General features: G+C 67.3%; 43 protein-coding genes and 9 pseudogenes. 18 read left to right on the top strand and 34 right to left on the bottom strand.

Features of this window, described 5'->3' with window-relative positions; translation table 11 throughout:
- Positions 1 to 24: 24 nt before the first annotated feature.
- From IE198_RS31270 to IE198_RS36220, 3 genes are all read right to left on the bottom strand, one after another.
- Positions 25 to 444, bottom strand: coding sequence for a RacP protein (locus IE198_RS31270; protein ID WP_189892732.1), 420 nt, complete (start codon positions 442 to 444; stop codon positions 25 to 27).
- Between the two features lie 2 nt (positions 445 to 446).
- Positions 447 to 1448, bottom strand: coding sequence for a DUF6192 family protein (locus IE198_RS31265; protein WP_189892730.1), 1002 nt, complete (start codon positions 1446 to 1448; stop codon positions 447 to 449).
- 532 nt (positions 1449 to 1980) lie between these two features.
- Positions 1981 to 2289: a DUF6192 family protein gene (locus IE198_RS36220; protein ID WP_268246515.1), complete on the bottom strand. Its 309-nt coding sequence runs from the start codon at positions 2287 to 2289 to the stop codon at positions 1981 to 1983.
- Positions 2290 to 2353: 64 nt separating this feature from the next.
- On the opposite strand from IE198_RS36220, the gene IE198_RS31260 reads away from it, so the two are divergent.
- Positions 2354 to 3817 carry a YVTN family beta-propeller repeat protein gene (locus IE198_RS31260; protein ID WP_189892727.1) on the top strand — a complete coding sequence of 488 codons (1464 nt, stop codon included), beginning with the start codon at positions 2354 to 2356 and terminating at the stop codon, positions 3815 to 3817.
- A gap of 212 nt (positions 3818 to 4029) precedes the next feature.
- Here IE198_RS31260 and IE198_RS31255 read toward each other — a convergent pair.
- A pseudogene (locus IE198_RS31255) lies at positions 4030 to 4140 on the bottom strand (transcriptional regulator); the annotation flags it as partial.
- A 160-nt stretch (positions 4141 to 4300) separates the two neighbouring features.
- Here IE198_RS31255 and IE198_RS31250 point away from each other — a divergent pair.
- Positions 4301 to 4693 (top strand): hypothetical protein, encoded by a 393-nt coding sequence (locus IE198_RS31250; RefSeq protein ID WP_189892725.1) that lies wholly within the window; start codon positions 4301 to 4303, stop codon positions 4691 to 4693.
- A gap of 331 nt (positions 4694 to 5024) precedes the next feature.
- Here the strand turns inward: IE198_RS31250 and IE198_RS36825 are convergent, their stop codons facing one another.
- From IE198_RS36825 to IE198_RS31235, 3 genes are all read right to left on the bottom strand, one after another.
- Positions 5025 to 5303 (bottom strand): hypothetical protein, encoded by a 279-nt coding sequence (locus IE198_RS36825; protein WP_373300036.1) that lies wholly within the window; start codon positions 5301 to 5303, stop codon positions 5025 to 5027.
- 739 nt (positions 5304 to 6042) lie between these two features.
- On the bottom strand, positions 6043 to 6267 hold the full coding sequence (locus IE198_RS31240; protein ID WP_189892723.1) for a hypothetical protein: 225 nt from the start codon (positions 6265 to 6267) through the stop codon (positions 6043 to 6045).
- A 73-nt stretch (positions 6268 to 6340) separates the two neighbouring features.
- Complete coding sequence (locus IE198_RS31235; protein ID WP_189892721.1) at positions 6341 to 6622, bottom strand: hypothetical protein; 282 nt, start codon at positions 6620 to 6622, stop codon at positions 6341 to 6343.
- A gap of 189 nt (positions 6623 to 6811) precedes the next feature.
- Between IE198_RS31235 and IE198_RS31230 the strand changes: the two genes are divergently transcribed.
- Positions 6812 to 7138, top strand: coding sequence for a hypothetical protein (locus IE198_RS31230; RefSeq protein WP_189892719.1), 327 nt, complete (start codon positions 6812 to 6814; stop codon positions 7136 to 7138).
- On the opposite strand, the gene IE198_RS31225 is transcribed toward IE198_RS31230, so the two are convergent.
- Positions 7075 to 9510, bottom strand: coding sequence for a substrate-binding and VWA domain-containing protein (locus IE198_RS31225; protein ID WP_189892716.1), 2436 nt, complete (start codon positions 9508 to 9510; stop codon positions 7075 to 7077). The genes IE198_RS31230 and IE198_RS31225 overlap by 64 nt on opposite strands.
- 192 nt (positions 9511 to 9702) lie before the next feature.
- On the opposite strand from IE198_RS31225, the gene IE198_RS31220 reads away from it, so the two are divergent.
- A complete protein-coding gene (locus IE198_RS31220; protein ID WP_189892714.1) occupies positions 9703 to 9948 on the top strand; it encodes a hypothetical protein in 246 nt (81 codons plus the stop codon).
- Between the two features lie 486 nt (positions 9949 to 10434).
- Here IE198_RS31220 and IE198_RS31215 read toward each other — a convergent pair.
- From IE198_RS31215 to IE198_RS31195, 5 genes and pseudogenes are all read right to left on the bottom strand, one after another.
- Positions 10435 to 10641, bottom strand: a pseudogene (locus IE198_RS31215) (lamin tail domain-containing protein); the annotation flags it as partial.
- Between the two features lie 110 nt (positions 10642 to 10751).
- Positions 10752 to 11153, bottom strand: coding sequence for a hypothetical protein (locus IE198_RS31210; protein ID WP_189892712.1), 402 nt, complete (start codon positions 11151 to 11153; stop codon positions 10752 to 10754).
- Between the two features lie 211 nt (positions 11154 to 11364).
- Positions 11365 to 12033 (bottom strand): annotated as a pseudogene (locus tag IE198_RS31205) (nucleotidyl transferase AbiEii/AbiGii toxin family protein).
- The gene (locus IE198_RS31200; RefSeq protein WP_189892710.1) at positions 12030 to 12383 is read right to left on the bottom strand and encodes a hypothetical protein; all 354 of its coding nucleotides are present in this window, start codon (positions 12381 to 12383) and stop codon (positions 12030 to 12032) included. Before IE198_RS31200 ends, IE198_RS31205 begins: the two are co-directional and overlap by 4 nt.
- A 181-nt stretch (positions 12384 to 12564) precedes the next feature.
- A complete protein-coding gene (locus IE198_RS31195) occupies positions 12565 to 12924 on the bottom strand; it encodes a hypothetical protein (protein WP_189892708.1) in 360 nt (119 codons plus the stop codon).
- Between IE198_RS31195 and IE198_RS31190 the strand changes: the two genes are divergently transcribed.
- The 3 genes from IE198_RS31190 (at position 12911) to IE198_RS31180 (ending at position 14906) form a co-directional block, all read left to right on the top strand.
- Positions 12911 to 13078: a hypothetical protein gene (locus IE198_RS31190; RefSeq protein ID WP_189892706.1), complete on the top strand. Its 168-nt coding sequence runs from the start codon at positions 12911 to 12913 to the stop codon at positions 13076 to 13078. The genes IE198_RS31195 and IE198_RS31190 overlap by 14 nt on opposite strands.
- 24 nt (positions 13079 to 13102) lie before the next feature.
- Positions 13103 to 13681, top strand: coding sequence for a hypothetical protein (locus tag IE198_RS31185; RefSeq protein WP_189892704.1), 579 nt, complete (start codon positions 13103 to 13105; stop codon positions 13679 to 13681).
- A 382-nt stretch (positions 13682 to 14063) separates the two neighbouring features.
- Entirely contained in the window at positions 14064 to 14906 is an 843-nt protein-coding gene (locus IE198_RS31180; RefSeq protein ID WP_189892702.1) for a hypothetical protein, read from the top strand.
- Between the two features lie 260 nt (positions 14907 to 15166).
- Here IE198_RS31180 and IE198_RS31175 read toward each other — a convergent pair whose 3' ends face one another.
- Genes IE198_RS31175 through IE198_RS31165 form a run of 3 tightly spaced genes read right to left on the bottom strand, consistent with a single transcriptional unit; the run spans position 15167 to position 16416 of the window.
- A complete protein-coding gene (locus IE198_RS31175; RefSeq protein ID WP_189892700.1) occupies positions 15167 to 15406 on the bottom strand; it encodes a hypothetical protein in 240 nt (79 codons plus the stop codon).
- Between the two features lie 60 nt (positions 15407 to 15466).
- Positions 15467 to 15976 (bottom strand): RHS repeat-associated core domain-containing protein, encoded by a 510-nt coding sequence (locus IE198_RS36440; protein WP_189892698.1) that lies wholly within the window; start codon positions 15974 to 15976, stop codon positions 15467 to 15469.
- Positions 15973 to 16416 carry a MerR family transcriptional regulator gene (locus tag IE198_RS31165; RefSeq protein ID WP_189892696.1) on the bottom strand — a complete coding sequence of 148 codons (444 nt, stop codon included), beginning with the start codon at positions 16414 to 16416 and terminating at the stop codon, positions 15973 to 15975. Before IE198_RS31165 ends, IE198_RS36440 begins: the two co-directional genes overlap by 4 nt.
- Before the next feature lie 48 nt (positions 16417 to 16464).
- On the opposite strand from IE198_RS31165, the gene IE198_RS31160 reads away from it, so the two are divergent.
- Entirely contained in the window at positions 16465 to 17265 is an 801-nt protein-coding gene (locus tag IE198_RS31160; RefSeq protein ID WP_189892694.1) for an MBL fold metallo-hydrolase, read from the top strand.
- Between the two features lie 235 nt (positions 17266 to 17500).
- Here IE198_RS31160 and IE198_RS31155 read toward each other — a convergent pair whose 3' ends face one another.
- From IE198_RS31155 to IE198_RS31125, 7 genes and pseudogenes are all read right to left on the bottom strand, one after another.
- The gene (locus tag IE198_RS31155; protein ID WP_189892692.1) at positions 17501 to 17839 is read right to left on the bottom strand and encodes a hypothetical protein; all 339 of its coding nucleotides are present in this window, start codon (positions 17837 to 17839) and stop codon (positions 17501 to 17503) included.
- A complete protein-coding gene (locus IE198_RS31150; RefSeq protein ID WP_189892690.1) occupies positions 17826 to 18212 on the bottom strand; it encodes a hypothetical protein in 387 nt (128 codons plus the stop codon). Before IE198_RS31150 ends, IE198_RS31155 begins: the two co-directional genes overlap by 14 nt.
- A gap of 17 nt (positions 18213 to 18229) precedes the next feature.
- Entirely contained in the window at positions 18230 to 19075 is an 846-nt protein-coding gene (locus tag IE198_RS31145) for a hypothetical protein (RefSeq protein ID WP_189892688.1), read from the bottom strand.
- A 467-nt stretch (positions 19076 to 19542) separates the two neighbouring features.
- Complete coding sequence (locus tag IE198_RS31140) at positions 19543 to 19689, bottom strand: hypothetical protein (RefSeq protein ID WP_189892686.1); 147 nt, start codon at positions 19687 to 19689, stop codon at positions 19543 to 19545.
- A 92-nt stretch (positions 19690 to 19781) separates the two neighbouring features.
- Positions 19782 to 20083 (bottom strand): annotated as a pseudogene (locus IE198_RS35800) (LexA family protein); the annotation flags it as partial.
- Positions 20084 to 20129: 46 nt separating this feature from the next.
- Positions 20130 to 22526: a VWD domain-containing protein gene (locus IE198_RS31130; protein WP_189892684.1), complete on the bottom strand. Its 2397-nt coding sequence runs from the start codon at positions 22524 to 22526 to the stop codon at positions 20130 to 20132.
- Entirely contained in the window at positions 22523 to 23125 is a 603-nt protein-coding gene (locus tag IE198_RS31125) for a hypothetical protein (RefSeq protein WP_189892682.1), read from the bottom strand. Before IE198_RS31125 ends, IE198_RS31130 begins: the two co-directional genes overlap by 4 nt.
- Before the next feature lie 600 nt (positions 23126 to 23725).
- Between IE198_RS31125 and IE198_RS35795 the strand changes: the two genes are divergently transcribed.
- Positions 23726 to 24490, top strand: a complete 765-nt coding sequence (locus IE198_RS35795) for a transposase (protein WP_229834570.1) — start codon at positions 23726 to 23728, stop codon at positions 24488 to 24490.
- A gap of 97 nt (positions 24491 to 24587) precedes the next feature.
- On the opposite strand, the gene IE198_RS31115 is transcribed toward IE198_RS35795, so the two are convergent.
- The 3 genes from IE198_RS31115 to IE198_RS31105 all read right to left on the bottom strand — a co-directional run bounded on the left by IE198_RS31115 (position 24588) and on the right by IE198_RS31105 (position 28064).
- On the bottom strand, positions 24588 to 25103 hold the full coding sequence (locus IE198_RS31115; protein ID WP_189892680.1) for a DUF1877 domain-containing protein: 516 nt from the start codon (positions 25101 to 25103) through the stop codon (positions 24588 to 24590).
- A 378-nt stretch (positions 25104 to 25481) separates the two neighbouring features.
- The gene (locus IE198_RS31110) at positions 25482 to 25742 is read right to left on the bottom strand and encodes a hypothetical protein (protein WP_189892677.1); all 261 of its coding nucleotides are present in this window, start codon (positions 25740 to 25742) and stop codon (positions 25482 to 25484) included.
- A gap of 1557 nt (positions 25743 to 27299) precedes the next feature.
- A complete protein-coding gene (locus tag IE198_RS31105) occupies positions 27300 to 28064 on the bottom strand; it encodes a hypothetical protein (protein ID WP_189892675.1) in 765 nt (254 codons plus the stop codon).
- A 473-nt stretch (positions 28065 to 28537) separates the two neighbouring features.
- On the opposite strand from IE198_RS31105, the gene IE198_RS31100 reads away from it, so the two are divergent.
- The 5 genes and pseudogenes from IE198_RS31100 to IE198_RS31085 all read left to right on the top strand — a co-directional run bounded on the left by IE198_RS31100 (position 28538) and on the right by IE198_RS31085 (position 31083).
- On the top strand, positions 28538 to 28864 hold the full coding sequence (locus tag IE198_RS31100) for a transposase (protein ID WP_189892673.1): 327 nt from the start codon (positions 28538 to 28540) through the stop codon (positions 28862 to 28864).
- A gap of 5 nt (positions 28865 to 28869) precedes the next feature.
- Positions 28870 to 29166: pseudogene (locus IE198_RS36820) on the top strand (IS3 family transposase); the annotation flags it as partial.
- Positions 29167 to 29260: 94 nt separating this feature from the next.
- A pseudogene (locus tag IE198_RS31095) lies at positions 29261 to 29710 on the top strand (DDE-type integrase/transposase/recombinase); the annotation flags it as partial.
- A gap of 202 nt (positions 29711 to 29912) precedes the next feature.
- Positions 29913 to 30701, top strand: coding sequence for a hypothetical protein (locus IE198_RS31090; protein WP_189892672.1), 789 nt, complete (start codon positions 29913 to 29915; stop codon positions 30699 to 30701).
- A gap of 64 nt (positions 30702 to 30765) precedes the next feature.
- Positions 30766 to 31083 (top strand): hypothetical protein, encoded by a 318-nt coding sequence (locus tag IE198_RS31085; protein ID WP_229834568.1) that lies wholly within the window; start codon positions 30766 to 30768, stop codon positions 31081 to 31083.
- 183 nt (positions 31084 to 31266) lie between these two features.
- Here IE198_RS31085 and IE198_RS31080 read toward each other — a convergent pair whose 3' ends face one another.
- The gene (locus tag IE198_RS31080; RefSeq protein WP_308426886.1) at positions 31267 to 31449 is read right to left on the bottom strand and encodes a hypothetical protein; all 183 of its coding nucleotides are present in this window, start codon (positions 31447 to 31449) and stop codon (positions 31267 to 31269) included.
- A gap of 88 nt (positions 31450 to 31537) precedes the next feature.
- On the opposite strand from IE198_RS31080, the gene IE198_RS31075 reads away from it, so the two are divergent.
- Positions 31538 to 32077: a transposase family protein gene (locus IE198_RS31075; RefSeq protein WP_308426889.1), complete on the top strand. Its 540-nt coding sequence runs from the start codon at positions 31538 to 31540 to the stop codon at positions 32075 to 32077.
- 202 nt (positions 32078 to 32279) lie between these two features.
- Positions 32280 to 32579 carry a hypothetical protein gene (locus tag IE198_RS31070; RefSeq protein ID WP_229834566.1) on the top strand — a complete coding sequence of 100 codons (300 nt, stop codon included), beginning with the start codon at positions 32280 to 32282 and terminating at the stop codon, positions 32577 to 32579.
- On the opposite strand, the pseudogene IE198_RS36215 reads toward IE198_RS31070, so the two are convergent.
- The 4 genes and pseudogenes from IE198_RS36215 to IE198_RS36815 all read right to left on the bottom strand — a co-directional run bounded on the left by IE198_RS36215 (position 32576) and on the right by IE198_RS36815 (position 37937).
- Positions 32576 to 33762: pseudogene (locus tag IE198_RS36215) on the bottom strand (IS110 family RNA-guided transposase). The gene IE198_RS31070 and the pseudogene IE198_RS36215 overlap by 4 nt on opposite strands.
- A 795-nt stretch (positions 33763 to 34557) precedes the next feature.
- On the bottom strand, positions 34558 to 35604 hold the full coding sequence (locus IE198_RS31060) for an alpha/beta hydrolase family protein (protein WP_229834563.1): 1047 nt from the start codon (positions 35602 to 35604) through the stop codon (positions 34558 to 34560).
- 1285 nt (positions 35605 to 36889) lie between these two features.
- Positions 36890 to 37263: pseudogene (locus tag IE198_RS35775) on the bottom strand (protein kinase domain-containing protein); the annotation flags it as partial.
- A 455-nt stretch (positions 37264 to 37718) separates the two neighbouring features.
- Entirely contained in the window at positions 37719 to 37937 is a 219-nt protein-coding gene (locus tag IE198_RS36815; protein ID WP_373300037.1) for a response regulator transcription factor, read from the bottom strand.
- 848 nt (positions 37938 to 38785) lie between these two features.
- On the opposite strand from IE198_RS36815, the gene IE198_RS31045 reads away from it, so the two are divergent.
- Entirely contained in the window at positions 38786 to 39280 is a 495-nt protein-coding gene (locus IE198_RS31045; protein ID WP_189892667.1) for a hypothetical protein, read from the top strand.
- A gap of 48 nt (positions 39281 to 39328) precedes the next feature.
- A complete protein-coding gene (locus IE198_RS31040; protein ID WP_189892664.1) occupies positions 39329 to 40060 on the top strand; it encodes a hypothetical protein in 732 nt (243 codons plus the stop codon).
- On the opposite strand, the pseudogene IE198_RS36810 reads toward IE198_RS31040, so the two are convergent.
- The 3 genes and pseudogenes from IE198_RS36810 to IE198_RS31030 form a co-directional block, all read right to left on the bottom strand.
- Positions 40022 to 40381, bottom strand: a pseudogene (locus tag IE198_RS36810) (ATP-binding protein); the annotation flags it as partial. The gene IE198_RS31040 and the pseudogene IE198_RS36810 sit on opposite strands and share 39 nt — an antisense overlap.
- A gap of 305 nt (positions 40382 to 40686) precedes the next feature.
- Positions 40687 to 41052: a hypothetical protein gene (locus IE198_RS31035; protein WP_189892662.1), complete on the bottom strand. Its 366-nt coding sequence runs from the start codon at positions 41050 to 41052 to the stop codon at positions 40687 to 40689.
- Positions 41053 to 41152: 100 nt separating this feature from the next.
- Positions 41153 to 42361: a glycosyltransferase gene (locus IE198_RS31030; protein ID WP_189892763.1), complete on the bottom strand. Its 1209-nt coding sequence runs from the start codon at positions 42359 to 42361 to the stop codon at positions 41153 to 41155.
- Positions 42362 to 42753 lie beyond the last annotated feature (392 nt).

The raw sequence follows: 42753 nt of genomic DNA, 5'->3' as shown, positions 1-42753 counted from the left end.
GGCCGGGCGGACCGCTCGTGGTGGTCAGGACGAGACGACGAGGTCGAGGGTGGATTCGATGGAGTTGAGCTGGGCGATGATGTGCTTGACCCACTTGTCGCCCGGGTGGGCGGTGGCGTGCGGGGCAACGGTGCCGGTGAGGAACCGGCGGAACTCGGTCAGTTTCCCGGTGAGTACGGCCCGTTCGTATGCCTGGAGGGCGACCGGTTCGGCGCCGAGCAGGTAGCCGTCGGCCCTGGTCCAGATCAGTGGCGGCCAGCCGCTCTCCGCGATGATGTCGCGCAGGCAGGCCAGACCGGCTCTGACCTGGCTGGGAGACAGGTCAGAAGCGCGGGTCAGCTGGTGGAACAGCAGCCCGGCGGGCCGGGCCTCGAGCAGCACGAACCGCAGGGTGTCCGCATGCCGCTTGGCGGCGTCACCCCCGCGCCGTGAGGCGCGGGGCATGCCTACTCGCCCTTCAGCATGCGAGCCAGCTCGTCGTCCATGTCGACCTTGCCCGTGTCGACTGCGGTCTCGATCCAGTCCAGCGTCGCCCGTACCTTCGCGACGTTCTCGTGCACGATGGTGCGCTCGTCCTCGCCGAGCGTGCGATCGCGCAGGCCCGGAACCGCGCGGCCGGCCGCGGCCACGAACGAGTGGCAGGCGGTGACCAGGTCCAGGAACTCCACCGTCCGGTCGATATGGCGGACCGCCGGGGCGACCGGACTTGTGTCCTCGAACTGGTGGCGGGCTTGCCGGCCGCGCTCGGCCTGGGCATGGTTGACCTGGAAGCGGGCGGTGTCGTCGCTCATCGCCTTGAACGCGACGTCCGGCCTGCGCAGCAGGTTCGTGGCAGCCGAGGTTGCCACCTGCTCGTCGCGGGTGAATTCATCCACCACCCGGGCCTTGTCCACCTGGGTCACCTTGGCCGTCACCTCCGGCCGCTTCAGGAAATCGCTGGTCACCGCTGCGGCGACCTGGTCGTCCTGAGCCAGCGTGTGGATCGCGGTGATCTTCTCCTTCGAGGTCACCGGCGTCTCGACGCGGTTGCCGACCCGCCGGCGGGCATCATCCACCGTCCACCGGGCCTTGCCCTCGGGCAGCGAGAGGATCGAGGCGAACCGTTCCTCTTCGATCTCGATGTGGGCCAGGACGCGGTGAACGGTGTGTGAGACGCCTTTCCGGCGCCGGTCAACAGGCCAGCGCGAGGACGTCCACCTCGCCGCCTTGACCGTGCTGAACTTCAGGCCGATGTCCTCGGCCAGCCGCGTGAGCACTGCGGTCACCGACCACTCCGGGTCCACATCGTTGTGGCCGCCTGAGTCCCTCATCGGCTCGATCTCCAGGGCGCGGTCCCCGATCGTGAACTGCCCGCGCGTCTGCTGTTCCACCACGTCACGCAGCTCGGCCACGATCTGCTCGTAGCGGGACTGGCTTACTTTTCCGACGTTGTCGATCTCCTCGGGCATGGCGGCTCTCACCATCCAGGCGGGCCGGGGCACGGAGCTGACGTCCGTGACGTGAACACGACCCGCTCACCACCGAGAGTCAGACCATAAATCCACTGATCACAACGGACGACCGCAAATGACCGGTTGCTGAACGAAGTTGGGCTCAGGATGCGTTCGCGATGCGGTCACTGTGACCGTTCGCCGAACGTTTCCTTCCGGCGCCGCCAAGCCCTCACCTTGCACCGGCCCGAACAGAACAGGGCCGTCGACCTCCGGTCGACGCCAGCCACCCACCGGGCCCCGCACTCGGGACACTCGGCCTCACCGACCCCGCCCCGCACGGCGGCCAGGCGCTTGCGCAGCCGCCGGTCCGTACGCCACTGCCTGGCCCGACACGCCGAAGAACAGAACAAGGCGTCAGGCCGGGCACCCGGCCTCAGCCGTTCGCCACAAGCCCGACAGTCCCTCTCCCCGGCCCGCCCGGTGCCCTTGGACACCACGCCAGCGTAGGACCCAAGGCTACGCAGAACTGGGGATTAAAAACAGGCACTTACGGTGCCGCCGCGGCGGCCGGTCGCGCAGCAGCCTTCGGTACCGCCTTGGACGTCTCGCGTACGAACCGGTGGAACGCGCCGAGCAGGTCGACGAACGTCTCGGTCCGCTGGAACTTTCTCACGGCCGGGCTGACCGGCGAGGTGCGGCGGGTGGAGCGGCGGAGGCGGTGGGTCCGGAAGGGGGGTCCGAGTCGTCCATACGGCCCGCATTCGGGGTGGTGTGCGGCTGCGTGCTGATCACGGCGCTTAGCGTCGGCCGCGGCGATCTTCAGCCGCGGCGACCCCCGACGTCCATAACGGGGCATCAATCGCCGAGTTCATTCGGGACACCGGAACACACTTCGGTGTCGTGCACTGCAGGAGGTCTTGATGTCGGGTATCGCAGTATGGGGGCCGCCGGATCAGGCAAGTACCGGGCGAAGTCGCGGGGGTGGAAGTTCGTGGAGGGCGCTGCTGCGGGCCTGGGTGGCGGGAGTTGCGGTCTTGGCCGGCCTGGCCCTCCCGATTGCCGTGGCCACGCCCGCGGCCGCGCAGACCGGAACCTTCGCCTACGTCGTCAACAGCGACTCGAACGACGTGTCGGTGATCGACACGGCCACCAACACCGTCACCACCACCATCCCCGTCGGCGACGTTCCCGACGACGCGGCGATCACCCCGGACGGCACCCGCGTCTACGTTACCAACACCGGCTCGGACGACGTGTCGGTGATCGACACGGCCACCAACACCGTCATCACCACCATCCCCGTCGGCAGCAGCCCTCGAGGCTTGGTGGTTACCCCGGACGGTACCCGCGTCTACGTCGCCAACATCGGCTCGAACAATGTCTCGGTGATCGACACGGCCACCAACACCGTCACCGCCACCATCCCCGTCGGCAACCGCCCTGTTGGTGTGGCGGTTACCCCGGATGGCTCCCGCGTCTACGTCACCAACCGCCTCTCGAACGACGTGTCGGTGATCGACACCGCCACCAACACCGTCACCACCACCATCCCCGTCGGCATCGAGCCTGATGGCGTGGCAGTCACCCCGGACGGCACCCGCGTCTACATCACCACCGGCATCTTCTTGGGCAGCGTGACGGTGATCGACACCGCCACCAACACCGTCACCACCACCATCCCCGTCGGCAGCGGCCCCCTAGGTGTGGTGGTCACCCCGGACGGCACCCGCGTCTACGTCGCCAACAGCATCGATGACAACGTGTCGGTGATCGACACGGCCACCAACACCGTCACCACCACCATCCCCGTCGGCAGCGGCCCCAGGGACGTGGCGGTCACCCCGGACGGCACCCGCGTCTACGTCACCAACGCCGGTGATAACACCGTCTCGCTGATCGACACCGCCACCAACGCCGCCATCGGAGACCCCATCCCCGTCGGAGAGGGCCCCACTGGGGTGGCGATCGGGACCGTCACCGCGGAGCGGACCCCGACCAGGCTGACGCTGAGGCTGGAGAAGAAGAAGGGGAAGGACGCCCTGGACGCCCTGGGCGCCGGGGGCAGGGATGGCCTCACTCTGCAGGCCAGACTGACCGCCGAGGGCCAGCCCCTGGCAGGCAAGCCCATCGACTTCACCACCGAATCCCTCTCGCTGTGCACCGACACCACCGACACCAGAGGCAAGGCCACCTGCAAGGTCCCGCGCAAACAGGACAACGAGACCTGCTACACCGCCACCTTCGCCGGGGACGACACCTACGAGCCCTCCACCACCACCATCTGCAGGAAACACAGCAGGTCCGGCTGGCCCTCAGAACTGGAGCACCTGGAAGGCCTCAGCGTCATCCCCGGCCAGACACTGACGCCGGCCGCCAGGACATGAACGTGACCCTGCGCGGCCAAGCCCCGGCCATTCCACGCCGACACCCGCCGCCAGGCGACTGATCACCTCGACCACATGCCCGCCAGGGCATGTCATCTCCCTCGCGACTCGTGGCCCTGACCTCCACCAGAGGCAGGGCCACGACTGCGCCCCGGAGGCCCGAGCAACACGGCACGTCCTTCGTCGGTCGAGTTCATATCTCGGCGGTCATCTCAGCAGCAGCCCTTCGCGTCGGCATCGACGCAGGTGCTGTCACCCTCGACGGCCACTACGGCGGTGCGCAGGTCGTCGAGCGCGTGGCCGAGGCGTTCGTCCCGGTGTTCCCCAAGACCAGGCAGCCGCCTCACCCCTACGACGCGATGGCTCCGCAAGAGGGCCGAACCTGCTGCTGTGCGCTCACGCCCAGCCGGCTCAGCAGCCACCCCGACACGCCCCGCCCCCTGTCACCGTTCCCCTACGCGCCGGCCTGACACGATGCTGCCCATGCAGCCGCTGCCCGCTCCGTGCCCCGCCGACCTCATCCCGGACGCCACGGGCATCGACGCCTTCAACGCCGCGTACAAGGCCGCCAAGCGACAGCAGACCGTGTTCGTCGCCGTCGAACGCCAAGGGCACCACTGGACGGTCAAAGCCGACACGATCACCGCCCCGCAGCACACCGTCGACGACACCGTGTACCACGCCGTCCGTACCGCGGTCATCCGCCTGATCCGCTCCCGCCAGATCCTCCCCGACTCCTCCCCCGGACCGGTGTACATCGTGCTGTACGACATCGCCAACGAGCAGCGGGCCCGCGAACTGGCCGCCGCGCTGCACGCCGCCCTGTACGCAGACCTCGAACCACTGGCCCGCGCTGTCCCCGAAACCCTCACCTGACCACCTCGAGCGCCGGTGCCCTGCTACATCGCCGTACCCGGCACCCACACCAGCAGGGCCTTGCCGTCCTCGGGGCCGACTCGACGCGCATGCCCGCACCGGCCAGCGCCTGCCGACACCGCCGCATCTCCTGCTCTACTTCCGCCCGCCCGTCGACCCCGCAAGCCACCAGGAAGGGCGCCCCGCTCTCCCCGCCCTCGACCGCGAACCCACCGTCCGCACCGCCGAACTCCCTGCACCCGGTCTCCCGCAGCACCTTGCGGATCTCCTCGCACGGCCCTCGTCGCACGCCACACTCACTCAGGAGGCCGCGTCATCTGGATGCTGAAAGTCATTCAGTCAGGGTGAAGGAACGAAGGTCAGCATCCAACATGCGGATCAATTCACCAACCCGTCCACCGCCACCTGGTGCCGCTGGGAAGCGTTTGAGCACGTCAACGACGACCAGTGGCGCACGATGCACCGTTTGTTCAACGTGTTCGGCACCGATAGTCGGGTTGTCGCCAGCGAGTTCGGCTGCTCTGGCCGCGTGAGCGCCTGCTCCGAGAATGTGTTTGACCTGGGTGGCATTGGCCAGGGGATGCAAGTAGGCGGCGCCTGCCGCAGACATCGCTGCCCGAGCTGCCTCGCGCGCAGCCGCAGTGTCCGCGCTCTTGGCTGCCTTGAGTCGTCCGGCTGATCGGCTTCGAATATCTCGAGCACCACTTCCGCACATGCCGCAGCGAACGCGGTGACCTCACGAAGGTCTTGCTTGCTCAGAGCGATCTCGCCTGCTTCTCCTGCCATGATTCCATCCTCAACCATTGTGTTGGACCGCACGGCGGCAGGGGCTCCGGGCTGCTGCACGTGGTTAGGGCTTCTTCGACCAGTCGATGCGGGCGCCTTTCGCGTGAGACGCCTGAGGATCAGAAATACGCACTCAGGGCTGACGGGTCAGGCGGGAGTCAACCGCTCCATGGCCTCCATGGCGCAACGCCGCGCTGGAGCGGCGGCGGGTCAGCGGTCGCGATTCTGATCACGGATAGCGGCAGGACCTCTTCCCAACCCAGGAGCCTCATGGCCACGAGACCGGTCGCGCTCCTGCGCACCTCCAGGCCCGGAAGGTGAGTGCGGTGCCATTCCTGGGGTTCCGGCGGTTCCCCTTTCATCTGGCACTCCCTGCTCATCGATCAGCACTGGGGCGCGCCCCTGATGGGCGAGCGGAAACTAGTCCGAGGGCGCGAGTGCCTCCACGCTGTAGCCCCTCGAGGGCGTGAGACAGCACTCGAGCCATCCTGACCCTGAGGCCACGGCTGCGCCACGCGCCACACTGCCAACCCTGCGATGCCACTCCCCCGGTTGGCGCATCGTCACCCTGCGTCCCACCGATGAGCATCGACGCCGCGCCACTCAACCCATTTCGAGTCGTCAATGATCCGGCCTGGATCATCGAAGCCCGCAGCCTCGAGGAACACCACCAGGTCGTGATCGGAGTACGCGGTACCGAGGAGGACCTCGTCACGGTCGTGCAAGCGCACGGTCACCTGGCGGCCTCCCATCGGGGACGGCCGGTGCACGACGATCGGTGCGCTCATGCCCCCATCGTGCGCCGCGCTGTCGTTCACAGCACGCCGAGCGTCTACCTGGACGCAGAACGTGCACATACCGTCATATGCCCTTCGCGATTCGCCACACCCGTGACCGATCCGTCCCGATCAGCCGGCCGATCTCCGGGAAGACGAGACCCTGATCGTTCATCGTCTGCGCCGCTTGCTGCCTGATCTCCTTCGGCAGCCGGTGCAACTCCGGCCACTCGGCCAGCACCAGGCCGACCGCCTTCGCCCGCACCGTCGCATGCGGCACCGACTCCAGCAGGCGCAGCGCAACGCGCACCGCGGCGATCGTCTCGTCCGCCGCTGTCCGGGCCGCGTCGTCCACCTCGTCCGCCATGCCGGACCACGTCCCCGCCGGAGCGTAGGTCTGCCCACGACGCCCGGTGTCGGGCACCCCTCAACGCGTGGCGCCCACCTGACACCGCGTCACGACGAGCCCGACGGCTCCGACGACGCCCCACAACTGAATGAGCCCCGCAGGTGCTGGACACACCAACGGGGCTCTGACCGCCGGAGAGTGACCTCCATGGCTGAGCAGCAGCTTACCCGGGCACGCCGTATCGGCCGCCCTGTACGCGCCGCATGGCTCATCGTCCTTGTGCTGATGCTCGCCGCCGATGTCTGGTCCATCAGCGGCAAGCTCGCCGCCTGGGGCATGAACGAGAAGCTGGCCTGGGGCCTCTCGCTCATGTTCGACCTGGCTGGCCTGATCTGCACCGAGTACGCCCGCCGCGTCAGCGGCCGGGCTGCCGGTCGCGGGTCGTCCCGGGTGGATGTCCCCGTACGAGGTCAGAAGTTGGAGATCACATTCGTCAGGACCTTGCTGATGGTCTTGGGGTCGCGCGCGTTATAGGCGCGGGCATGGGTAGCTGCGGCGATGTCTTGGAGTGGGGTCTTGCCTTTCGTGGCCTTCTCGTCGGCGCTGCTGCTGTAGGCGATGGTGAAGACCCGGACAGCCGGTTCATCGGGGTCACCGATGCGGCCAAGCAGGGTCTCGAGCGGAGGAGGCGTGTCCGCAGGTTCGTTGCGACCGTCGGTCAGGACGACGACGGCGTTGATGGCGCTCGGGTCGTAGTCGCGGCGTAGCTCCCTAACGGCGTCGTCAATGACGTCGTAGAGCGCAGTCGCACCCTCGGGCTTGAGACTCTGGATGCTGGCCTCGAGGTCGTCTCGGTGGGTCTTTCCTGCGCTGGTCGTGGCGCCCATGGGTGAAAGCGCTTGGTGGACCTTACGGCTGTCGGAGAAGCTCCATAGACCGACCCTGTCCTGGTCGGTGAAGCCGTCGAGGAGCGGTCCGTGAGCGTCCTTGATGAGGTCGAGCTTGCTCGGTTCTTCGGGGAGCCGGTCCGGGTGGTTGCCGGTGCCCTGGTTCATGGAGCCGGAGGTGTCCATCAGGATCAGCACGTTGGCGGGCTTGCGTAACTCACGCCAGGCGACCAGCAGCTTGTCCAGGACATCGGGTGCGGGCGCCTCCAACTGTTCGGGGGTGGCGCTGGGCTGAGCTCCGTTTTGCTGGGTGATCTGCGCGGTGGCCTTGGCCGGGTCGATGCGGAAGCCCAGTGCGGTGAAGCGCTCCTGGGCGTGGCTGCCGGCCAGGTAGGCGCGAAAGTCATCGGCGACGGCCTCCTGCGCTGCCCGCAGGCCGTTCAGCGGGGTATAGGGGTGATCGCTGTAGAGGGTGCCGTCGTCGGGGTAGAAGGCGACGAGCTTGGTGTGCGGCGGCTTCTTCTTTTCGCAGCCGGGCTCAACCGAGTCACTGCCGCAGGGGTAGCCCTTGTTGTAGGCGATGACGGCGGTCTCCTCGACGGTGACGGCAGAGATGTAGGAGGTGCTCTGGTTACTGTCGTCGGCGCGGCGCAAGTTGGCCAGGAAGGTCAGGGTGGTGTCGCCGTAGTGGACCGTGGCGTTCTCGATGTCGCGGACGCGCTTGCGGTTTTGTGTGTCTTTCAGGTGCTTGGGAGCCATCTCGGCCGAGGTGCCGGTCTTGGTGAAGAACGCAGCGATGGTGGCGTTCAGTCCCGAGGTCGAGTATTCGGGGTTGGTCTTGCCGAGCTTGAAGGCACCCCACTCAGGGTGGCCGTGGTTCTTCCAGAAATCCCGCTGGCCCGCGAACGACGCGAGATCCTTCCACCCGATCCTCTTTGTGGGCCAGCCCAGCGCCCTGGCCATCGGCTCGGGCATGGCGATCGTCAGCGGGCTGGTGGCTATGGAGGTGCCGGCGGTCGCAGGAAGCCGGTCGAGCGCCTTGTCTTCAGCGCGCTGCCGGGCGATCGGCAACCAGATCCTTGAGGCCGGTGACCATACGTCGGGCTGCGGGCCGTCCGTCTTGTTCCATCCCCGGGCCAGCGTCTGCATGGCCGTGCCTGAATCGATGCTGTCCACCGCGATCTGCACACACTGGCCGTGGCTCGAGCGCTTTGCGTACCTGCGTGCCAGCTCCTTCAGGACGGCGGACTTGTCCGTCGAGGAGGCGATCCGCAGTGTCTCGGTGGCCCGGCCCGTGCAGGTGGGCAGCTTCGCATCCGGCCGCTCGGGGGCGGGAGTGCCATCGTCATCGCCGTCCAAACCCACGATGCCCGCCGCGGCAACCAGCACCATCAGGCCGACGGCGGCACACACCGTTCGCTTGCGCCGCCACCACCTCGGCTTTTGCTCCGGCTCCGGCGTCGGCTCCGGATGGCGAGCGGGCCCCGGATCCTCGGTGGTGTCGTTGTCCGAGGCGCCTCTATTGATCACCACGTGGGCGGACTGCGACGGCGTGTCGGCCGGTCCATCCTGCTGTGGTAACTCTTGGTCGGTGGAGTTGGGCGCGAACGGTTTCGGGAGATCCTGAAGCGAGGGCGGGTTGGTCGCCGCTGCCGCCTTCGGGCGCTCAGTCTTCGGATGGGACGTCTGCCGGCGGCGAGCGGTGCGGCAAGCTTCAAGGGTGCTCCACCGCTCCAGCCACGGCTCCAATTCCTGATCATGCCGCCCGGGCGGGTCTATCTCTACGCCGCCGTCGTAGGACAACAGCGTGCGCACCAGCCACAGCAGCCGGTCCAGTGAGATCGGGCCGCTCTGCCCGGCGAACATGAGACTCATCGATGCCTTCGACAACGCCGACGACTCGCCGAACAAGAACACCCCGCGGGTACGGATCCGGTCGTAGGAGGGGGCCCCGCGCCGCCGCTTCAGTTCGGTGAGGGCCTCACCGAGCTCCCGCAGCGCTGCCTGGTAATCAGCCACTCTGTCCCCCCACTCGCCCCGTGGACAGCAGAGTAGACGAACCGGGCCGGACAGCACTGGCCGAGTCGGAACACGATGGAACACGGCTGAACACGCCGATGACTGCACGGCGCCACACCCATCTTGATCGGACAACACCGGAGTTGTTCGCTCTATGCAGGTCAGCGTCGTGTTCGGTGCAACTGTGCTGGCATGACGCAAACGACGCCGCCGGCGAACCCCGGCCCGAGCGGCTCCGCCCCGGAGCCGCCGTTCCTGTCCCTGCACACCACCGTCGTCCTGCTCACCGCGCTTGTCATCGGGCTGGTGGCGGGCGGCCTGACCGCGCTCACCAGCGCGCCCATCGCGGCCGCCGTGCTCACCGGTCTGGCCGCGGCCGGCTCAGCCGTACCGGTACTGCGCTCGCTCATCGGCCCGCCCGAGCATTCCTCACAATGAGCATCGGGGGCCACCGCCCGTGCGCAGAGCCCGACGACCCGGGGCTGGAAAGCGTTCGCCCGCTGGGCGGCCGCGCACGGAGTCCGCGCCGCCGAGTTGCCCCCGGTTGGACGTGACGAGGGCAACCGGGCTCAGGCAGCTTGTTGCGGCACGCGGCCACAGTCACGCGAGGGGCCGCATCGTGACCGGACTGGTGTCCGTCGTCGCGGTCGTGATCCTGGCCGTCATGAGCGTGGCGGCGGCGCGGTCGTCGCCCATCGACGCCTCGTCCACGACCGGACGTCGATCTCGGAGAGTCTGCGGCCGGCTGGATCCGCTCCAGCCAGCCGTGACCGTCCGCGGAGGGATCGCGGACGCGTCATGCACCTGCTGGTCATGTCCCCATTACTTGCACCACCGCTGCGGGCACTGTGACGGCATGTGGGCACCGGTTCTTGGACTGCTCTGGCCCCTCCGCCGGGCGATGGGGCCAGGGCCTTCGCATGTTCAGTGGAAGGTGATGTAGCCGTTGCCGTCGGGGTCGTTTGCGCTCTTGGTGTAGGAGTGGACGTCGGCGCGGCTGCCGGAGGGCTTGTAGAGGTAGATGGTGTCGCGGTCGTTGTTCCAGATGAAGTTGCAGTTGTCGCGATAGACGACGTTGTAGGCGTCGGAGTCGGTGCCGTTGCCGCCGCGGAGCTTCACATAGTCGCCCCTGGCCTTGCTCGTAGAGCAGCTGCTCGTTCTCCTGCGCCCCGGGGCCGGCGAGCATGCGGCGAGCGGTCCGGACGGCCTCCTCGAAGCGGGCCTGGGAATGCCAGGCCACCTCATCCTCCAAGGCCTCCACGACGAGCAACAAGTGCCGTACGGCGGCGGCCTCTTCGTCGTCCTGGGGCGCTTCGGCCAGCCACGCCATATCCGCCCGGATGCGTCCAGCCGCACTCAGCAGCTTCTTCTCCGGTTTGGTGCTGGTCGCGGCGGTGGTCAAACCACAGCCCGAGCGCCGAGCGGTGGCGCGGTACAGGAAACAGGCCGCTGAGGAAGCCGTCCGTGAAGTGTTCGGCGCGCGCGATGGCGGTCACCACCGCATCGGTCAGCATCCGGGCCTGGTAGTCGCGGTAGGCACGCTGGTACGCCGTCTGGCCCGGCGTGAGGAGCAGGTTCGTGGCGGCCGTCACCGCCAGGGCAGTGATCGTGGCGATGACGATGGTCCACAGCGTGTTGGGCATGGCGGACATGATCCGCTGGCCGGAGTGTCCCGCGGGTGTGAACCGATAGGTTCGCCGGGCCGAGGCGCGCCGACGGGCGAAATCGTGCTCGTGCGCGGAAGCCGGGTTGAACGGCCAAGGTCTCCCTCCTCGCCGCCCTGGTGTCAGACGGGCGGGAGCAGCGCCCGCAGGCAGAGGCCGAAGGTGTTCGCCACACGCATGCGTACAGGCCTCAGTCGTCATCGTTTTCGGGACGGTGCAGGCGGCGTGCAAGATCGTCGGACCAGAGCTGGGCCCAGGTCCGCAGGGCGCCCATGGCGCTCTCGTCCAGGCCGTAGGCGGCGAACTCGGCGTCGTCGATCCAGTCGGCGCCGGCCAGGCGCGCTTGTAGGTCTTCGGGGCTGAACCGGCCGCGGGCGTGACGTCGGCCGAACTCTTCGAGGTCGGAGGAGTTCCAGCGGCGTGAAGCGGCGAAGACGTCGATCAGGTCGCGGGCTGCGCCGCGGTCTGCGAGGGCTCTGACCTTGGTGCCGATCACGTCCTCCTCACCGAGGACAGGGCCGTAGTCGCTGTGGGCAATGGGGCGCCAGAAGACTTCTTTGAGGACGTCGACTTCGCATACATCGCCGGTGAGTGGATCGGTGACCTCGAAGCGCGCCGACAGGGGCGCCACCTCGATCACCGACACCTGCCAGCCCTATTCCTCGAGGCCGGTGCGCAGCGACTGCGTGATCTCGTCCATCGGTGTGGCGGCTTCGGTGGCGAGGTCCAGGTCTTGGCTGACTCGTTCAACAAGCCGGTGGGCCTGGACGGCGTAGCCGCCGGTCAGGACGAGCGGGAAGGACGAGCCGAGGGCGAGCACGTCGGCGAGCAGCCGTGCGTGCAGCTCGGGCATCCTCACGCGGCGGCCCTGGCTTCCCGCAGCTGCGGGAAGGCGTCCTCCCAGACGTCCCTCACGGTGCGGCCGACGAGGGTGCGCAGCACTGGCCACAGGTCCACGAGCAGGTTGCCGTTGAGGAAGTGGCACAGGTCCTCGGTCATGCCCTCGGCGAGCACGGTCCGGTACAGGCCCATGCGCTGGCGTGGACGGTCCAGGTCGAAGACGCGCAGACCGGACCAGGCCACGTGGAGTGGAAGCTCGACCAGGCCGTGTTCAGGCCCCGTGAGCTCGCCCAGGTCGGCCGGCAACCGCTGGGCAAACTTCACTCGGTACAGCGCCGCATCGTCGCGGCCGGAGTCGGTGACGGACATGCAGCGATTATCCCCTGCGGCAAGGTGATCCCCGAACCGCTGATCCGTGATCGTAGCGATTCTGATGGTCGGGGTGGAGAGGCAAAGCTGCGGGTGAAGTGGGTCTTGTTGCGGTTGAGGTTCCCCCCTGTTGGCCGCCCGCCGACAGAATGGCCCGATAATTATCTTTTGCCATGTTTTGTCATATCTCTGTTGCACTGTGCGCATGCGAGATTCCCGCTTCTCCGAGGCCGGTCACGGTCTTGATGAGGATGACGACACCGATGAGATCGTGCGGTCTCTGCTGGACCGGGAGGAGCTGCGGCTTCTGGCTGCCGCTCCGGATCCCGCGCACGGAGACGACACATGGCTTGGTCTGGTGGCTGAGCCGGGCTTCGTACGACGCGCCTCCGTGATGGCGCGTGCCGCTCCGTTGCACCGCATCGATCACCGGCAGGCATGGCAGCAGTTCCCGGCGGATCTCTACGATCCGCGCACCCCTGGCGCTGACGGCATTGGAAGCCGTGGTGAGCAGGCAGGGAATGGAGGTGGAGGCCAACACGGAGGACGTGGTGGCGTTCTTGGCCTCACTGGCGCGGGCGGCGGCTCCGGACCGGGAGGAGGCGGAGCATCGGGCGGTCGCCCTGTTCGTGCTGCGTGAACTGCTCAACGACGCCCAGGGCGGGGAGGAGTTCGACGTCTCCTACAGCGACTAGCGGACCGGCCACCAGCGGGTGACAGTGTCGTTGCGGTTCCTGGAGGAGGGGTTCGGGCGGCACGGTCAGGCGGTTCTGAAGGCCACTGCTCCGGCGATCAACCTGCTGCTGGCGGGGCTGGAGTACGACGTGGAGGACGAGCAGGCCGCGAAGGACGCGATGTTGCGCCGCCAGGTGAGTACGGGGCGGTGGGGACGGGCGGAGGACAGCGCGGCTGACAGCCTGAAGTTGTCCTTGCTCTACGGCGAGCGTGTCCGCGCGGTGCTGGAGGAGACCGGGCGCGATGTGCGGGCGGTGGACTGGAAGCAGCAGATCCCGCAGCTGCTGAGCTCCGCCCGCTCCCCTCTCGGCGAGCGTCAGCAGGTGGAGCGCGAACTGATGGAGTGGACCCGCGAGGCTCGCAGCGAAGTGCAGGACGCCGACGTGCAGCTCACCTGTGCACGGGTTCTGCGGTTGCTGAAGCGGGCCCATCTGCGGCACACCCAGTTGCTGGCCAGCGTGATCGACGCCCGGCCGATGTTCTTGCGTTCCCAGGCCGAGCAGCGGCGGCGGAACAGCCGGGGCTTTCCCGCCTGGGCTTCCTCCCCTACGGCGCGGGCGTAGTCCTCTTCGGCTTCCCGGGGCCGGCGAACGGCGCTGCTCCCTGACGGGAACAGCGGAGCAGCACGGCCGACCCCTACCGGGGCCCGTGTGGGCGGAGCGGGCCGGAAGTCACCGCGGGGGCGAAGGCCGGCTCAGTGGTGCCCCTGCCGGGCAGCAGGGACAGCACGGCCGGGCCCCGGCTGGGGCCCGGGACCGGACAGAAGCGTGCCGCCCACCCGCACCGAAGAAGCCGTTCCCAGCTCGGCAGCCCTCGGCGTTCCTGCAGCTGAAGAGGGCCGCGGCAGGGCGCAGGCCCGGTGCTCGTTGTGGGGACGGCCCGCCCTGGTGAGTGCACCCCGCGCTACTGTCGCCCCTGGTATTGGGGGATTTGAAAGGGGGCGTCATGGAGTGGTGGCAGAGCACGCCGAAGTCAGTCCGGGTGGTCGTTCGGGTGTTCGTACCGTTGGGCGTAGCGCTGATGTCGTTGGGCTTGTACGGAGACTGCCACGGCTGGTGGGACAACCGCGGCTTCGCGACGAACCTTTTCTCCAGCCTCGCCGGCCTGCTGGTGGGCGTCCCGTTTGCGCTGCTGGCGCTCTCCAAGCTGGCCGAGGATCAGGCTGACGCCGCGGCCCGCCGGGCTTGTGCCTCCCACGCGCGCAAGACGGCAGCCTCGTTCGCCGCGACCCTCAGGACAGGCCTGGTCGAGAGTGATCCAGCAAGGATCGACGCCACCCTGGACGCGCTGAGGGCGGGAAGTCGGGCCGTCAAGAAGGATTTGGACCACAACGAGCACCTTCCCGAGGACGGCAGTGCGCTCGACACCCTGCGGCAGGATCTGCGTACGGATCTCAACGACTGGGCGACAGCCCGAGGACAGGCACTGACGAAAGCCCGCAATGACCTCCGCCCCTGGATCAGACAGATCCTGCAGAACTGGGCCCGCCTCGACAACGACATCCGGCCGCGGCTGGAAGAACTCGGCCTCCGCTGGCTGCCTCCCGCAGCCCACACCACCCTCAGCGAATCAGCGAAGACACTCGAGAAGCTCGAGTTCTCGACACAGCTCCGATTCCAATTCGCCGAAGCCGCGGTGCGGACCCCCTCCGCTCACGACGACGAAGCATGGACACTCCACCGCACCCTGGTAGCTGCAGACGCCGAAGCCGAACACCAACTGGCCAAAGCTCTCAAGACCATCATGAAGACGCTGCCCGACATCGAGCAGATCGGCCACACCCACTAACCACCATCCTGCTGATCGCCGTCCTGGGGCTGGGCAACGCCCTGTCCCTCGTCGGCACCCCGCTGGACACCGTCTTCGCCCAGCTGGGCGGCTGCGGGGCGATCGGCGCGGCCACCCTGACCGCAGCCGGCGGCGGCCGTCGCCTGGTGACGGTCCTCGTCGAAGCCGCCGTACGGTTCATGGCCGACCGGGCCGATGACCGCGGGTGGATGAGTTCCGGTTCGGGCACGTCGGCGCTCCGAGTGGGTGGCTCTTCAGACTCATTGGCCGTTGGCTTCGTCACCCTCTCCACAATTCTTTTCGGGAGCTTCGTTCTCTGAAATAACCTTCATGAGATAGGGAACAAATGTAACGCCAGTGACGAATGCGACAATCGTGAGGACAAGTGAATCACTTTCCACCATAGGAGCTGCAATCAACGCGAGGATTGAGTAACCGAGAATCATCCCATAGAAAGATTTCCTGCGAAGCAGGGAAAAGAGCACTGCACGAAACGACATACAAACCGCCCCCTTCTTACGACGCTCTGCGTCCGCCTTAGCCTTGGCACGAGCCGCCGCCTACGCTTTAGCTCTGCCCTCTGAGGCCTGCTTCCCACGGGCTGCTGCGTACGAATCATCGATCATGTAGTGGGCAGGGTCTTCACGATAGGCACCGTAGCGGCGCAGGGATTCGGCGTCCTTCTTCGGGGTCTCCTCCCAGGCCCATTTGCCGCTCTTCTTGGTGTAGCCGGCGGTCATGCCGCGATCTCTCGCCCAGGCTTCGTCGTTTTGTGAGTGGCCGCCGACGGGGCCGTCGGGGTCGGATTTGGTGAGTGGGTTGTTGTGGGCGTAGCTGTAGGCGTGCATCTGGGCGGGGTCGGTGTAGTCGATGATGGGGTCGACGGAGAGGAAGCGGCCGAGGGTGGGGTCGTATTCGCGGGCGCCGAGGTGGGTGAGGCCGGTGGGGTCGTTGGTGCCGCCGACGAAGCCGCGGGGGCCGAAGGCTTCTGACTGTTCGGTGCGCAGGCCTCCGAAGGGGAGTTGCTTGCGGCGGGTGATCGCCAAGGTTCCGACGGTGATGGCGGTCATCGCGGTGCCCTGGTGGTCGGAGAGCAGGTAGGAGATGGTGCTGCCGGTGCGGACACGTTGCCGACGGCCTGCTTGAAGCCGGGACAGTCAACGATTCGCTCGTGGTCGCAGACCGCGGCGTGGCGGAGGCTGTCGCGGAGCCGGTTGAGCTGGCCGATCTGCTCGTCCAGGTCGCGGGCCTTGGCAGCCATGCGGACGCGCAGGTCCGCGTCGGACGGCCGCGCCACGAGGAACCGGCCAATCTCAGCAACCGAAAAACCGGCGCTGCGCGCGCATGTGATCAGCCCCAGGCGTTCCAGCACGTCCGGATGGTAGGTGCGGCGAAGGCCGTTGCGGCCCGCGGGGGCAATCAGGCCCTTCTTCTCATAGAACCGCAGGGCTGAGGGCGTCAGTCCGGAGCGCCGTGCGACCTCGGCAATATCCAACAACGCTTCATCCATCGACGTCCCCTTGACTTGAATCGCAGTTTAAGTTGCAGCCTAGTCGCCATGAAGATCCATCACTTGAACTGCGGATCGGTCCGGACGATCGAAGCCACCTACGACGGCCCACAACCCATGCCTGCTGTGAATCACTGCCTGCTGGTCGAGACCGACGCCGACGGCTTGGTCCTGGTCGAGACCGGACTGGGCCTCGGCAACGTCCGGGATCCGGGCGGCACGCTCGGCGCCGAGTGGCTCGAGATGGCACAACCCGCGCTCGACGAGGAGGAGACGGCCATCCGGCAGGTCGTCAGGCTCGGCTATGCACCATCCGACGTGCGCCATATCATCGTGACTCACCTCGATGTAGACCACAGCGGCGGCCTTCCCGACTTCCCCGGCGCCCAGGTCCACGTGATGGCCGCCGAACTTGCCGTGGCGCGCGCCGAGGCGTCCAGCTTCCGCTACCGCCCGGCCCACTGGGCACACGAACCCAAATGGGTCACCTACGATCACGAGCTTGGCGAGCAGTGGTTCGGCTTCACCGCGTTGGAGCCGAAGGGACTGTCACCGGAGATCAAACTCATCCCCCTCGGGGGTCACACAGTCGGCCACACCGGGGTTGCCGTGCTGAACGGCGATCGGTGGCTCCTCCACTGCGGCGACGCCTACTACTACCACCGGGAAGTCGGCGAATTGAAGGAACCCCATCCGCTGCTGGACATCGTCCAGACGCACTCACAGGCGCACCGGGACCTGCGGCTCGGAACTCAGGCCAGACTGCGCGAGCTGGTCCGTGACCACGATGACCAGGTCGAGATCTTCTCCGCGCACGACCCATGGGAGCTGGCCCGCTACCGCACCTGAGATTTTCCCTGGTGATGTCACGCCGCGGCCTGGACGCCCCCGTGAAGCCGTCGAACCCACCAGGCTGGTATGAAGACGAGCCGGGCCGTCTCCGGATCCGGGCCGACGGTGGGGCTGCTCCTTGACGGGAACGGCAGGGGCGGCTGGGTCCGGGCCCCTGCCGGGGCCCGGGGAGAGCGGAGGCGGGAGGCGTACGGACGTGACCATTAGCCAGTGCCTGAACTCCCGACCAGGGTCACAGCTCCATAGCGATTCCCCACACCAGCGCGCCAGCGCTCACGAAGGGTGCCAGCAGCATCACGAAGAAGGCGGAGCTGGAGAGCTGGGCCGGGTCCCGTTGCCCGGCCTCCCGCCACTGCCCGTTGCTCCAGGCCACGGCCACGAAGAGGACGATCATCAACCAGTAGGGGCCACCATGCCGGAACAGCTGTACCGCGCCAGCCGCGAGGCAGAGGAACGAGACCCCAGCAATGTAGACCGGCTTGATACCGTAGAGCGTCAACTGTCCAACCCCTTTTTGTCGTTCATTGGTGCGGGATGCGCTGAAATAGCTAAACCACTCATGGTCCGCCATAACCGCCCGACTCGTCCTCAGGATCCTCCATCGCGTACAGGGAAGGCCCCAGGCGCTGCGCCAGTGTGTCTCCGAAGATCCGCGTCCGGGTCACGCTGCCCTCGTCGGCCACCGTCAGCGCCGCGTAGAAGGCCATGTCCATCCAGTCGCCGGGATGGTGGTGGAAGAGCTCCACGGCGTCGTGCGGATACTCCGTGCGCAGCCAGGCGAACACCTCTTCGTACTTCCAGGCGCCGGGACCGCTGATCACCGCTGTGAGCCGGCCGGGCTCCCACTGCCGCACCCTGATGTGCACACTGCCCATCACGTCGAGGCTTCCCTGCCATGGGTCATCGTCGCGGATCAGCTCTGGGAAACTACCTTCGCCGGTCACCCAGACTCCCCTCTTTCCTACGTGACGACATTCCGCTCCACCATCTCAGGCGGCCGCCGCCGGAGGCGAGCTTCAGGAGCCGCCACATGCGGCGAGAGGCACACCGGACCGAGCCGTCGCCGCAGGCCACGGCAGCGAACGGGGCTCCCCGAAGAACCCTCAAACGGCGAGCAGCGCCCTTCTTGGTGCGAGAAGCAGGTCAGAAGACACCCCACCAGGGGGTTCACTGGCATCGCAGCACGGAGAAGGGCCGCCCCGGCAAAACGGGATGGACATTTCCGCGCGCTCGAACCGATCCGAACCACATGGAGACACACCTGGCCGGCCTCCCCCGCCAGGATCTCGTCGCGCCTGCCGGACAGGCCGGCCGCGAACGCCTCCCGTACGGCCGTGTGGTCACTCCCGCTGACGGACACCGTGACGGTCCACTCGCCCTGTACGCGGAAGACGCGCGCGGACTCCTCCCACTCGACCGGCTGGAACGCCGCCCCCTTGGCGTCGATCGCGGCCAGAGCCTCCCGGCGCATCTCGCCCACCACGCGCTCGTACGCCTCTTTGCCGGCGATCCGGCGCGTCTCCGCGACCGCTGCCCGCCGCCAGCTCTCCACGGACGCGTACCGGTGGGCCACGTCGGCCGGGAGCTCCGCCGACGCGATCTCAGCGAGCAGCGGCGCAACTTCCTGACTCACACGGGCCTCCGCCACCCGCTCCCAGGACAGCTCGGCCCCGGCGTAGTGCGCCGCCCAGCCCACAGGGCGGACAGTCTCCGGCAGATGCGTAATGCTGCCGGACTCGGCGATACGGGCCGACAGGGTCAGGACGCTGACCAACTGGCTGACGATGTCGAAGGTGTGCGCGCTCATCACGGGTGCCCTTTCTCGGGGTGCGTTTCCGGCGCGGCGGGGGTGCCACTCCCCCACCGCCGGGGGCCGGAGCAGCCTCCGGGCTGCTCCGGCCGGTACCGCTTGGGTCAGGCGTTGGCGGTGGACCGGGTGACGGACTGGCGGCGTACGCAGCGCAGCGTGAGGGCGTTCGGGTCGTCCGAGTACGGGTCGGTCAGCCGGTACCGGACGTCATCGCTGCCCAAGTAGTCGGCGCGGGCGCAGTAGAAGCAGTCACAGGGCTTAGCGAGGTACAGGCCGTGCCGGTCGGTGATGCTGCCGTGGTAGATGACGAGGTCGCCGGGCTCGTGAGGTCGAGGGTGCGGAGCAGGGTGTCGGACATGCTGCGTTCCTCTCAGAAGGGTTGCGTGTTTCGGTTGCGGCGGGGGTGCCACTCCCCCGCCGCAAGGGGGGCCGGAGCAGCCTTCGGGCTGCTCCGGCGGTGGGGCTTAGAGCTCCTCTTCGAGGCTGGTCAGCAGCGCCAGGAGCTTGTCCTTGGAGAGCGGCACCGTCTCGCCCTCGGCGTCCGCGCCGCCGGTCAGCAGGACGGGCCCGTGGTAGTCCTGGTAGGTGAAGCCGAAGCGGAACGCCAGCACCGTCGCGAGCTTGTTGACCGGCTGGTTGTAGAGCCCATCGTCGACCGGGCGGACCGCTCTTCGTGGTCCTCAGAGAGTGCGCAGGACGGCGACACCTTGCGGAGGATGGCCGCGTCGTCGCCCGGGATCGGCTCGTACGCCACGTTGTGGAGCATCAGCCACATCCGCCGTTCTCGCGGCGCAGGCGCTTGACGGTGGCCTCGCCGTCCAGCAGCGCGGCGACAACGTCCCCGTGGTCGGCGGAGTCCTGGCGTCGAACGGTGACGATGTCACCGTCGCAGATGGCGGCCTCGATCATGCTGTCACCGACGACTTGAAACCGACGGGCTCGCAGATTCCCGGAGCACTCTCGCGACGAACCCAAGGGGAATTGCGCCTGAACACCCCACCTTGCCCGTCGGGTTTGGCTGCCCGGCACAGGTGAGCGGCTGGCACATACTTCAGGTGTGCAGGCGCAGGTGTGCCGTTCCAGTGGTGCGGTCGGCGGGGTCGACGAGGAGCGTGTAGTCACCGGTGGTAGGCAGAACGGTGCCGTCGATACCGCCCTTTCCATTGGTCACGCACCCGCTGGCGAGGACCTCATCACCGGGGCCAAGCAGTTTGAGCACGTCGCACTGGTCGGGCAGCGTCGACACAGGTACGTCGACGAAGACTCTCTGTCCGGCGCTGCCCGAAAAGCGGAAGCGGCTTGCGGCACCGGCCTGAACGATGCTCGCAACGAGTTTGGGGCCGTCTACGTTGGTGGTTCCGACTTGGTCGACGACCTCAATCAGGCGCAGTTGTGAGACGCCGGTGGTGCGGTCTGCGGGGTCGACGAGAATCGTGTACGGGCCCGACTCCGGCAGGGTGACGGCGTCGATCCAGCCGTTGCCGTGGGCCACGCAGCCATGAGCGATGACGTCGTTTGCAGGATCGAGCAGTCTGAATACGTTGCACATGTCGGGCAGAGTGGATTCGGGCACGTCCACGAAGACTTTCTGCCCGGCGGTACCAGTGAACGAGAGGCGACTCTCCCCGCCAGCCCTGCCGACGCCCGCGCTCACGGACGGATCTCCTTTGGAGATCGCGCCCACTTGATCGACAGTCGTGATCACTCGCACGACTGCCTGACCGGTGGCACCGTCGGCGGGTGCCAGAACCAACCGGTACCGGCCGGTCGCGGTCAGGGCGGTCGCATCGACGAAGCCCTTTCCGTCCACGATGCAGCCGCCGGCCAACTTTGTTCCGGACGGATTCATCAGATGGAGAGCGTCACATTGGTCGGGCAGGTCCGACGACAGCACGTCCATGAAGACCCTCTGGCCCGACATCCCGTCGAAGGCCAGTTCGGCCTTACCGTCGGGCTGCTGGACGGACAGCTTGGTTGCCGTGCCTGCGGCGAGTTGCTTCTGCGTTGCGGCCGCCGCAGCGGCGAACGCAATCTCGCCGGTGAGTCCGACGTCGAGAATGCACGCTTCCAGAGATCGCGCCGCGGTGACATGTGCCTTGCGGCAAGTCGCCTCGGCGGCGGCCCGATTGGGAAGATCTGCCGCCACGACGGTCTCATGCGGGAACGTACGGTCGGTGAACGTGTCGGTGGTCTGGCCAGGCTTGTAATCGAACAGTGACTGACTCTGCGTAACCCGCCAACCGTCCGCGTATGTGGAATGCAGGGCCTCGGGCGCCGGTGTCGCACCGAGCACGCGGCCGCCACGCACCACCACGTCGTTGTCTGGCCGACCGTCGTCATTGCCGAACAGCCCCTCCACTGCTCCCTTGTGGGCATCCGCGAGGTAGATCGAGACGGTGAGCGACGACGTCCCCACCGCCTCCACCAGCAGCACCGACCGGTCCGGCCAACGAATCTCGACGGTATCGGGACCGCGCTGCTCGATCTCTCCACCGTGCGGCAGTGTACGTACGCCGCTCGATGCCACGACGGCCTTGCCGTCCACACGAAGTACAGCACCGGAACTCTCCAGGTACACCCCGACCCGGTCGCCTCCCACGTCGGCGGCCACCGCCGAAAAGAGCGACACCGTGCTCAAGCCCGGTAGCGGGCTCAATCTGCCCTGAATCTCCAGGTGGCGGACATCCGGCCCTCGGGTGGACAAGCGGGTCAGCACGAACTCTCCCACCGATTGGAAGTCGTAGAAGAGACCGTCGAACGTTGTCAGATGCGGGTCGCCCGTGCCGATCGCGCATCCTGCGCCGCATCCCCCCTGGGACGGCGGAGGGTCTGGCTTGTCCAGGCAGTCGGTGCCCTCGGGCGGGAGGGTGGTACCGGAACCGTATTTGGTGCGTGGAAGGAGACCCCGTTGAGTGGCCCGGTACTCGTTTTCCTTACGGGTCGCTTTGACTTCAGCGACAGTGATGCCGGTATCGACTTCGTTTCCGGCACTCATGTAGCGGCAGGTGTCGCGCCGGTTGGTGCCCTTGTCGTAATCCGCGAGGTGGCTCATTTCGTGGTAGAGCGTGGCGCAGGTATCGCGGAGTACGTCGGAGTCTTCACCAGGGAGTGGTGTGGTGTCGTTGGGGTTCCACTTGGTCGTCCCGCCGGTGCCTTGCCCGTTGGCAGCGCGTTCAGAATTCCACCAATCGGGGTTGGAGACGGTGCCGGCTGACTCCTCAAACTTGAACTTGTGCGCGGATCGGTCGAGTTGGTCGACAAGATCACGCTTGCCCGCGGCGGTGAACTTGGCGATGCATCCGTCGTAGACGCCATGCAGGCTGTCTCCGACAGCGACCACTGCCGCTGCAGGCGTCGCGACCGAGACCGCCAGCGTGAAAGCCAGTGCGGCGGCGACCGGGACCACCACCCTCCGCCGAAGCCGGTGCCACACGGTCGTCAACGTCATCCTCCCGTCACGGTGAACGCGACCGAGGCCGCTTCACCCGAGGCAACGCAGGGATTACCGGCCGGCGGTGCAGCGGGCAGCAGGGGATGGACGTACCGGGCCGACAGTTCATACTTCCCCGGTACGTCGACCGCCCAGAACGCGAGCGCAGCCTCATCGAAGTTGTCCAGGCTCGAGGTCCTCAACGCCCGGCGGTCCTCCAACGACGTACCCCCCTCGCTCGTCCACGGTACGGACAACGAGGCGCCAGGACGCAATGGAACGAGGTTGGCGGACAGGAAGTCCGCGAATCCGTTGATGTAGCTGCCGTTCGTCACCGCCGGCGCCACGGGCACGCCGTCACGGAGGAACGACACAATCGTCACGGTGCCTTCCGAGACTCGGCCGACTGTGCAGTCCGTTCTTCCTGTATTGGTGAGGCCGATGGAAAGAGCGATCTGTTCCTCCCGGGTGTATTCCGCCTTGGAAGATGTGAGTGTCATCCGGACATCACTCTGAACGGAATGCTCGTCGGCACGCGATTCTGGTTCCGACAAGAAGGTGCACCCAGCAGTCAGCACCAGCCCCGTCAGAAGAACGCCTACGACCTGGAAGCGCATTTCGTCATCCTATGCAGCGTGATCAGGCAGCGTCTGTACGTCAAACAGGTAAACCCGACGCGTCGACCGCCATGCCCGCCAAGGACAGGGGTGGCCCCACGGGACAACCGTTTCGGTGAGGTGCCGTCCGGCACCCCGCCGCCCGGGGAAGCGGATGCCGCACTCTGCCGCTGGGGCGTCAGGACGTCAACCAAGCCCGGCTCCGGCTGCGGCCGGGCCGATCCTTCACAGCTACGTCGCCACGCGTGATCAGGGAGAAGCGGGGCGTCCCGGAATCCGTCACAAGCAAGCAAATTACGGAAAGACCTTCTGAAATCTGCGAGGAATTGTCAGATCTCCACACGATCGTGAAGCGTCTACCCGCAGCTTCGACCTGCATGAACAGCCGCAACTCCCGGACGGAGCATCGGAACGAACCCGTCGGCGCTCCAGTTTGAGCGCGAACAGCTGGCCCTCGCCGACGAGGTGGCGCGGCGGTCATGTCGCCGACGCGGAGTTCCCGACCACGACCGCCGGATACACAGCGGCAATCGCCTTCCTGAACGCCCACGGCGCGCCTACGCAGCCGCCCGCGCCGCGCTCTCGGGACGGGCATCGGTCGTGCCCAAAGACGACACCGTCAGCGGCATACGCGCCCTCCACAATGCGGCCCGATCCGCCGTCAAGGCCCGCACCGCCGCCCTCAACCAGATCACGCAGATCCTCATCACCGCCCCGGACGACATCCGCGTCAAATACACCGCCCTGCGCGGCAAAGCCCGCACCGACACCCTGGCCCGACTGCGTCCCAGCGGTGACGGACCGCGCGTCGCTGTGCTGACCGCGTTGAAGAGCCTCGCCCGTCGGGTCCAGGCCCTGACCGCTGAACACGAGACGCTCACCGCCGCCCTGGACGCCGCAGCCACCGATCACAACCCCGGCCTGCGCGCCGCTTATGGTGTCGGGCCCGACACCGCGACCCAGCTCCTGGTCACCGCCGGCCAAAACCCCGACCGCCTGCGCACCGAAGCATCCTTCGCAGCCCTGTGCGGCATGGCGCCGGTTCCAGCCTCCAGTGGCAGAACCCACCGCCACCGCCTCTCCCGCGGCGGCGACCGCGGCGCCAACGCTGCCCTCTACCGAATCGCCCTCGTGCGCATGGCAAGCGACTCCCGCACCCGCGAATACGTCGCCCGCCAGACCACCGCGGACGGACGAAGAAAGAGATCATCCGCCTGCTCAAGCGCGCGATCGCCCGGGAGATCTTCCGCTACCTCACCACACCCGTCACGGTCCCCGACATCGCCGACCTCCGGCCTGCACGCCGGGCCAAGAACATCACCCTCACCACCGTCGCCGAGCACTTCGGCGTCTGGCCGGCGGTGATCTCCTGAATCGAACGCGGCACACGCCGCGACGACGACCTCGCGGGCGCCTACCGGGACTGGCTCACCGCCGCCTGACCGCTCGCGTGGGACCGTGCTCAGTCCGTCCAGGTCAGAACGGCCAGCCCACGTCGGCTGGCGATCAGATAGAAGCTCTGCAACAGCCCAAAATGCTCGACGAGGTACTCGCGTGGGTGTCCGTTGAACCCTCGGAATCCGCATGCTTCGGCAGCCGCCGAGTGGTCCGCAGGCAGGCAGCTGAGTACTTCGCCGACGTCCAAAGCGGCCAGTTCTCGGGCCACTTCGGTCACAGCTGCAGGAGCGAGAAGGGCTGGAGGGGAGTCGAAGCCGTCACAGACCCCGGGATGGTCAAGAAACTCGACGTCGCCGCCGGGATCCCCCGAAATACTCCGCTTAAGGACCTGTATGCACGGATCCACTATGCGCATGCGCTGACAGAACCAGATCAAGCCCCAGATCGCCCAGTCCAGATCCACGGTGTCCTCCGCGGGCGGGTCCCACTCGGGGTCGCCGTCCGGTGGCACTGCCGCAGCTGCACGACACTGAGCCAGATACTGCGTGGACACCCGCGCGAGTTGCTGTGTCAGTGCCATGCGTTGAAGTATCGCGGACCGCCGCCGCCTGAAGCCGCGAGCCCCTCCGCTGACCGGGGACGTTCAGGCACACCACACCGCTTGACTGCCAATAGGAGCACCAACCCCCATCTGTACCCGTACATGAGCGCGGTTTGCCGTACGGCCGTCCGAAGGCGCGCCTACTCGCCGTCGGTGAGGCCGCGGTCGAAACCCCCGGAGTACGGGATCGAGTTCGACGGCCGCCACACAGAGAGCACAGCCGGACACCCGGGTGTTCCGCAGCGTCCAGCGCCTTGTCCAGGGTCAGCAGCGGCGTCCGTCTTGTCGCCGGGGTATGGTGCCGCCGCGGCGGCCGGGTCGCGGCCGGTCGGCCTCGCGCCCCCAGGAGGAGTGGTGTCAGAACGGGTGACCGTCCATACGGACGCCGATGACGCCCGCCTGTCCGAGGCGCGAGGCCTCGATCTCGTCGTGGGCGTAGTCCCATCCCTGGGCGTGGCGTACTTCCGTGTAGGTGTGAGAGTGCCCGCGGTCGCAGTGGTATCCGGTCTCGGTGAAGTGCAGGGCTGCTCCGCACTCACGGGTGGTAGGCCCGTCCTCGTCGTGGGCCTCAAGGAGCCAGCCGCAGCGGTCGTCTTCACCGCCGGATGCTTCAGCCATGTCGTCTCTCCCGCGCCAAGGCCGTCGGGCTGGAGGCCCGGCGGTGGGTGGGTGTGAATCCGGTTGGTGATCGGCTGCCACCACCGACCAAAGAGAAAACAATACCACGTATACATCACAGAGAGTCAACGGCCTCCCGGGCGGGGCACTGCCCGGGCGCTGATCGAGACCCGCCTGTCGTGCCTGATCAGCGGCGAATCCGGCTACAGACAGCCAGAGCAACCCATCTGACCCGCGGTTTTGGTGGAATCGAAACGCGGCAAGGTGTGGTCACGGTTCCATGGCGTGGCTGGTCGACCCGGCGAGAGGGGCTCAGCCGCCTCCGCCGCCTCCGCTGGTGTTGTCTGGCCCGTGGTCGTGCTGTCGGCCCGGCTCCGGGCTTGGCCCCCATTTGCTGTAAGAGATGAGCCCCGCGCCGGAAATCAAGACGATGACAGTAGCGATCAGCGATACCCATGCCCCCACGCCCATGCATACGAATGTACCCGTCCCCGTTTACGCCAACGCGAAAAGCCCCGGCCTGCCAGGGACGGTTGGCAGAACTGGGCGGCAGGGGTCTCAGCCCCGGGCGCGGCCGAGCAGCGTGCCGGGCCCCGGGTGGCCTTCTTCGCGAGCGCGGGAGACCAAACCGGGCTTCTGAGGGTTGCACAGGCAAGGACTACGCCCGCGCCGGCGGGCGGGGACGACTCGCGCCGACCGGGGCCGTCCTGCCTGAACCCAGTACTACCCCCGCACGGGCGGGGACGACGCGGTGCCCCGGTCGCCCTTGGGGCCGTTCGGGGGACTACCCCCGCGCAGGCGGGGACGACCCGCTGGTGGCCCACCCAGGGCGCTGGGAAGCGTCACAGAATAACCATACGTGGCGACCCGTTGGGTTATGGGAGGCAACCCACATAGGTCAATGGGGCCGCCAGTGCGCGACTGATGGTCGCTTCAGTGAGGTTCTGCGGCTACCGCCGATCAAGGACCGTCAGGACCAGCGTTGCCGTCCCCGGTGGAGACACCGCCGGCGACATTCCCACCCGTGGCGACGGATCGCTCACCTGTGGCTTGGACGGTTCCGCCCGGCCCAGTCGACTGGGGCGGCTGGGGCACCCTCCTCGTTCGCCGGCGGCTGGTTTCTCGAGCTGTGGTGTTGTGGTCGCCGGTAGAGACATTGCCGGTGATGCTCCCGGCGACACCGACCGCTCGAGCCCCGCTGACCGTGACCGACCCTGCCGCTGACTGCGGGGCCGGCCGCTTGAGGGCATAGATCGACACCCCCAGACCTGCCAGACCGGCCATTGCCCCTAGCACGCTTGCGACTTGATCGGCGGTATCGAGGTCTCGCGCCACGACCAGCCCGAGAAGCCCTCCCGCCAGCAAAGCCGCGACGACGGCTCCAACCCGGGCCAGCACTCTCCGCTGTTGTGTCATGTCAGCCATCATCGGCTACCACGCGCGCCACCGTCTCTTACCGAAGCGAAGTGGGCTCGACTATTCCACTCCTCCGCAGCGTCAGGGCCGCTGCGCGTGCGCGCCGAACCCAAGTCCGGCCCACGAATGCCACAGAACTCATCATTTCCAAGACCCATCCCTCTTGACAACACTGGGGTACGGGGAATTGAGTTCAGTGGATTTGGTCTGAAACGGGGCGCCCTTGTCGTCGACAATGAGTGTTCCCTGCTTACCCTTATGCGCCCAATCGAGAGCCAACTTCCAGGTGATAAGACAATCGCATTGGGTGAAATCGTCATCGACAGCGGCGTTAGCCTCGATGGCGAAGATTTCCGGATCAGTGGCCGAAACCTTGTACCCGAAGGGCTTCTGGATCACAGATAGCCTGCCGTCCTTGCGGGTCACGACCTCGAAGTCCGGGCTGTCGCTGCCCAGCATGACTCGATAATTGCGCTCAGGGAGATCGCCACCACAACCGAGGGCGAGCGCGACGTCGGTGCCAGCCGGCGGGAGCGGCGCCTTACGCTGCTCGACCACGCGCAGATTGTGCAGCACGACGTCATGACTGTTCATTCCCTGGACGACTAATCTAAGTCGCGTGATGCTGTCATCGATACCGCCGTGCTGGTGAGCCCACTCGGCCGTCGGCTTCCCCGGAGGTACGGGAATGTCTTCCGGTTTCTTGCCAGGGAACGTCCAGCCGTCGCAATCGTCCTCGGACGGCGTGTACTCCACCGTGGCGGCGAGAGGCGGCATGTCGGAATCGTCGTCGCCTGAGTACCAGGCAATGAGGCCGCCGATAACCACTAGAGCTAAGAGGACAGCCAACGCTGTCGGCGCGGTGGACGGCGGGTGCAAGTGCGTGACGTTGTGGTCGCCGGTCACGACAGCCCCGTTTACGTGCCCGCCGGTGGCCGCCGATCGTGGGCCGCCAGCCTGGACGGTCAACACCCCAGGACTCGGAGATATCGAGGCAGCAGGTACTGGCGCCGCCTGCCTGTTGTTACCGCCACCGACAGCACGGTTACGAGCGTGCCGCAAGTCTTCTCACGCCCACCTACGACTTGCTCTGTGAGGAACCGCCTCCCACGCGGCGACCCGGCGATCACTCGGAGACGACTCCGCCCGTGATGGCCGCGATGATCGTCGCCTCGACATATGTCACTCCAAGCCACAGTCCCAACCCCCTGCCGTCCGACCTGCTCGGCTGGATTTTGGCACGGTACGTCTTCCATCGCGTGCTGTTGTGCCTAACTGGCGAGCAAGCACGTCCGCGCTGTCATCCGCAGTTACGCCGGGCCAGCGCCGTGAACCGTTCCGGGTTCGGTAGGGACTCGATCGTTTGAGAGGATCGAGTTATGGCACGTCCTTCCCAGTACCCGCTCGAGCTGCGCCGTCGTGCGGTGCGTATGGTCGCCGAGGTGCGACCGGAGTACGACACCAAGTGGGCCGCGATGAAAGCGGTCGCCCAGAAGCTGGGCATCGGCACGACCGAAACGCTGCGCAAGTGGGTGCGGCAGGACCAGATCGACGCCGGAACCCGTCCCGGCACAACGAGCGAGGAGTCGGCCGAGCTGAAGCGACTGAAGAAGGAGAACGCCGAGCTCAAACGGGCCAACGACATCCTCAAGGCCGCAGCGTCTTTCTTCGCGGCCGAGCTCGACCGGCCACACACACGCTCGTAGCGTTCATCGACGAGCACAAGGACCGCTTCGGCGGCGTCGAGCCGATCTGCCGGGTCCTCACCGACCACGACTGCAAGATCGCCCCGTCCACCTACTTCGCCCACCACAAATGCCAGGCCGCACCCGCTGCCCGCACCGTCCGCGACGCCGAACTGAAGACCCTGATCACACAGGCGTACGAGGCCAACTACCGTGTCTACGGCGCCCGGAAGATCTGGAGGCACCTCAACCGCCACGGCCAGACCGTGGCCCGCTGCACCGTCGAGCGCCTCATGCGTGAACTCGGCATCACCGGGGCGGTCCGCGGGAAAAAGGTGATCACCACCATCCCCGACGCGAGCGCCGAACGGGCCCCGGACCTCGTGGACCGCGGACTTCGTCGCCCCCGCCCCGAACCGCTGCTGGGTCGCCGACTTCACCCACGTCACCACGTTCGCTGGCGTCGTCTACGTCGCCTTCGTCGTGGACACCTTCTCCCGCCGCATCGTCGGCTGGTCAGCAGCCACATCGAAGGAGACGCGGCTCGTCCTGGACGCCCTCGAGATGGCCTTGTGGCAGCGCGACCGAGACCAACGCCCCTACCATAAAGGCGAGTTGATACATCACTCCGATGCCGGCTCGCAGTACACGTCGTTCGCGCTCGCCGAGCACCTCGGCCGGGCAGGTATCGCCGCGTCGATCGGATCCGTCGGCGACGCCTACGACAGTGCCCTCATGGAGTCCACGATCGGCCTGTTCAAGACCAGGCTTTCGCCGAAACGCTCCCGTCTGATCCCAAGGCGCCCCTGCTCAGCCCCTTTTGCGCCCCGGGGACGGACCGCGTCCGACGGTACTACCGAAACATGACGCGACACCGCCCGGCCCGCGGGTAATCACTGCGCCTGTCCCGGCCAGACCCCGCCCAGACGAGTAGCAGCTACTCATGCCCAGGGAAGGACCAGCCAACACCATTGACTCCGGGCGCCATTGGCGAAACATGGCCCTCGAAACACGACCGCTAGGGGGAGTTACCGTGCGCTTCTTAGCGTACTCAAGGAAAAGTGTCTTCGTGCTCACAGCCATAGCCGGCACTTGGCTCGTTGGGCCGATCACCACGGCGTCCGCCGCAGCCGCCACCACGGAACTTGGGTGCACCACCAACACGGTGTCCATCACCAGCAGCACCTGGTCCTACCGGGCCTGCCAGGTACCGGACATCGACCAGCGCCGCGCAGGCCTGCCGAACAACGGGAACATGTACTGCCTGCCCACGTCCACATTGAACGTGCTGTTCTGGCTGGACAAGCGCGGCTACCCCAACCTTCTGACGGGCAACTTCGATCCGATGTCCAACACGCCCCGGAACTACAACGAAGTGACGGCGAAGCTCGGCCGACTCGGCCGGCTGGCGGAGACCGACCCGTCCTCGGGAACCGGGCGCAGCGACACGGTGTCCGCCATTGAGGACCTGATTGAAGAAAAGGGATACGAGGATGACCTGGGCGCCGACTGGGAGGAGTTGGATGATGTCGAGCCGGTCAGCCGGCGCCTTGTGGAGCTCACCCGCAATGGCAGCGACTTCCTCATAGCGTCCATTGGGAAGTACGACAACGACGGGGATCGTGTCGGCGGCCATGCCGTGACCATTGTGGGCGCGAGAGGGTCGGGGGACGGTCGGGAGAGCGTCACTTTTCATGACCCGTGGACCGATTCCGACCTCTACACACAATCGGCGGTCGCCGCCCCCACGTATGTCCTCGGGGAGGACGACGGAAACGGAGCAGAAGTCCTGGGCTACGGCTCCACTACGGTGACCGCGCGCCTAGAAGGCGTGATCGTCGTCACCACTGCGCCCTGAAACGAGTCTGACTTCGCCCCTGGGGCCTTCTCCCAAGTTTTCCACTCGAACGAAAGGACATGCCATGCGTAAGAGATCAACCCTGGTGAACAGGACCTCCCTCCTCGGCTCGCTGGTCGTGGCAGCCGGTGCAACACTTCTCGCCGCGCCGGCGGCCCAGGCTGCCACCACTCCCGTCTATCACATGAACTGCGTCACCGGAATCTCCGGCAACCAGGGATGGGGGACGTGTACCGGCTCCGGACGGTGGGTGGTCCGAGCCGAGTGTGCCTGGAGCCCGCTCTACTCGGTGAGTTCCGGTGGCTGGACCGACGGAACCGTCACCAAGTGGACGAGTTCCTGCGCCTTCGGCGTGGAGTCGGTCCGCATCGTGGAGTACTGAGCCGCAAGCACGGAAATCGCAGAATCGCCGCCTGCCCCGCACACCGCCGGTGTGCGGGGCACCCTGTGCTCACCGGTCGCGGGCGATCGGACCGGACCGAACGTAGCCAAGTCCGCACACGTCGGAGCAGGGGACAAGCGTCGGTGTGCGGGGTGCCGGACCGAACTTCGGCGATCTTGAATCTTACATGCTCATGCCTGGGCCGCTGCGCGGCAGTAGCCATCGTCGGAGATGAACTGCAATGCGGCCGCAGTGGGCGAAGGCGTCGCCCAGCCCGGTCGGGCGCCCGTCCCGGGACAGCAGGGCATCGAGGATGAACAGCGAGTCGCTCAGGGTGCCGCGCACCATGACGCCGCCTAGCCCCATGACCTGACCGTTGACGACGTTGAGCCAGATGGCGCCCTCCTTGCGCAGCCCGAAGTAGCGGGGCTGCGGCCAGCGTCGAGCGTCTGCACTGCACGGTGAACCGCACGCCGTCGGCGGAGGCGACCAGCCCGCCGCCCCAGTCGCGGACTATGTCGACCTTGGCCTGCGCGCCGCTGCCAAACACAAGCTCGTCTTTGTCGACCGGCTCCTGGCCACGCTGGTTCGCCTCCGCCACGGCGCCACCCATGACGTGCTGGCCTGCTGGTTCGACGTGGACCGTTCCACCACCACGCGTGCGATCGGTGAAGTACGGCCGCTGCTGGCCCAGCAGGGCTGCACCATCGCGCCCGGCATTCGGCTCCGCACACTTGCCGAGGTGGTCGACCACCTCGGCAAGAACGAGAAGAGCGGAATCATCGACGGCACCGAGATCCGCGTCCGTCGCCCGGCCGCCGGACGCAAGGACCGGGACAAGTTCATCTCGGGCAAGAACAAACAGAACGCCGTGAAGTCCATGGTCCTCACGTACGCGGACGGCCGCCTGCTGTACTGCAGCCCGGCTGAGCCCGCGAGCTGCGCGGACATCACCCACGCCCGCAAGTTGGGGCTGCAACGGTCTTTCGCGTGACGGGGGTGCCCCTATGCCTTTGGTCAAGCTGGTCGGGTGGTCGTTCGGGACGTCTGGAACGATGTGTCCGTGCATGCCGGTGATCAGGTTGGCGAGGGTGTCCCTGTGGAGCTCGAGGTGTTCCTCCGGGGCGTTGTCGACGGGCCGCCCGGTAAAGATCGCTTCTTCCGTCTGCCAGGGGTGCGGCGGTCGCGCCTTCTTCGTGCTGGTCAACGCGTCCGGAGCGGAACGCGAGTGCTCTGGCTGCGGCAGTCGTGCGTTCATCGCGGACAGCGAGGAGTACTGGAACGAGGAGTCCTGGGAGGACGACGAGCCTGGTGCTGCCGGCTGCCCGTGCGGGAGTGAGGAGTTCGAGGCCGCGGTCGCGTTCTCGCTCGCGGACGACGGATCGGTCCGCTGGGTGACCATTGGCCTGCAGTGCACCAAGGACGGGTTCGCTGGGGTCTATGCCGACTGGAAGATCGACTACGGCCCCACGGATCGCCTGCTGACCATGGTCTAGGTCTGCCGAGCGACGGCCCGGACAGGCTGAGGATCGTAGAAGGTTCCGTCGCGGAGCATGGTGAACAGGACGTCGGCCCGGCGCCTGGCGAGGCAGAGCAGGGCCAGGGTGTGGTGCTTTCCCTGGGCGATCTTCTTGTCGTAGGCCCGCAAGGCCGGTCGTCCAGGGCGGCGAACGCGGAGAGGAAGAAGGCCCGTTTGAGCTCCTTGTTTCCTCTCATGGAGGGCTGTTCGCCGAGGATCGGCGACCCGGAACTGCGAGCCGCCGGGGCGAGACCGGCATATGCGGCGAGGCGGCCGGCGGTCGGAAAGGTGCTGCCGTCGCCAACCTCGATCACGATGCGGGCTCCGGTCCTGACGCCGACTCCCGGTCATGACGTTGGAAAGAGGGTGGGCCTCCAGGAGTTCCTCGATCCGCCCGGCGAGGAGCTTGCGCTGGTCGAGCACGACGGTGAGGGAGTCGGCGAGGCTGGGGACGATCAGCGTGGCCGCCTCGGTCCCCGGAACGGTGACGGTCTGCTCGTCCAGAGCGGCGAAGATCTCCTCGATCAGCCGCTCGGCCATCCTCGGCGCCTTCGGCCGTAACAGGGTGACCAGTCGCCGCCGACCGACTGTGCGGATCTGGGCCGGGGACCCGAACCGCTCCAGCAGGGCCAGGACGGCCGGGTGTTGCAACCGCGGCCCCAGCACTCGTTCCAGCAACGGATGGATCTGTGGGCTGCGGAGCCGGTTGGCGACCCTGGTTGCTTCGCCGGCCAGGTCGTCGTCGAACCCGACGATCATCTCCAGCTCGGCGATCGTCTCGTCTTTCCCGTCGATGGTCCGCAGCGTGTGAGGCATTGCCCGGGTGGCGTCGGCGATGATGAACGCGTTCTTCGTGCCGGTCTTGGCCTCACCCGGGTAGAGGTCGGCGATCCGCCGCCTCGTCAGGCCCGGCTGACAGGCCCAGCCTCGCGACCGCCAGCGGTGGCAGTGCCCCGATCGAGGCCGGCTGGTCCACCACGACCAGCACCGTTCCGTGCTTGGGCCCGGAATTTCGCGAACAGCTCGCGGAGCTTCGGCTCAGTGTCGGGCAGGCGCATGTCGAAGACTTTCTTCCCGGCCGGCGTGACGGCGGTGGCATGGTGTTCGCCCTTGCCGACGTCCAGGCCGAGGAAGACGTCGATGCCGCCGGTGTCGATCACGTGCAGGCCCCTCCATCACGCTTTCGTCCGGCCTTGCCAGGGCACCGAGCTGCCACATCCACGTTACGGCGAGCTCTTCCGGCTCGGGTGAAGGCAGGCAGAACTCGGGCGCCGCCGCCTATCCGGGTGCCGGTCGAGCCACGCTCACCCGGGCACCTTCGCCCCGCATCGCCTGCGGCCAGCGCTCATCGATGACCACCGCCGTTTCACGGCAGGCGCTGCAGGTATGCTCCCGCTCCGGCAACCACCAGTGGTCAGACGGCGCCATGTCGGCCATCTAGATCCCGCACAGGTCCTGTCGAAGACTCCGAAGGCGTGGGAGATGTCGGCAGGAAGGCCGTCCGCAAAGGCCCTCTCCCAGCGCGTCTCCATCGGCAGGTACGGCGGTTGTGCGATCTCGAACCACTCACCACCCACATGCGTGGCGGCGTAGCACCAAGGGCAGGACCAGATTTCCTCCTGCCACGCAGTCGAGGGCCCGCCATCGTCACATCGCCCCGCCACACACATCGCAATCCAAGCGCATCCTCACACGCTCACGCGCACAGCCACTAACCCCCGACCTGCCGCGACTTACCAAACGCCCTCGCCAGGACAAAACGCTCTTCAAGGAAGCCCGCCACCTCGTCGTCGGCGACCTCACACAGCAGGCCGTCGATGCACCCACGCTGCCAGGGGCGACGGTCGGCGAAGAGGTGGTGTTAGGTGCTGAACGGTCGGGCACCCCAACACGCGCACGACCGTCCACGCGTATCCGATGGACCGAGACTGCTCCGCCGCGGGCGGCAGCCGCGGTCAGGGTCGGGATGAGGTGCCTGAGTTGTCCTTGGCGTCCCGGGTGGAGGTGTGCTGGAAAGTGACCTCGGGGTTGGCCTTGCTCGGGCCGTTGAGCAGCGGCTCGTCCTTGCCACGCAGTTGCTGGTCGAAGAAGGCGCCCACGTAGTCACGGGTGATCTCCGCAGCCCGCTTGCCGGGCAGGCCCTTCGGGTCGTCCTCGCCCAATTGCCCGGCGAGCGGGGCCAGGTCAGTGAAGGCAAAGTGGTCGGCTCCGGTGACCGTGGCCCAGCGCTTCCAGCCCTCCAGCTTATTCCACGCCGTGCCCCACGTCTTGTCCTCGCTGCCGGGGCTGTGGTCGGCCTTGGTGCCCAGCATCAGGAAGGACCGCCCGGAGAGGCTGGACTTGCTGCCGGAGTCGATGAACGGGCCGTCCAGGTTCACCCCAGCCCTCACGCGCGGGTCCTGGGCCATGGTGGCGGCGGTGCTGGCGCCGCCCAGGGAGTGCCCGGCCATCCCGACCTTGTTCTTGTCGATCATGTCGGCGTGCTGCCAGGGCGACGTGCTCCCGAGCAGCTGGTCCAGCGTGAAGGAGAGGTCCTTGGCTCGGCCCTCGGCTGCGGGCTGGAAGCTGGTGGGACCGACCTTCCCGCAGGCCGTGCAAGGCAGGATGCCCGTGCCGGGGAAGTCGACGCCCGCAGCCTCATAGGCATGGTCCACGACCGCGACGACGGAGCCCCGGCTGGTCAGGTCCTCGGCCAGGCTGGTGAGGGTGGCGCCCGGCGTCTTGAAGCCGGGCGAGAAGACGACCAGCGGGAACTTCCCCAATTCGGGCTTCGCGTCGGCGTATGTGTGGGTGCGGGTGCCGCTGAGCACCTTGGCAGGGAGCTCCACCTTCATCTGCTTCAGGAAGGCTTTGGCGCCCTCGGTGCTCATGTACGGGGCGGGCTTGCCGGTTCCCTTCTGCGCCGGGTAGTAGATCGACACCATCAGCTCCCTGTCGCCGGCCTTCGGCGCCCACGGGTCACGGCGGTCCTGGTCGACGAGGTGCAGCGAGTTGCGGCCCACCGCGTACTCACCGGTCGGGGCAGGAAGCGCGAGGCCGCCCTTTCGGTCTTCCGAAGCGGCAGCGTGAGAGGACGAGGAGGAGGACACAGGAGCCGAATCCTCAGAACTGCAAGCGGCCAGGGTGGTCACGCCCGCGGCGACAGCGCCGGCAAGCAGGACGGCAACGGCTCCACGACTGCGCAGGAACATTTCCATCACCTCTTTCTCGGTGGCCGCGCAACTCTGCGACGGCCGCGGAAGCCAACGTAGAAAAACCGAGACCGGAAAGAATCACACTGGAGAGCCAACCCGAGCAGTAGCTCTGGAGGACTAGGCACTGTTTCTCGGTCACCTGCGGAGCCAGATCGTGAGGGCCGCGAGGGTGACGGTGCCGAGGTAGATGTAGGCGCGTTTCTCGTAGCGGGTGGGTGCGCCACGAGGCGCCATGGAATCGACCGAGGTGAGGGACCTTCACCGCCGGGTTGTCGCAGCAATCCGGGTGAAGCCCGGGAGGCCCTCATCCGTTCAAGATCCCTCAGGCGAGACCTGCCTCACCCGTCCACAACCTCCCGGGTCAGAACAACCCACCCCCGACAGCGCGGCAGGTTTAGGCCATACATCACCTGAACCAAGGTCCTCGACGCGGCTGTCCCCGAAGGCCGAGCTTTGGATGCGACTCCGGTTGTACAGGCGGCATGCGTCGGATGCGACTCCGGTTGCACACGATTGCGACCCGGGATCGATGCGGCAGCGCGTACCCCGCGCCCTGCCGGTACTGGCAGGCGCTGCCTTCGCGTTGCCGTTCGCCGTATTTCCTCTTCTACGACGAGGTACGGGCAGGCCGGCGAGGCGGGCCCGGTGGTGGCTGGCGTTGCCGGGATCGGTGGCCTGCGTCGGCCTGATCGCCGCGGGCCCGGCGGCCGCCTGGGCCTTTCCGTACCCGTGTTCCCCGAGCCGTCAGGCCACTTCGCAGTCGGCGCCCGCATGATGCATGGACCGACCCGCACCGCACTACCTACGGCGACCTCAGCGTCCATCGCCCGGGCAGCGGCCGCTGATCGGCTGCGCCGCCACCCCAGGCTGGCGCACAGCTCCTGCGGCCCGTGTGCCGGCGTCGCCCCCGGATCGAGGCCGACCGGGCCGCCGTACGCCCTGGGCGCCGTCCGTTCCGTCAAGGTCGGTGGTGGCAAGTGACGTCGTCGCTTCCTCGCCCCCACCGTCGAAGGGCTCCAGCAGGCCCACCAGCAGTCCCGCGGCGCGGAGCGCCAGTGCGTGGAGGCCGCGCTCCTCCCACTCGTCCCCATAGCAGGCACTCGAAGAACGCGGCGGTGGCGGCATACACGTCCATGGCAGGGGAGGCTGCCTCTCCCGGCCACTGCTCAGGTGCCATGTACATGGGAGTTCCTGCCCCGCTGGGGGTGCTCCCGTCGCGGGCCGCGATCCCGAAGTCAACGAGCTTTGAGACGCCTTCCTCCGTGACCAGCACATTCTCCGGCTTGTAGTCGCGGTGGACAATGCCGGCCCCGTGCGCGGCACAGAGCCGAGCAGGGAGCCCTTGAGCACCGTCAGAGCGGCTTCCGGGATGGTGGCTCCCTCCTGCCAGAGCAGCGTTCTCAGGGACGGGCCGTCGATCAGTTCCATCACCAGCGCGGCGCCCTCCTCGCTCTCCACATACCGATGGAAGTACTTCTGCCGCACCGGCCGGGTGGGGAACCGGCCGTGGGACATCGGTACAGCGGTCGCCGCGATGATCTTGGCCACCCAGCCCATCGGGTGCCCCGCGGGATTCAGCGGAAGATCCTCGATCGTCGAGGACCCGTTCACCGTCCGCCTGTGCCCGCGGAATTCGGCCAATGGCGCTGTGCGACCAGACGGTGGGCCGACGGCGGTACCAGCCCATGTGATGACGGGATCCTCTTTGACGCGATCGGGGGCGGCGGGCGCGTTCCTTGGTAATGCACCAGTGGGTGGTGCCGCGCCGCCCAGAGAACTGCTCGTCCTTCCCAGCCGAATCCGCCTGGTCAAACGTGGCTTCTCCTCGGTCTCGGACCGACCGCATCAACACGCCCATGGCTGAGGGTCCAGGTCCAAGCGCTGGACCGCTCGAGCCGGTACCACCGATGACGCCCGGCATGTCACCGCTGGCGGGCAGGGACCGGCTCCCACCCGACCGCATCCGCTCGGGCGCCTCCGGCGGGGGCATCGGCCGCCATGGGGGCGAGCGCTGAGGGCAGTTGGCTGCGGCGCGTGATGCCGAGTTTCTGGTAAATGCGCTGCAGGTGATTGTCGACAGTTCGGACGGACAGCACGAGGTGCTTGGCAATCTCCTGGCTCTGTACGCCGCGTGACGCCATGAGGGCGATCTCACGCTGGCGCGCGGTGAGCGGTTCAGCGCCCACAACCCCCGCCAAGCCGGGGCTGTGGGCCCCTTGGCAATGGCCCGCAGGGAGGCCGAGGCCGTCGCCGCTCGGGCGGCGCTGCGGCTGTCTCCCTTCCGGGCGTGGGCGTGTGCTGCTGCCGCGGCGGCTTCGGCCGCGAGAAGAAGGGCCCCGGTCTCCTGTAGTTCCTCGACGACCCGGTCGAGTGCGACGGCGTCCTGTGTGGCCAGCGCGGTCGCGAAACTCGACCGGACGGCGGCGAAACGTCCGTCCGACTGTGCCGCCAGTACGCGAAGGCGCGCGTGGACTCGGTCTGCTGCCCCGAGGCGGGCCGCCTCCGTGAGGAGCAGCATCTCGGACGTGAGGTATCCCATGGCTCGTGCCTGATCGGCAGCCTCCAGCAGTACCTCCTGGGCAGGCTGCACAAGTCCCTGTGATGCCAGGATCCAGGCTTGACCGAGACGGTCCTCACCGCTGAGGAAGGGGAATCTCGGATAGCTGTCGAACCCGTCGAGGGCGGTTCGGGCGCCGGCCTCATCCCCCAGGACGGCGGATGCGGCGGCGAGGCCCGACGCCGCCAGTCTGAGAATGATCGGTACCGGCTCGCTCCTGGCCAGAGCCAGGCTCTCCGCATACCAACGCCGGGCATCCGCCGGTCGGCCCGCCAGCCAATGGGTGCGGGCCAGGCCCCAGGCCAGCCAGATACCGGGCTGTGTCGCCCCCGCGCGTACAGCCGCTTGGTGGCCTTTCTCGGCGGTCGCTCGCGCCGACTGCAGGTCGCCCGCTGCGGCATGGGCGAGAGCCAGGGCCGACAGGGCGGCCGAATGGTGCTGGACGATGATGTGCTCACTGGCCCGCAGGTGCTCCTCATGGACCCGCTGACCCAGTTCTACCGCCTCGGCGGTTCGGCCGACCGCGGCAAGCCCAAGCACCTTCATGCCCAGGCCGTACAACCGGAGCCGGTCATTGGTCGCATCGCCGATGTTCTCCAGCTGCTGGAGTCCCTGGTCGGGCATGCCGGCGAGGACGCGCATCGCGCCCTCGTTGACCCCCAGCGCCGCGCGCAGCGCGACGTCGCCCGTTCGCGTCCGCGCCTCGAGGTTGACGGCGAGTGCCTCGGCGAGATCGCAGGTGCCCCAACAAAGGTTCTGGGTCCGTTCAATGGTGACGGCGGTGCGTTCCTCGTCGGAGACCGCCACGGCATAGGCATGGGCGAATGTCCTCTCGGCCTGCTCGTACCGACCGAGTTGGTAGAGTGCCTCCCCCCTCAACAGGCGCGTGTCGGTCGTCTGATGGCTGTCGGGGACGGCGTCGAGTAAACCCAGAACCTGGTGGCAGTCGTGGCCGTGACGCGCCAGGCGGGCCGCATGGACGAGCAGGCCGGGGTCGGCGGACAGGCCTGCGGAGATCTGCCAGGTAGCGATGCGGAGCACATCGCTCTGGCGGCGAGCACCGAACGCCCGAACACGTTCGATGTGACGGCTCAAGATGCGCCGTTGGCGCAGGACAGGAATCCTCCCCCGCACGACCTTGGCGTAGAGCGGGTGAGCCAGCTCGACCATGATGCGTCGGTCCACCAGCTGCACCCGGATGAAGCCAGTGCGCTCGAGGGTCTCGAGCGTCTCGTCGTCCGGTGCCTCGAGCTCCCCGACACCGACGGGCCCGACGAGCGAGAGCAGCTCCACGAGGCGCAAGCAGGCCGACGGCAGGGCGGACATGCGCGTCGCGATCCCCTGGGTGAGGCAAGCGGTCGCCGCGACCGGGCCCGTCAGGCGCCACACATGATCCTCGCTGATCAAATCGCCCCGCTCAACGGCGCCCATGACCAGCTCGCGGAGGAACAGCGGATTGCCTTCGCCGGCCTCCTGGAGGGCGATGACGGTGCGCCTTTCGACCACCCCGCCCAGGGCCGCCGACAGCACCGTCTCGGTGGCGGTGCTGTCCAGCGGCGGCACGTTGATACGGAGAAGACCGTCTGGTCGATCGATCGCGGCGACGGCGTCAGGTGCCGGGACGTGGTCGCCGGCCGTCGCCACGAGGAAGACGGATGCCGCATCCAAGAGCTGGGACACCAGCATCGCCGAGGTCGCGTCGAGTAGATGGACGTCATCGATCAACAGCAGGAACCGACCCCCGCCGCCTGGCCGAAAGGACGAGGTCGCGGCACGAAACACCGCAGGAGGGTCAGACAGGTCGACACCGGAAGGAAGCAGATGCGCGAATGCCCCCAGAGGAACGGAAGCGGCGGCCGCGCTCGCTTTCATGCGCGCGCCCGACCATCCTGCGTCCACCGCCCGATCCCAGCATTCCCGAGCAAGCCGGGACTTGCCGACTCCCGCCGGACCCAGCATGAGCACGCCGCGCATTCCGCTGGTCCGGACGGCGGCGTTGAAGGCGCCCAACTCCTTCTCACGACCCATAAACGACCACGGCAATCCCAAAGAGGCACTAAGAGAAGAGCGATACATTCCTAAACCTCGGAAAGGCGTCATGGGTGACCAGCAGGGAGAAGGCTTCGCCCAGAGGCCGACCACTTGACGTACACGACTGTTGGCGGACCAGAATTGGCAGACGACCTCAGCTTGAGCAGTCATCAACCCCGATGACTTGATCACTTCTGTCCGACGCGGCCTACGCCAGCTCCAGTACCACCACGACGTCCTCGACGGCTGCCTCACCGGCACTGGCCTCCGACGCCAGCAATGACGACAACACGCATTCAAGGTCAGTAGTCCTTAGCTTGCTGCGACGCCAGGATCGTTCCGTCGGCGGCTTGGACGGTGATGGTGAGGGCAGGCATGCTGATGGCTCCTGCCTGGGTGTCATCTGCGTAGAAGGCGGCCCATCCAGGGCTGCCGGCCAACGTGATGACCTGCGTGTTCAGCGTTCTGCTGCCGATGGCCACGGTGATCGTGGCCGCTTTCCCCGGGCCGCGGTAAATGCCGGCGTGGAGAGTGCCGGAGGCGTCCCCGGACGCGATGGCGGAGATCTTCCCGCTGGGCACCTCGGCCGCGTTCAGAACGCGTTCCTTGGTGGTGCCGGAAGACTTCGGAGTCACCAGGAACATGCCCTGACCCGTCAGCCACAGCATGTTGTCCCGACCCAGCGCGACCGCCCCGCGCCGTTGAATACGGACAGTGATGATAGAGGTGAGAGTGCTGCTGGCCGGAGAAGGCGGGCGCGAGCGGGGGCTACTGCCTCTCGATCATTCGGCAGGCTGCGGTCAGTGCACCGTCGGTGCGCACCCGCCCTGCCAGAGTGTGTGCGGTCTCGACCACCTGGGGGGCGAGGGCTCGGCCCAGTGCTGCGGTGAGGGAGTCGGCCGTCGGGTCGCTGACCGCGTGGGCGATACCGATTCCGAGCTGGTCGACGCGGCGTGCGAAGTAGAACTGATCGAACATCTGCGGGACGATCACCTGGGGCGCCCCGGCTGCGGCGGCCGTCGTGGTCGTGCCCGCCCCACCATGGTGCACGACTGCGGCGACCCGCTGGAACAGCGCTTGCTGGTTCACGTCTCCGATTGCCAGGCAGTCGGGCGCGGCTTCGTCGAGAGACAGCTCGGCCCAACCGCGGGCGAGGATCGCGCGGCGGCCGAGTGCGCGAGCGGCTGCGATCATCTTCCGGGCGATGCCTTCGGGGGCGCGTACGCTGCCGAATCCGAAGTAGATCGGTGGCTCGCCAACGTCGAGGAACTTTTCCAGCTCGGGCGAGAGCGGCCGGTGATCCGTCAGCGTCCAGGCCCCGGTCTGGAACACGTTCAGCTCCGATGGCTCGGGCCACGGTGCCAGGGTCGGATCGGCGGCCAGCCATGGGGTGTCGGTGAAGATATGACGGCTTACATCGCTGACCGGGGCGAGCCCGGCAGCCTCTCGCTGTGCGTTGAGTGCCGCGCTCCACATGACATTCCAGCGCTGTGCGTCCTGGACCCACAGGGTCTGGTTGTCGACGGGGCTGTCCGCCGGCTTTTCTCCCGGCAATCCGAACACGGGCGGCGCGTGGTGCGGCGAGGGCAACGTGATCGGTGCGAACGCGGCGTACACGTAGCCGATGCCGCGCTGCTCGGCCACCGAATGAGCGGCGACCGCCAGAGCACCGCCTCCCACGATCATCTCGCAACCCTCGGCGGCCGAACCCACCGCCGCGAACTGATCCGCAACCGTGCCCTCAATCATCTGTCGCCGCTGCTCGGGTGTGGGCACTGCCCCTGCCGGCCGCTTGGCTGTGGCGTGCAATTCCGGGCCGACCGGAACGTAGGTGATCCCCAGCGACTTGGCCCACTCCTGGAAATCAGGAGGAGCGCACACCACGGCCTCCTGTCCCAATTCCTTCAGCTGCACGGCCAGCGCGATCACCGGCTGGACCTCTCCGCGCGAGCCGATCGTGGACAACAACACCCGCATATTCACTCCCATACTCTGCCGCGCCTCGTGACGCGGAGGGCCATCTTCGCCCGATATAGGGGGCTTGCGGCAAGATCCCCCATGCGATATACCGTGAAACGGGATGGAAGTACGGCGACTTGCCCGCCTCGGGTCCCGAACGGCGATGCCGAGTACAGCGAGCGGTCCCATCCGCCCCCGGCGGCATGACAGGCTGCGCTCCGCCCTGCCGCCGCTGGCCGACCAATCAGCCCCAGACGTTCATCGACAATGGTGGTCTGCCAGCACGCAGCGTCACCCTCGCGGCCCTCACGATCTGGCTCCGCACGTGATCCAAGAAACAGCGCCTAGTGTCCTGCGCCAGTAGTTGATCGTTAGTTTTTGTGTGACTTCTGCTGCTGGTGCGTCAGTTC

The sequence above is a fragment of the Streptomyces xantholiticus genome (genome assembly GCF_014651015.1).
In the GTDB taxonomy this organism is placed as follows: domain Bacteria; phylum Actinomycetota; class Actinomycetes; order Streptomycetales; family Streptomycetaceae; genus Streptomyces; species Streptomyces xantholiticus.
This window is presented reverse-complemented; position numbering and strand designations above follow the sequence as displayed.

Bases quoted from the DNA above. Each gene is read 5' to 3' on its own strand.
- IE198_RS31145 (WP_189892688.1), bottom strand. From the start codon at position 19,075: ATGAGCGCGCACACCTTCGACATCGTCAGCCAGTTGGTCAGCGTCCTG.
- IE198_RS31250 (WP_189892725.1), top strand. From the start codon at position 4,301: ATGCAGCCGCTGCCCGCTCCGTGCCCCGCCGACCTCATCCCGGACGCC.
- IE198_RS31200 (WP_189892710.1), bottom strand. From the start codon at position 12,383: ATGTCCGTCACCGACTCCGGCCGCGACGATGCGGCGCTGTACCGAGTG.
- IE198_RS31210 (WP_189892712.1), bottom strand. From the start codon at position 11,153: ATGCCCAACACGCTGTGGACCATCGTCATCGCCACGATCACTGCCCTG.
- IE198_RS31080 (WP_308426886.1), bottom strand. From the start codon at position 31,449: ATGGGGCTAGGCGGCGTCATGGTGCGCGGCACCCTGAGCGACTCGCTG.
- IE198_RS31045 (WP_189892667.1), top strand. From the start codon at position 38,786: ATGGTGCTGGACGATGATGTGCTCACTGGCCCGCAGGTGCTCCTCATG.
- IE198_RS31180 (WP_189892702.1), top strand. From the start codon at position 14,064: ATGGAGTGGTGGCAGAGCACGCCGAAGTCAGTCCGGGTGGTCGTTCGG.
- IE198_RS31265 (WP_189892730.1), bottom strand. From the start codon at position 1,448: ATGCCCGAGGAGATCGACAACGTCGGAAAAGTAAGCCAGTCCCGCTAC.
- IE198_RS31155 (WP_189892692.1), bottom strand. From the start codon at position 17,839: ATGGCGGACCATGAGTGGTTTAGCTATTTCAGCGCATCCCGCACCAAT.
- IE198_RS31100 (WP_189892673.1), top strand. From the start codon at position 28,538: ATGGCACGTCCTTCCCAGTACCCGCTCGAGCTGCGCCGTCGTGCGGTG.
- IE198_RS31085 (WP_229834568.1), top strand. From the start codon at position 30,766: ATGCGTAAGAGATCAACCCTGGTGAACAGGACCTCCCTCCTCGGCTCG.
- IE198_RS36220 (WP_268246515.1), bottom strand. From the start codon at position 2,289: ATGCCCCGTTATGGACGTCGGGGGTCGCCGCGGCTGAAGATCGCCGCG.
- IE198_RS31110 (WP_189892677.1), bottom strand. From the start codon at position 25,742: ATGGCTGAAGCATCCGGCGGTGAAGACGACCGCTGCGGCTGGCTCCTT.
- IE198_RS31160 (WP_189892694.1), top strand. From the start codon at position 16,465: ATGAAGATCCATCACTTGAACTGCGGATCGGTCCGGACGATCGAAGCC.
- IE198_RS31115 (WP_189892680.1), bottom strand. From the start codon at position 25,103: ATGGCACTGACACAGCAACTCGCGCGGGTGTCCACGCAGTATCTGGCT.
- IE198_RS31235 (WP_189892721.1), bottom strand. From the start codon at position 6,622: ATGGCGGACGAGGTGGACGACGCGGCCCGGACAGCGGCGGACGAGACG.
- IE198_RS31240 (WP_189892723.1), bottom strand. From the start codon at position 6,267: ATGAGCGCACCGATCGTCGTGCACCGGCCGTCCCCGATGGGAGGCCGC.
- IE198_RS31030 (WP_189892763.1), bottom strand. From the start codon at position 42,361: ATGCGGGTGTTGTTGTCCACGATCGGCTCGCGCGGAGAGGTCCAGCCG.
- IE198_RS36440 (WP_189892698.1), bottom strand. From the start codon at position 15,976: ATGACCGCCATCACCGTCGGAACCTTGGCGATCACCCGCCGCAAGCAA.
- IE198_RS31175 (WP_189892700.1), bottom strand. From the start codon at position 15,406: ATGTCGTTTCGTGCAGTGCTCTTTTCCCTGCTTCGCAGGAAATCTTTC.
- IE198_RS31035 (WP_189892662.1), bottom strand. From the start codon at position 41,052: ATGCTGTGGCTGACGGGTCAGGGCATGTTCCTGGTGACTCCGAAGTCT.
- IE198_RS31125 (WP_189892682.1), bottom strand. From the start codon at position 23,125: ATGCGCTTCCAGGTCGTAGGCGTTCTTCTGACGGGGCTGGTGCTGACT.
- IE198_RS31165 (WP_189892696.1), bottom strand. From the start codon at position 16,416: ATGGATGAAGCGTTGTTGGATATTGCCGAGGTCGCACGGCGCTCCGGA.
- IE198_RS36815 (WP_373300037.1), bottom strand. From the start codon at position 37,937: ATGGCGTCACGCGGCGTACAGAGCCAGGAGATTGCCAAGCACCTCGTG.
- IE198_RS36825 (WP_373300036.1), bottom strand. From the start codon at position 5,303: ATGTCTGCGGCAGGCGCCGCCTACTTGCATCCCCTGGCCAATGCCACC.
- IE198_RS31260 (WP_189892727.1), top strand. From the start codon at position 2,354: ATGTCGGGTATCGCAGTATGGGGGCCGCCGGATCAGGCAAGTACCGGG.
- IE198_RS31040 (WP_189892664.1), top strand. From the start codon at position 39,329: ATGGACGAGCAGGCCGGGGTCGGCGGACAGGCCTGCGGAGATCTGCCA.
- IE198_RS31220 (WP_189892714.1), top strand. From the start codon at position 9,703: ATGACGCAAACGACGCCGCCGGCGAACCCCGGCCCGAGCGGCTCCGCC.
- IE198_RS31270 (WP_189892732.1), bottom strand. From the start codon at position 444: ATGCCCCGCGCCTCACGGCGCGGGGGTGACGCCGCCAAGCGGCATGCG.
- IE198_RS31130 (WP_189892684.1), bottom strand. From the start codon at position 22,526: ATGACGTTGACGACCGTGTGGCACCGGCTTCGGCGGAGGGTGGTGGTC.
- IE198_RS31230 (WP_189892719.1), top strand. From the start codon at position 6,812: ATGGCTGAGCAGCAGCTTACCCGGGCACGCCGTATCGGCCGCCCTGTA.